The 57,671-nt window shown below is 40.0% G+C and carries 53 protein-coding genes, 3 tRNA genes and 1 other annotated feature (2 of these 57 cut by a window edge); of the genes, 38 read left to right on the top strand and 18 right to left on the bottom strand.

Annotation, left to right across the window (positions count from 1 at the left end):
- From mfd to ychF, 3 genes are all read right to left on the bottom strand, one after another.
- Positions 1–857: the 5' portion of a transcription-repair coupling factor gene (gene mfd, locus L0M85_RS05770; protein WP_238656654.1), read on the bottom strand. Its footprint begins 2,656 nt before the window's first position; 857 of the gene's 3,513 nt are visible here — the first part of the coding sequence; it begins with the start codon at positions 855–857; its stop codon lies off the left edge, out of view.
- Positions 850–1,419, bottom strand: a complete 570-nt coding sequence (gene pth, locus L0M85_RS05765) for an aminoacyl-tRNA hydrolase (RefSeq protein ID WP_023027433.1) — start codon at positions 1,417–1,419, stop codon at positions 850–852. The genes mfd and pth overlap by 8 nt, the downstream gene beginning before the upstream one ends.
- Before the next feature lie 70 nt (positions 1,420–1,489).
- Entirely contained in the window at positions 1,490–2,605 is a 1,116-nt protein-coding gene (ychF, locus tag L0M85_RS05760; RefSeq protein WP_238656649.1) for a redox-regulated ATPase YchF, read from the bottom strand.
- A 158-nt stretch (positions 2,606–2,763) separates the two neighbouring features.
- Here ychF and L0M85_RS05755 point away from each other — a divergent pair, with 158 nt between their 5' ends.
- Positions 2,764–3,258, top strand: a complete 495-nt coding sequence (locus L0M85_RS05755) for a DUF1307 domain-containing protein (RefSeq protein WP_238656648.1) — start codon at positions 2,764–2,766, stop codon at positions 3,256–3,258.
- Positions 3,259–3,293: 35 nt separating this feature from the next.
- Here L0M85_RS05755 and L0M85_RS05750 read toward each other — a convergent pair whose 3' ends face one another.
- From L0M85_RS05750 to L0M85_RS05730, 5 genes are all read right to left on the bottom strand, one after another.
- Complete coding sequence (locus L0M85_RS05750; RefSeq protein ID WP_061564542.1) at positions 3,294–3,485, bottom strand: DUF951 family protein; 192 nt, start codon at positions 3,483–3,485, stop codon at positions 3,294–3,296.
- Between the two features lie 63 nt (positions 3,486–3,548).
- On the bottom strand, positions 3,549–4,685 hold the full coding sequence (gene dnaN / locus L0M85_RS05745) for a DNA polymerase III subunit beta (RefSeq protein WP_006595327.1): 1,137 nt from the start codon (positions 4,683–4,685) through the stop codon (positions 3,549–3,551).
- 160 nt (positions 4,686–4,845) lie between these two features.
- The gene (gene dnaA / locus L0M85_RS05740; RefSeq protein ID WP_048690429.1) at positions 4,846–6,216 is read right to left on the bottom strand and encodes a chromosomal replication initiator protein DnaA; all 1,371 of its coding nucleotides are present in this window, start codon (positions 6,214–6,216) and stop codon (positions 4,846–4,848) included.
- Between the two features lie 250 nt (positions 6,217–6,466).
- On the bottom strand, positions 6,467–7,228 hold the full coding sequence (locus tag L0M85_RS05735) for a ParB/RepB/Spo0J family partition protein (RefSeq protein ID WP_048690428.1): 762 nt from the start codon (positions 7,226–7,228) through the stop codon (positions 6,467–6,469).
- Positions 7,229–7,293: 65 nt separating this feature from the next.
- On the bottom strand, positions 7,294–8,472 hold the full coding sequence (locus L0M85_RS05730) for a S1C family serine protease (protein ID WP_238656647.1): 1,179 nt from the start codon (positions 8,470–8,472) through the stop codon (positions 7,294–7,296).
- A 201-nt stretch (positions 8,473–8,673) separates the two neighbouring features.
- Here L0M85_RS05730 and rlmH point away from each other — a divergent pair, with 201 nt between their 5' ends.
- The 7 genes from rlmH to L0M85_RS05695 all read left to right on the top strand — a co-directional run bounded on the left by rlmH (position 8,674) and on the right by L0M85_RS05695 (position 11,930).
- Positions 8,674–9,153 (top strand): 23S rRNA (pseudouridine(1915)-N(3))-methyltransferase RlmH, encoded by a 480-nt coding sequence (gene rlmH, locus L0M85_RS05725; protein ID WP_048789283.1) that lies wholly within the window; start codon positions 8,674–8,676, stop codon positions 9,151–9,153.
- A 44-nt stretch (positions 9,154–9,197) separates the two neighbouring features.
- A tRNA-Arg gene (locus tag L0M85_RS05720) sits at positions 9,198–9,271 on the top strand.
- Between the two features lie 242 nt (positions 9,272–9,513).
- Complete coding sequence (locus tag L0M85_RS05715) at positions 9,514–9,657, top strand: bacteriocin (RefSeq protein ID WP_223363969.1); 144 nt, start codon at positions 9,514–9,516, stop codon at positions 9,655–9,657.
- Positions 9,657–10,976: a GHKL domain-containing protein gene (locus L0M85_RS05710; protein ID WP_065426890.1), complete on the top strand. Its 1,320-nt coding sequence runs from the start codon at positions 9,657–9,659 to the stop codon at positions 10,974–10,976. Before L0M85_RS05715 ends, L0M85_RS05710 begins: the two co-directional genes overlap by 1 nt.
- Positions 10,977–11,729, top strand: a complete 753-nt coding sequence (locus tag L0M85_RS05705; protein ID WP_048690420.1) for a response regulator transcription factor — start codon at positions 10,977–10,979, stop codon at positions 11,727–11,729.
- Between the two features lie 47 nt (positions 11,730–11,776).
- A tRNA-Glu gene (locus tag L0M85_RS05700) sits at positions 11,777–11,848 on the top strand.
- Between the two features lie 8 nt (positions 11,849–11,856).
- Positions 11,857–11,930, top strand: a tRNA-Asn gene (locus L0M85_RS05695).
- A gap of 81 nt (positions 11,931–12,011) precedes the next feature.
- Here L0M85_RS05695 and L0M85_RS05690 read toward each other — a convergent pair.
- Entirely contained in the window at positions 12,012–14,609 is a 2,598-nt protein-coding gene (locus tag L0M85_RS05690; protein WP_238656653.1) for a YfhO family protein, read from the bottom strand.
- Between the two features lie 53 nt (positions 14,610–14,662).
- Positions 14,663–16,285 carry an ATP-binding cassette domain-containing protein gene (locus tag L0M85_RS05685; RefSeq protein WP_006595336.1) on the bottom strand — a complete coding sequence of 541 codons (1,623 nt, stop codon included), beginning with the start codon at positions 16,283–16,285 and terminating at the stop codon, positions 14,663–14,665.
- A 143-nt stretch (positions 16,286–16,428) separates the two neighbouring features.
- Positions 16,429–16,654, top strand: a binding site (T-box leader).
- Positions 16,655–16,705: 51 nt separating this feature from the next.
- Here L0M85_RS05685 and trpS point away from each other — a divergent pair.
- Positions 16,706–17,731 carry a tryptophan--tRNA ligase gene (gene trpS, locus L0M85_RS05680; RefSeq protein WP_238656646.1) on the top strand — a complete coding sequence of 342 codons (1,026 nt, stop codon included), beginning with the start codon at positions 16,706–16,708 and terminating at the stop codon, positions 17,729–17,731.
- A 167-nt stretch (positions 17,732–17,898) separates the two neighbouring features.
- On the top strand, positions 17,899–19,380 hold the full coding sequence (gene guaB / locus L0M85_RS05675; RefSeq protein ID WP_040803190.1) for an IMP dehydrogenase: 1,482 nt from the start codon (positions 17,899–17,901) through the stop codon (positions 19,378–19,380).
- Between the two features lie 80 nt (positions 19,381–19,460).
- On the opposite strand, the gene recF is transcribed toward guaB, so the two are convergent.
- Positions 19,461–20,549, bottom strand: a complete 1,089-nt coding sequence (recF, locus tag L0M85_RS05670; protein WP_238656645.1) for a DNA replication/repair protein RecF — start codon at positions 20,547–20,549, stop codon at positions 19,461–19,463.
- Between the two features lies 1 nt (position 20,550).
- A complete protein-coding gene (yaaA, locus tag L0M85_RS05665) occupies positions 20,551–20,922 on the bottom strand; it encodes a S4 domain-containing protein YaaA (protein ID WP_125335155.1) in 372 nt (123 codons plus the stop codon).
- Between the two features lie 152 nt (positions 20,923–21,074).
- Here yaaA and L0M85_RS05660 point away from each other — a divergent pair, with 152 nt between their 5' ends.
- The 7 genes from L0M85_RS05660 (at position 21,075) to L0M85_RS05630 (ending at position 27,496) form a co-directional block, all read left to right on the top strand.
- A complete protein-coding gene (locus L0M85_RS05660) occupies positions 21,075–22,325 on the top strand; it encodes a pitrilysin family protein (protein ID WP_238656644.1) in 1,251 nt (416 codons plus the stop codon).
- Positions 22,322–23,608 (top strand): pitrilysin family protein, encoded by a 1,287-nt coding sequence (locus L0M85_RS05655; RefSeq protein ID WP_238656652.1) that lies wholly within the window; start codon positions 22,322–22,324, stop codon positions 23,606–23,608. Before L0M85_RS05660 ends, L0M85_RS05655 begins: the two co-directional genes overlap by 4 nt.
- Positions 23,609–23,704: 96 nt before the next feature.
- Positions 23,705–24,244 carry a CDP-diacylglycerol--glycerol-3-phosphate 3-phosphatidyltransferase gene (gene pgsA / locus L0M85_RS05650; RefSeq protein WP_006595343.1) on the top strand — a complete coding sequence of 180 codons (540 nt, stop codon included), beginning with the start codon at positions 23,705–23,707 and terminating at the stop codon, positions 24,242–24,244.
- A complete protein-coding gene (locus tag L0M85_RS05645; protein WP_006595344.1) occupies positions 24,245–25,072 on the top strand; it encodes an energy-coupling factor ABC transporter ATP-binding protein in 828 nt (275 codons plus the stop codon).
- Positions 25,057–25,899 carry an energy-coupling factor ABC transporter ATP-binding protein gene (locus tag L0M85_RS05640; RefSeq protein ID WP_238656643.1) on the top strand — a complete coding sequence of 281 codons (843 nt, stop codon included), beginning with the start codon at positions 25,057–25,059 and terminating at the stop codon, positions 25,897–25,899. Before L0M85_RS05645 ends, L0M85_RS05640 begins: the two co-directional genes overlap by 16 nt.
- Positions 25,892–26,686 carry an energy-coupling factor transporter transmembrane protein EcfT gene (locus L0M85_RS05635; protein ID WP_238656642.1) on the top strand — a complete coding sequence of 265 codons (795 nt, stop codon included), beginning with the start codon at positions 25,892–25,894 and terminating at the stop codon, positions 26,684–26,686. The genes L0M85_RS05640 and L0M85_RS05635 overlap by 8 nt, the downstream gene beginning before the upstream one ends.
- Before the next feature lie 171 nt (positions 26,687–26,857).
- The gene (locus L0M85_RS05630; RefSeq protein ID WP_238656641.1) at positions 26,858–27,496 is read left to right on the top strand and encodes a LysM peptidoglycan-binding domain-containing protein; all 639 of its coding nucleotides are present in this window, start codon (positions 26,858–26,860) and stop codon (positions 27,494–27,496) included.
- 165 nt (positions 27,497–27,661) lie between these two features.
- On the opposite strand, the gene L0M85_RS05625 is transcribed toward L0M85_RS05630, so the two are convergent.
- Genes L0M85_RS05625 through sdaAB form a run of 3 tightly spaced genes read right to left on the bottom strand, consistent with a single transcriptional unit; the run spans position 27,662 to position 29,845 of the window.
- Positions 27,662–28,288, bottom strand: a complete 627-nt coding sequence (locus L0M85_RS05625; RefSeq protein ID WP_238656640.1) for an HAD hydrolase-like protein — start codon at positions 28,286–28,288, stop codon at positions 27,662–27,664.
- Positions 28,289–28,291: 3 nt separating this feature from the next.
- A complete protein-coding gene (gene sdaAA, locus L0M85_RS05620) occupies positions 28,292–29,164 on the bottom strand; it encodes an L-serine ammonia-lyase, iron-sulfur-dependent, subunit alpha (RefSeq protein WP_238656639.1) in 873 nt (290 codons plus the stop codon).
- Positions 29,165–29,173: 9 nt separating this feature from the next.
- Entirely contained in the window at positions 29,174–29,845 is a 672-nt protein-coding gene (gene sdaAB, locus L0M85_RS05615) for an L-serine ammonia-lyase, iron-sulfur-dependent subunit beta (protein WP_238656638.1), read from the bottom strand.
- 230 nt (positions 29,846–30,075) lie between these two features.
- Between sdaAB and L0M85_RS05610 the strand changes: the two genes are divergently transcribed.
- The 11 genes from L0M85_RS05610 (at position 30,076) to L0M85_RS05560 (ending at position 43,770) form a co-directional block, all read left to right on the top strand.
- Complete coding sequence (locus L0M85_RS05610; RefSeq protein ID WP_238656637.1) at positions 30,076–30,603, top strand: LysM peptidoglycan-binding domain-containing protein; 528 nt, start codon at positions 30,076–30,078, stop codon at positions 30,601–30,603.
- 204 nt (positions 30,604–30,807) lie between these two features.
- The gene (gene mnmA / locus L0M85_RS05605; RefSeq protein ID WP_048715081.1) at positions 30,808–31,929 is read left to right on the top strand and encodes a tRNA 2-thiouridine(34) synthase MnmA; all 1,122 of its coding nucleotides are present in this window, start codon (positions 30,808–30,810) and stop codon (positions 31,927–31,929) included.
- A gap of 137 nt (positions 31,930–32,066) precedes the next feature.
- A complete protein-coding gene (locus tag L0M85_RS05600) occupies positions 32,067–32,522 on the top strand; it encodes an NUDIX hydrolase (RefSeq protein ID WP_048789930.1) in 456 nt (151 codons plus the stop codon).
- Positions 32,523–32,530: 8 nt separating this feature from the next.
- Entirely contained in the window at positions 32,531–34,444 is a 1,914-nt protein-coding gene (gene mnmG, locus L0M85_RS05595; RefSeq protein WP_238656636.1) for a tRNA uridine-5-carboxymethylaminomethyl(34) synthesis enzyme MnmG, read from the top strand.
- Between the two features lie 192 nt (positions 34,445–34,636).
- Entirely contained in the window at positions 34,637–36,634 is a 1,998-nt protein-coding gene (locus L0M85_RS05590; protein WP_238656635.1) for a DHH family phosphoesterase, read from the top strand.
- Entirely contained in the window at positions 36,631–37,083 is a 453-nt protein-coding gene (gene rplI / locus L0M85_RS05585) for a 50S ribosomal protein L9 (protein ID WP_126405000.1), read from the top strand. The genes L0M85_RS05590 and rplI overlap by 4 nt, the downstream gene beginning before the upstream one ends.
- Before the next feature lie 24 nt (positions 37,084–37,107).
- The gene (gene dnaB / locus L0M85_RS05580) at positions 37,108–38,463 is read left to right on the top strand and encodes a replicative DNA helicase (RefSeq protein WP_238656634.1); all 1,356 of its coding nucleotides are present in this window, start codon (positions 37,108–37,110) and stop codon (positions 38,461–38,463) included.
- A gap of 3 nt (positions 38,464–38,466) precedes the next feature.
- Entirely contained in the window at positions 38,467–38,739 is a 273-nt protein-coding gene (locus L0M85_RS05575) for a Veg family protein (RefSeq protein ID WP_006595358.1), read from the top strand.
- A gap of 593 nt (positions 38,740–39,332) precedes the next feature.
- A complete protein-coding gene (gene rpsD / locus L0M85_RS05570; RefSeq protein ID WP_003009175.1) occupies positions 39,333–39,944 on the top strand; it encodes a 30S ribosomal protein S4 in 612 nt (203 codons plus the stop codon).
- Positions 39,945–40,227: 283 nt separating this feature from the next.
- Positions 40,228–42,381, top strand: coding sequence for a peptide cleavage/export ABC transporter ComA (gene comA / locus L0M85_RS05565; protein WP_125329307.1), 2,154 nt, complete (start codon positions 40,228–40,230; stop codon positions 42,379–42,381).
- Positions 42,382–42,408: 27 nt separating this feature from the next.
- The gene (locus L0M85_RS05560; protein ID WP_048690969.1) at positions 42,409–43,770 is read left to right on the top strand and encodes a bacteriocin secretion accessory protein; all 1,362 of its coding nucleotides are present in this window, start codon (positions 42,409–42,411) and stop codon (positions 43,768–43,770) included.
- 193 nt (positions 43,771–43,963) lie between these two features.
- Here L0M85_RS05560 and L0M85_RS05555 read toward each other — a convergent pair whose 3' ends face one another.
- On the bottom strand, positions 43,964–44,500 hold the full coding sequence (locus L0M85_RS05555; RefSeq protein WP_006595361.1) for a TetR/AcrR family transcriptional regulator: 537 nt from the start codon (positions 44,498–44,500) through the stop codon (positions 43,964–43,966).
- 136 nt (positions 44,501–44,636) lie between these two features.
- On the opposite strand from L0M85_RS05555, the gene L0M85_RS05550 reads away from it, so the two are divergent.
- Positions 44,637–47,432 (top strand): YhgE/Pip domain-containing protein, encoded by a 2,796-nt coding sequence (locus tag L0M85_RS05550; protein WP_125329305.1) that lies wholly within the window; start codon positions 44,637–44,639, stop codon positions 47,430–47,432.
- Between the two features lie 65 nt (positions 47,433–47,497).
- Here the strand turns inward: L0M85_RS05550 and L0M85_RS05545 are convergent, their stop codons facing one another.
- Both L0M85_RS05545 and L0M85_RS05540 read right to left on the bottom strand, forming a co-directional pair.
- The gene (locus tag L0M85_RS05545; RefSeq protein ID WP_223356315.1) at positions 47,498–48,163 is read right to left on the bottom strand and encodes a DUF4947 domain-containing protein; all 666 of its coding nucleotides are present in this window, start codon (positions 48,161–48,163) and stop codon (positions 47,498–47,500) included.
- A 217-nt stretch (positions 48,164–48,380) separates the two neighbouring features.
- Positions 48,381–49,631, bottom strand: a complete 1,251-nt coding sequence (locus L0M85_RS05540; protein WP_125329304.1) for a carbohydrate-binding domain-containing protein — start codon at positions 49,629–49,631, stop codon at positions 48,381–48,383.
- Between the two features lie 226 nt (positions 49,632–49,857).
- On the opposite strand from L0M85_RS05540, the gene L0M85_RS05535 reads away from it, so the two are divergent.
- From L0M85_RS05535 to L0M85_RS05495, 9 genes are all read left to right on the top strand, one after another.
- On the top strand, positions 49,858–50,637 hold the full coding sequence (locus L0M85_RS05535; RefSeq protein WP_125329303.1) for a polyphosphate polymerase domain-containing protein: 780 nt from the start codon (positions 49,858–49,860) through the stop codon (positions 50,635–50,637).
- Positions 50,630–51,313 carry a DUF4956 domain-containing protein gene (locus L0M85_RS05530; protein WP_061564513.1) on the top strand — a complete coding sequence of 228 codons (684 nt, stop codon included), beginning with the start codon at positions 50,630–50,632 and terminating at the stop codon, positions 51,311–51,313. The genes L0M85_RS05535 and L0M85_RS05530 overlap by 8 nt, the downstream gene beginning before the upstream one ends.
- Positions 51,314–51,559: 246 nt before the next feature.
- The gene (locus L0M85_RS05525; RefSeq protein ID WP_125329302.1) at positions 51,560–52,825 is read left to right on the top strand and encodes a S41 family peptidase; all 1,266 of its coding nucleotides are present in this window, start codon (positions 51,560–51,562) and stop codon (positions 52,823–52,825) included.
- Positions 52,826–52,971: 146 nt separating this feature from the next.
- Entirely contained in the window at positions 52,972–53,100 is a 129-nt protein-coding gene (locus tag L0M85_RS05520) for a teichoic acid D-Ala incorporation-associated protein DltX (protein WP_006595368.1), read from the top strand.
- Positions 53,101–53,114: 14 nt separating this feature from the next.
- Positions 53,115–54,665, top strand: a complete 1,551-nt coding sequence (gene dltA, locus L0M85_RS05515) for a D-alanine--poly(phosphoribitol) ligase subunit DltA (RefSeq protein ID WP_048690311.1) — start codon at positions 53,115–53,117, stop codon at positions 54,663–54,665.
- Positions 54,662–55,912 (top strand): D-alanyl-lipoteichoic acid biosynthesis protein DltB, encoded by a 1,251-nt coding sequence (gene dltB / locus L0M85_RS05510; RefSeq protein ID WP_048690309.1) that lies wholly within the window; start codon positions 54,662–54,664, stop codon positions 55,910–55,912. Before dltA ends, dltB begins: the two co-directional genes overlap by 4 nt.
- An 18-nt stretch (positions 55,913–55,930) precedes the next feature.
- Positions 55,931–56,170: a D-alanine--poly(phosphoribitol) ligase subunit DltC gene (gene dltC, locus L0M85_RS05505; RefSeq protein ID WP_006595371.1), complete on the top strand. Its 240-nt coding sequence runs from the start codon at positions 55,931–55,933 to the stop codon at positions 56,168–56,170.
- Positions 56,163–57,431 (top strand): D-alanyl-lipoteichoic acid biosynthesis protein DltD, encoded by a 1,269-nt coding sequence (gene dltD / locus L0M85_RS05500; RefSeq protein ID WP_048715048.1) that lies wholly within the window; start codon positions 56,163–56,165, stop codon positions 57,429–57,431. The genes dltC and dltD overlap by 8 nt, the downstream gene beginning before the upstream one ends.
- 143 nt (positions 57,432–57,574) lie before the next feature.
- Positions 57,575–57,671, top strand: the 5' portion of a protein-coding gene (locus L0M85_RS05495; RefSeq protein ID WP_238656651.1) for a hypothetical protein. It continues 140 nt past the right edge of the window; only the first 97 of its 237 coding nucleotides appear in the window; its start codon is at positions 57,575–57,577; its stop codon lies off the right edge, out of view.

Here is a 57,671-nt window from a genome sequence, read left to right as displayed (position 1 = left end):
TGATAAAAAAGAGAGAGAAATTTTCGACTATCTGCATGGAGTCGCTGGTGATGCGCCTCTGTGAGAATCTCAGTCAAATAGGATTTTAGCTCTGGATTAGGGCTTTTTTGAATCAGATTTTCTAGGTTCTTCTGTCCTCTTAAAAAATCATCTTTAGTTAGTAACATATCACTAACTGGATGAACTGTTATCGCATCTAGATTTTCTAGTGAACGTTGAGTCTCTGGAGAGAAAGTCCGAATGTCATCTATCTCATCTCCAAAAAATTCCAGGCGATAAGGGAAATCTTGACTGGCTTCAAAAAGATCTAAAATATCTCCTCGAAGACTAAACTCGCCCTGTTGGCTTACCTGTGAAACCTTTTGATAGCCCATGGCCAGTAGGGTATCTTTCAATTCTGTCAGATTCCGTTCTTCTCCAACAGAGAAAGATTGAATCATAGAGCTGAAAGTCTTTGGATTAGGTAAGAGCAAACGGCTACCACTGACATTGGCAATAACGATTCCTTCTTTTTCTGGAGCTAGGAGAAAGTCCAGAGCTTCCAAACGAGAAAAGACCCGTTCTTGGGAAGCAAAGACAAACTCTGCCAAGGGATTGTCATCTCCGAGGAAAAGATAGACCTTTTCTTCACCTAATAATCCCAGTAAATCACTGGCGAGCCGTTCTGCTTCATTTTGAGAAGAGGTCAAGACCAAGACCTTGTAACCATCTTCAACAGCTGTTGCCATGGTAATAGCTTTAGTAGATGAAGAAAGACCTAGTAAAAGAGAGAGACTTCTTTTTTGCTGGTCCTGTTGCCATTTTCTGATATCTTTATTTTGTTGAAATAGATCAACCAGTGTCTTGTATTTATCCATTGTATCGTTGCATTGCTTTTTCAAATTGACCATCTTTCAAATAAAAACGAAGAGCTTCTTCTGATTTGTCGATGGCAAGGAGGATGGCAGCATAATCATCCTGATCAAATTTCCCTAAAACATGGTGGACCACTGACATGCCATGCTTAGGTCTTCCGATTCCAATCTTGATTCGATTAAAGGTCTGAGTTCCAATATGGTTGATAATCGATTTGATTCCGTTGTGGCCTCCAGCCGATCCTTTGGCTCGAAGGCGAATCTTTCCTACTTCCATATCCAAGTCATCATAAATAACGACCAAATCTTCCACCTCTAAGCCATAATAAGTCAAAAGCGCGTGTACAGCCTTGCCACTCTCGTTCATAAAAGTGGTTGGTTTGACCAAAAAGACCTTTTCTCCATCTATAAAAGTAGAGGTTACATCTGCTTGAAAAATCTTATCATGTGAGAAGGTGAGATTGAGAGATTTCGCCAGCTGATCTACTAGCATAAACCCCACATTGTGTTTGGTTTCTACATATTTATCTCCCGGATTTCCTAATCCGACGATTAATTTTGTCATTTGCTTTCCCTTTCAAAAGCCAAAAGGGCTGGAATTTGTTTCCAACCTTTTGGTTATTTACTTGTTTTCTTTATACATTGAAGCGGAATTCCATGATATCGCCATCTTGAACGATATATTCTTTTCCTTCTTCTCGCAAGCGTCCAGCTTCTTTTACAGCCTTTTCAGATCCGTATTTGACCAAATCATCATAAGACATCGTTACTGCACGAATAAATCCTTTTTCGAAGTCAGAGTGGATAATACCAGCTGCTTGAGGAGCTTTCATCCCACGTTTGAAGGTCCAAGCACGAACTTCTTTTTCACCAGCTGTAAAGTAAGTTCCCAGTCCAAGTAAATGGTAAGCTGCACGGGTCAACTTATCCACACCTGATTCTGTCAACCCAATGGCTTCAAGAAACTCTTTTTTATCTTCATCGTCTAACTCAGAAATTTCTTCTTCCGCACGCGCAGAAATAACCACTACCTCTGCATTTTCTGTTTCTGCGAATTCACGAATTTGCTTCACATAATCGATCGACTCTGGGTCTCCAACGACATCCTCATCCACATTCGCTACATACAGAACTGGTTTAGTGGTCAAGAGGAAGAGACCTTTGACAACTTTTTGTTCTTCGTCTGTGAATTCAATGGTACGAGCTGACTTCCCGTCTTCCAGAACTGGCTTAATCTTTTGGAGGACATTAAATTCTGCAACGGAATCCTTGTCCTTTTGCGTACGGGCCATCTTTTCCACACGCGCATAGCGTTTATTCACAGATTCTAGGTCAGCCAAAATCAACTCTAGGTTAATAGTATCAATGTCTGCTATTGGATCAACAAAAGCATCTTCACGACCTTGCTCCCGCATGACATTTTCATCATCAAAAGCACGTACCACATGGACAATGGCATCCACTTCACGAATATTGGCCAAGAATTTATTACCAAGTCCTTCCCCTTTAGAAGCACCTTTTACAATCCCTGCTATATCTGTAAATTCAAAGGTTGTCGGAACTGTCTTCTTAGGAGTGATCATTTCCGTTAATTTTTGGAGGCGTTCATCTGGAACTTCTACCATTCCAACGTTTGGATCAATGGTCGCAAAGGGATAGTTTGCAGCCTCTGCTCCTGCTTTTGTAATTGCGTTGAATAGGGTTGATTTACCAACGTTTGGCAAACCAACGATACCTGCTGTTAAAGCCATTTATCTTCTTCTCCGTTCACATTTCAATCCCTTTTATTATAACATAATTCAAAGCACAAGATAATGAAAAAATGCTCTCTCTTAAAACTAAAAGTCACCTGTCCAATCCTGTAAGAATATGGTATAATCAAACCAACAATAATAAAGGAGTTTTCGTCATGAAAAAACTATCAATTAAATCGATCCTTCTGCCTCTTTTAGCAGTCTTTACCCTATTTCTTCTGGGAGCTTGTGGACAAAGTACAAAAAAAGGGTACCTTCAATTAATTAACCAAGATAAGAAAACTGATATTCGTTTGATTGTTGAATATCAGGGTGATAAAATTCTAAGTACAGATTCTACAACTGTTATTTACTACGAAGGAGCAGGATTGCCAAAAGAACAATTAAAAAAAGTTATTGATGAATACGATAAAAAATTCAAAGATGTCAAAGGATTCTCACACTCTGCAGAATATAAGGATGACTATCTCGTTGAAAAAACAAAGATTGATTATACCAAGGCAGATTTAAAAGAATTACAAGAAAATCAGTTAATTGCTGCACAAGAAAATCAAAATGTTGATTACATTGGCTACAAGACAACACTTAAAACCTTTAAGTCTAATGGCTTCAAAGAAGTAAAAGATGGAAAATTTGAAGAATTAAAATAATACAAAAGGTTCAGTCACCAAGATGACTGAACCTTTTACAATACTTTTTTCATTTTTTGATCGAAATCATGACGGCTCATCATGACCATATGATCACAATTACTACAACGAATTTTGATATCTGCTCCTACTCGCCGAATTTCCCAACGATTGGCTTTTTTCCCTGTTGCTTTAATAGTACAAGCATGGGGTTTTTTCATTTCTACAAAATCACCGACCTGATACATGGATTTTCCTTTCATCAACATAGAAGACGAAAAGCTAGCCTGTTCAATGCTAGCTTTTGGCCCTTAATTGGTCCGAACTGGTGTAATTAATTGAATGAAGCGTTCAGATTCCTCAGCTGGTACCAATGTAAAGGGACGAACTGCAGAGATGAAGCGAATGACGACTTTTTCACTTTCAATAGCTTTCAAAGCGTCAATCAAATAAGTTGGATTAAAGCTGATGTTTAAATCATCTCCCGAAACTGCTTCTGTATCAATTTCTTCATTCACACGCCCTACTTCAGGAGAATTGACGTGGGCAGAAACGACCCCACTAGCGATTTCTAATTTAACAGTACCGTTTTGAGTAGCATTAGACAACAGGCGGGCCCGTTCCATGGCTTGGCGAAGATGAGCAACTTTAAAGGTTACTTCCGAACTAAACTCTGTTGGAATCAAGCGATCCGTATCTGGATAGTTTCCTTCCAACAGGCGTGTGTAGAAACTGATATTGTCACTTCTAAATAAAATCTGGTTATTGGCAAAGAAGACTTCAACCTGTTCAATCTCATCTGAAAAGACAGACGTTAATTCGCGTAAAGAACGGCTTGGAATCACAACATCAAAGTTATCCCCATTTTTTTCAAGGGTAATATTTTTTTGACTCATTCGATGAGAATCCGTTGCCACCGTTTTTAATTCCTTGTGATCAGAAAGAACAAAATGAACTCCTGTCAAAATCGGACGACTTTCCTGAGTACTTGCTGCAAAAGCTGTCTCAGAAATGATTTTCTTTAAGGTTTGAATTGGGAGCGTTAGAGGGTTGCTGGCTGAAATTTCTTGAATACGAGGATATTGTTCTGCATCTTTTCCTTTAAGGGTAATTTCTGATTTTCCACTAACTAATACAATTTGTTTTTGTTCGATTTCTTTCACATCTAAAACGACATCTGGTAGACTGGACACAACATTGATAAAGAAAGTTGCTTCTAAAAGAATAGCACCTGGTGTCGTTACTAGAAGGCCTGCATTTTCATCTTTAACAGAAATAAAGTATTCGATTGAGATTTGTCCATTTGATCCAATGAGAGTAATCCCTTCAGAAGTGACATCAATCTTAATAGTGGATAAGATTGGAATTGCATTTTTTGAACTAATAGCTCTTTTTGTCGTATTTAAAGCTTGCAGGAAATAAGCCTTGTTAATAGAAAAATTGATCATGAGATCTCCTTTTATTATTTTAGTATTAGTAAGTTAATAGTAATAGTAGAGTGTGTGGAACATGTGGAAAACTCTTCTAAAGCCAGACAGGAATTGAAAAGTGCCTTGTTCACAACATGTGGAAAAAGAAGCAAGTTTTTCTAGGACTGTCCACATGGGATTACTTTAATTTTTTCTTGATGGTTTGAATCTCAAGTCTGAGATTGTCATCAATTTCGATCATCCCTTTGATTTTTTCATAAGCATGCATGACCGTTGTGTGGTCTTTTCCTCCAAATTCACGACCGATACGAGGAAGACTATTGTCGGTCATCTCGCGGGCGAGGTACATAGCTACTTGTCGAGCTAGGACAATATTTTGAACCCGTCGAGAACCTTTCATTTCATTGACACTGACATTGTAAAATTTTCCAACTTCCGTTTGAATCTTTTCAATAGGAATCACCGTAATTTGTAAGGCTTCATTCTTACGAGCTCGAATGGCTTCAGCTGCGACATCAATTGTAATATCTTTGATTTTTTTAACTCTTGCCACAAGAGAGATATCATTCAACGCACCCTCTAAGTCTCGGACGTTAGAATCAAATTGACCTGCTAGGTATTCGAGTGTATCATCCGGGAAAGTAAAGTCCAGGTCTTCGATTTTATTTCTCAAAATAGCGATTCGAGTTTCAAAATCTGGTGGTGTAATATTTTGCGTCAAGCCCCACTTAAAGCGCGTGACTAGACGTTCTTCTAAGCTATCTAAATGATCAGGACTACGATCGCTGGTTAGGACAATCTGCTTATTATCCCCATAAAGAGCATTAAAGGTATTAAAGAACTCTTCTTGAGTTGTAACCTTTTTTCCTCCAAGCGATTGAATATCATCAATTAAGAGCAGATCCAAGTTTCGATAGGTTTTTTTAAAGGTATCCATATCATTGAGGCGAAGACGCTCTAAAAATTCATTGATAAAGGATTCTGCTGGGATGTATTTTACTCGAGCATTTGGGTAGTTTTCCATAATCTGATTCCCAATTGCGTTGAGCAAATGCGTTTTACCTAAACCGGGTCCTCCATAGATAAATAAAGGATTATAAGTGGTAGCAAGGTTTTCAGAAACTGCTAAAGCGGCAGCCAAAGCCCATTGATTTCCGTCTCCACTTACAAAATTATCAAAGGTGTATTTCTTTCTTAATCCTGTTTGGATAGGAGGCAAATCTACTATTGGAGCATGGCTAACTGCATAGTCTCTGGTTGTTTCTGAAAGGGGAATAAACTCCTTTTCTTCTTCCTCTTCTTCAAGATTGAATTGATAGGAAATGGTTAATTCTACTGCATAAATTTCAAAACCAGCAGTCAGAATCACCTTTGTCATATTCTCTTCCCAGAATAATTTCTTTACTTCTGCATCTAAATAAATAACGGCTTCTTGTTGATCGACTTTGATGAGTCTTGAAGTAAGGACAAAATAGTCAAAGATTTCTTTTTTAAATGTCTTTTTACTTAATTCAATCACACGATTCCAGAATGTTTCTTCTCTTGACACTTATCGCCCTCCTATTCATTTTTTACTTGCTATGTTTTTCTTATTTTATCATAAAAGGAGGGAGTTTTCCACAACTTGTTCTAAGGGAATAAAAAAGAGTTTTTTCCACAATATGTGAATAGTTATCCCCAATGTGTGTAGAAGTTTTCCACAGGTTGGGGATAAGAGAGAAGAAAGTAGAAGTATCAAGTAAGGAGGAGTTTTAAAGAAGTGGATAAATCTGTTAATTGTGTTATAAAAAATAACAGCCTCATTTGAGACTGTTAATAATTCGTTGGTATTCATCAAGGTTGTTAAATGAAATATGAATACTACCTTTTTCTTGTTTTGTCAGACGGATTTCTACTTCGGTTCCCAGCATCTTTTTTAATCTGTTTTCTTCCTGTGCTAAAAAGAGTTCTTTCTCTTTTTTACTTGGCCTTTTCTTTTTTTGACCAACCTTTTCTTCCAAACTACGAACGCTTAGCCCTTCTTTCAGAGTTCGTTCCAACCAATAGATTTGTAGATCTTCTTTTAAAGGAACTAAAATGCGGGCATGTCCTTGTGAAATTTGATCATTTTTGATGGCTTCTTTGACAATTGGTGAGAGATGAAGTAAACGGACCATATTGCTGATGTAAGGACGAGATTTTCCCATAAATTGTGCAATTTCTTCATGGGTAGCCCCTTTATCAATAAGATGTTGGTAGGATTCAGCCTCTTCAATTGGATTCAAATCTTCCCTTTGTAAATTTTCGATAATGGCTTGTTTGATCATGTCATCATCTGATAAGTCTCTTATAATCGCAGGGATTTCTTTGAAACCAGCCATTTGAGCTGCTCGGTAGCGTCTTTCTCCAGCAAGTAGTTCATAACCAACAATAGGAGATTTTCGAACAATAATGGGCTGGATTAATCCATTTTCTTTGATTGAAGCTGCGAGTTCTTCTAATTTTTCTTGTACAAAGGTTTGACGAGGTTGAAAAGGATTGGTTCGTATTTGCTTTACGTCAATAATATCAATTTTTTCCATGATGTATATAGCATAACACACCTTTACAATTTCGTAAAGGTGTGTTGACACTGTTGTAAATTTACTTAATTTCCAAGATTTTCTGTAGATTTTGTCAGCTCAATGGTAGCTGTTTTTTGCTTACCATCTCTATAGAAAATGACTTTAATTTTATCACCAATTTGATGAGAATAGAGGGCAGATTGTAAATCTGCAGTTGATTCAATGGTTGTGTCATCGATTTTTGTAATGATATCTAATCGACGCAAATATTTGGATGCCGGCATATCATTTTCAACTGAGCGGACAAGAACCCCACCTTTGAGTTTGCTTGGAATGTCTAATTGGCTAAGATCAGAAGAGGATAGGTTAGCCAGGTCCATCATGGTAATTCCAAGAGCTGGACGAATGACTTTACCATCTTTTTCTAAATGTTCAATAATATTTTGTACATCATTTACAGGAATTGCAAACCCCATTCCTTCAACCGCAGTTTGGCCATTTGAAGAGATTTTACTTGAGGTGATTCCGATGACTTGTCCCTGAATATTGATAAGAGGACCGCCAGAATTCCCTGGGTTGATTGCAGCATCCGTTTGCAACGCTTTTGTAGATACATTTTGGCCGTCTTCTGATTTGAGCTTCACAGTACGTCCGAGACTAGAGACAATCCCTTGGGTAACGGAATTGGCAAATTTTGTTCCTAAAGGACTACCAATAGCGATTGCGGTCTCTCCAACAGTCAACTTAGATGAATCCCCAAATTCAGCCACGGTCGTAACATTATCTGAACTGATTTTAACAACCGCAATATCTGAGAAAGTATCAGAACCAACAACTTCTCCAGAAACTTTATTTCCATCTGCAAAGAGAATATCGGCTTTTGTTACTCCCATTAATACGTGGGCATTGGTTACTACATAAGCGTCTTTACCATCTTTTTTATAGATAACACCTGAACCTTCACTAGCTACTTCTGGATCAGAATCTGTTTCTCCATTGATGAAACCTTTTTCAGAGGTTTCAGCGTAGGTAATAACAGAAACAACAGCATTTTTAACCTTATCAACGGCTTCACTAGTTGATGTTGTATTCTTATAAGCACGATTGACTTTGGTAGATTTTATTTCTTGACTAGAATTTGTAGAATTCCCCTTGGTAAACTGGAAAGAGGTTAAGGTTCCTAAGATTCCTCCAGTAAAACCAATGATAAGAACAAGTAAAAGTTGCAAAGCTTTTTTTAGAAAATTTGATGATTGTTTCATAGTTTTCTCCTATTGTTCCAATTATGGAAAAGTATAGACCTAGTTTCTTAATTATAACTTAAAATGGAATTTTTTTCCACAAGTTGTGGAAAACTGTGTATAAGTGTGAAAAACGTGAGTATAGAGCCATTTTTTGAAAGATAGATGCTGGTCTATTTGTTGAAGACTTGTGTATAAGTTCATTTGTGTTAGAATATGAATATGAAAATTAAGATTGTAACAGTTGGAAAATTAAAAGAAAAGTATTTAAAAGATGGGATTGCCGAATATACTAAACGCTTGAGTCGATTTACGAAGGTAGAAATGGTAGAATTGCTGGATGAGAAAACTCCAGATCGGGCCAGTGATTTAGAAAACCAGCAAATCCTGGAAAAAGAAGGAAATCGCATATTAGCTAAAATTGGAGATCGTGAGTATGTGATTGCCTTAGCGATTGAAGGGCAACAATTTCCATCTGAGAAGTTTAGTCAAGCCTTAGAAGAGGTGACTGTACGAGGGTATTCTGAAATTACCTTCGTGATTGGAGGAAGTCTAGGTTTGTCTTCAGCAGTTAAAAAACGAGCGAATTTACTTATGAGTTTTGGAAAGTTAACCCTTCCCCATCAATTGATGAAGCTTGTTTTAATCGAACAAATCTACCGGGCATTTATGATTCAACAAGGAAGTCCTTACCATAAATGAATCTTGACGCTCCTCCTATTTTCTGATAGAATAAAAAGAAATCTGGTCTCATAGCTCAGCTGGATAGAGCATTCGCCTTCTAAGCGAACGGTCGCAGGTTCGAATCCTGCTGGGATCAAAATAAAAAAACGTGATTTTTATACAAATCACGTTTTTTTTTATTACTTAGTTTTTAAAAAACTAGAATTTTTCTAAACATATGGGATAAAAAAATTGCAAAAACTAGATTTTTCGTTCCAAATAGCTGTAAAAATGAACCAAATAGCGGAAATATTAAAAAAGTCTTTGATTTTTTACTAAAATTTATGTATATTAAATTTAATAATTTAATAATCAAATAAATTATAAGGAGATTTTTTTATGAAAAACAATCCATCAACAGTTTCTAAAGAATTTAAGGTTCTTACAGAAAAAGAATTGCAGCAAATCTGTGGAGGGGATAAACGCAAAAAAAATAATTTTTCTGATCTTATTGGGCTTATTTTTGGTAGAGGAGGAAACTGATGTTTCTAAATACCCTATTCTCAATTTTAACTATTTTTACAATTTTTTTATCTTTTTTAAAAATTGATCAAAAACTTAATAAATATAGTAAACAATTGATTTTAGGATCTGGTGTTGTTGCTGTATTTGTCATCACAGTGGTCTTAGATTACTTTGATTTACATATTGATTATCTAATGTTATGTCTATGGCCACTATTTCTTTATCTTTATTACTATTTTATTTGTAATCTTCAACGTCAGATAGCGGTTCTTTACTCATTCATCATTTATCTAGCAGTTGAAAGTACAGATACATTTTTATCTGTAATTACTTCTTCTATTTTTGGTGATAGTATAATTAACCAATACTCTGATTATTACTTTTTAACTATTCGAATTATCTCACTTATTTTAATTATGAAGGTATTAACGATTCTCGAAGTGAATCTTCTCTATTTTAAAGAGCGGGTTTTTAAGAAATTTGTCCAACAATTGATTGTTAGTTATCTTATTTTAACCTTAGTATTGAATGCTTCTCATTGGATAAGTGATATTGCTCATTTCAATAGTTTTGGTAGCATGGTAGCAACGATTTGTTTCTTGATATTTATCGGAACCATGGTTCAAATGAAGACGGTTCGAGATCGTTATGAAAAGAAAATGGAGTTGAAGCAAAAGAGGTTCGAACAGCGCCAAATGGAGCAGTATATGAATAAAATTCAAGGCCTCTATTTAGAATTAAAAGGTTTTCGTCATGATTTTGGCAATATTATCACTTCCTTAAATTTAGCGATTGAGGAAGAAAATATTGAGGATATTAAACGAATTCAAAGAGATGTTCTTGAGGAATGCTACGGTCAACTCCAAAAAGAAGAATATACAGGATTTGACCTAGGAAATATTCGAGATTCTGCTTTGAGAAGTATCCTAAGTAGGGGATGGATCTATGCAGAGGAAATGGGTGTCAAACTAACCTTTGAAACAGAAGATATTATTGAAAAGGTTCCAATGAGATTGTTGGATCTCGTACGAACCGTTGGAATTTTAGTCAATAATGCTATTGAAGCTGCTAAAATGAGTCAAGAAAAAGAAGTTCAAATAGCGATTTTTAATATGCCGAATGGAGTGCATCTGATCATAAAGAACTCTATTTCTGATGAACCGATTAATTGGAATAAGCTCTATGAAAAGGGATTTTCAACTAAAGGGGATCGTAGAGGAATGGGCCTTGCGATTGTAAAAGAGCTTATTGGAGAATATGCTGCTATTTTTCTAGAGACAGAGTTGATCAATGGAAGATTTACGCAGAGCTTAGTTATTGGAGAGAAAGGAAGATAAATGAATATTGTATTGCTAGAGGACGAAATTTCTCAACAAGTTCGAGTAGAGAAACATGTAAAAGCTATCGCTGAGGAGGAAGGCCTACGATTAAATATTGTTTCCACCAGTAAAATAGCTGAACTAAAGGAATATCTAACCAATGGTGATTTTCATCAGCTTTTCTTCCTTGACATTGATATCAAAGGGGATGAAAAAGCTGGTATCAAGGCAGCTCAAATGATTCGTGAGGTCAATCCTTTTGCCATTATTGCCTTTATCACGACGAAATCGGAATTTGCAACCATTACCTATCGTTACAAAGTATCAGCTCTCGAATTTATTGAAAAAACCTTGAATGAAAACTTATTTAAGGAAAAAATTCGAGAATGCATTCTCTACTTGAAGAAGAATGTGATTGAAAATAAAAATATCATTGATTTCTTTGAGTATAGTTTCAAAAATATGGAAATTCGAGTTCCATATCGAGATATATTGTACATTGAAACAACTGGAGTTTCCCACAAATTGCGACTTGTTGGAAAGAATTTTCAAAAGGAATTTTTAGGGACTATCAAGGATATACTTGAGAAAGATGTAGATAATCATTTCTTTAGTCCCAATCAGTCCTATCTAGTCAATCAAAGAATGATTGTCAATTTTGATCGTCGCAAGAGACTCTTGATGTTAGAAGAGGAGACAACTTGCCCTGTTTCTCGTACACAGGTGAAAAGGGTCGAAGAATTATTAAATAAAATACAGAAAAAGGCTTGACAATTTTTGAATCGATGGTATAATGGGATATGTTCTGTTAATGACATGGTCCGTTGGTCAAGGGGTTAAGACACCGCCTTTTCACGGCGGTAACACGGGTTCGAATCCCGTACGGACTATATCTCATTCCGCCATAGCTCAGTTGGTAGTAGCGCATGACTGTTAATCATGATGTCGTAGGTTCGAGTCCTACTGGCGGAGCTAAACTAGCATCCTAAGGGATGTTTTTTTTGTTTAAAATAAGAGCCCCTTCCAACTGAAGGGGCTCTTTATGATGCGAATTTACTGATTTTTTGAGGATTGAGATTTCTTTCGAATAGCATTGTAGCAAACGAAGGAAAGAATTCCGAGTAGGAAAGCAATAGTTCCTTCTTTTAACCCATGTGGTATGAACTGTAGAACAACCTGTCCTTTTCCTTTAGGGACATCAACAGCCATAAATCCTTTTTGAGCCCTTCGAACAGGGACAGGTTGATTATTGATCGTCGCTGCCCACCCTTTATCATAAGGAAGGGTGAAAAAGAGACTTGTATAGTGGTCTGCTGTAAAATCTGCAGTGACGGTATTTCCTTTGGTTTGCACATGAACTTCTTGTTGGTGCACCCTTTCAAAGGCTTCCTGGTAGGCTTGAAGATTCAAAGCAAAAAATTCTGGATTTTGGAAGGTTACTGTAGAATTTTCAGGGAAGGCAATTCGAACCTTAACAGTTTCTCCTGCTGTAAAGTGACCAATGGTGAAGAATGGAAATACATTGTCTGTTGTATAGCGGTTGACTTGGCCATTCGTAATGATCTCCACATCGGTATAATCTTCATTCTCAAATTCTAAAGAAGGAAGGTTCACATAAAGTTGACTATCGTTTTGAATGTAGAGCTCATATTCGATACTGGCATAAGTCAAAAAACTATCTGTTTCAACTTTAGCTTTCTGAGGACCTTGAGAAGGATCATCTGCACCAGTTTTCAGTGGATGTAATCGCTGATAGTAAGTCAACGATTGACCGGTTAGATGATTGAGAAAGTTCTTTTGGTTATCCAAGGTTAGATTAGAAAATGGGATATCCTTGTAGGGACTTGCGGTTAAAAATGCAAGTGAAAGAGCTATTTCATTTTGATACAAGGTCTGATTTCCTTGCGTTTCCAATTTATGAAAAGCAAACTTTTGAGGATTCCTATCTGAAATATTGTATTTGATCCCGAACAGACTATCCATTAGTAATGTATTGTTTTGATAGCGCAAATTCAAGTTGGTTCCATCTGATTTAAAACCGAGTTTATCTAGGGTCGAACTGGTATCTGTATTTCTGACAGATGAAAATTGGGAGATCCCTCTAAAATTGTATTTCATACTATCATTACCTGTTTGAGGTTGGAGAATCTCTGTTCGGTAAAATTCTTGATCATCCTGTAAACTTGATGTCAATTTATCAATTGCTGGAATCTTTCCTTGGTAAGAAGAACGAGCTGCAAATACCCATTCATTTGCAATCCCATCGATCTGATAATAGCTGTTTATACTAATTTCAAACAAACAGAAGAAGAGAATAACAGCAGAAAAAATTGGATAAGAAAGTTTACGAACTGTAAAGGCAAGTGTCACAGTAAAAAATACAAGAAGAAATTCTAGTGTCAATACATAATGACTGCTTGTCAAGAAAGGATAATGCTTGCGATAGAGAAAAGTGAGGATAAACCCAATGCTAACTAAACTGAAAGCTAGGCAGAGTCGTTGCCAATTGATTTCTTTTATCCGATTGAGGACTTCTGCCGCCATGAACAAAATAGTCAATGAAAAAAGCCAGGCATAACGGTGAAGAAACATATTAGGAGCATGCATTCCCTGCCAGAATAAATCTAGAGCTTGTAAATAGAAACTTGCAATAAGAATGACTAATAAGGTTAAATATGCTAGTTTCACGTGAAACCGAATCGATTTGACAAAGAAAAATAGAAAGGCAAGTAAAAATGGAAATAGACCAACATAGATCATAGGGATAGCCCCATATTTTGTTGTATCAAAACTACCAATTAAATTCTTTGCAAAAACGTCTAAGTACCAACTATTTTCTGTAAAGGTTCTTGTAATCTTTGTAAAGTTTTCCCCATGAGTTCGTAAATCCAATATGGTGGGGTAAATCATGATCAAGCTAGTTACCCCTGCTAAAATTGACACAATTGTAAAGTCAAAGAAAGAAGATCTTCTTTCTTTAAAGTCCCAGGAAAGCTGAGTAAAATACCATAAAGTCAAGAAGAGAGCCATCATAAATCCAAAATAATAATTTTGGATAAATAGGATGGTCAGACTTGTAAAGTAGAGAACTCGCTTCTTTTGAGTCATTAAACGGTGTAAACCTAAGAGAATGAGCGGAGCCAAAATGAAGACATCGAGCCAGGTTTTGATTTCAATCTGACTGATGGAAAAACTCATTAATGCAAACAAAGTTGACAGTGAAAGAATCAAGAATTGTTGGAGTTTAGGATAGATTCCCTTAATGGAATAATAAGTTGATAACCCAATCAAGCCTATTTTTATCAGTGTAAAGAGATAGACGGAATCAACCATGGATAAACTGTCAAAGAAGAAGACAAAGGGAGATAGAAAACTTCCTAAGTAATAGCTGGAAAGAGCGTAAAAATTTAAGCCGAGTCCGCTTGTAAAGCTGTAAAGGAGGCTGTCGGTTCCGTGTAAAATATTTCGTAAGGTAACGTCGAAAATAACGTATTGATGAAAGCCATCACCTAATAAAGGAGAAGTTTCACTCCCCCAATAAATACCCTGACTGAGGTAGACGAAAAATAAGATTGTAAAGGGAAGCAAAAAAGCTGTAAAGTAAAAGATGATGGGGTGTGATAGATATTTTTTAAATTTCATATAGTCTATTGAAAGACCCTGAAACAAGGGTTTCAGGGTTTTTGATTCTTTGGAGTGATTTCTTAGTCTTTCCAAAGTTCTTTAACTTTTGCTTGAACTTCTTGGTTTTCTAAGAATTCATCATAGGTTTCATCAATCCGGTCAATGACACCATTTTTTGAAAGAACAATGATATGGTTGGCAAGAGTTTGAATAAACTCATGGTCGTGACTGGCAAAGATGATCGATTCTTTGAAGTTTTTCAATCCATCGTTCAAGCTTGAAATTGATTCCAAATCCAAGTGATTTGTAGGATCGTCAAGTACAAGAACATTTGACTTCAAAAGCATGAGTTTTGAAAGCATCACTCGCACTTTTTCTCCCCCTGACAAGACATTGACAGGCTTGTTAACCTCATCTCCAGAGAAGAGCATGCGTCCGAGGAATCCACGAAGGAAGGTATTGTCATCTTCTTCTTTACTTGCGAATTGACGGAGCCAGTCAAGAATTGACTCGCCACCTGCAAAGTCAGCTGAATTGTCTTTTGGTAAGTAAGAGCGGCTAGTTGTAACTCCCCACTTGACAGTTCCTTCATATTCGATTTCACCCATAATAGCACGGATCAAGGCAGTGGTTTGAATGTCGTTTTGTCCGATAAGAGCTGTCTTGTCACCTGGACGCAAGATGAAGCTGATGTTGTCAAGAATAGTTTCACCGTCAATCTTTACAGATAAGTTCTCTACTGTCAACAGATCATTTCCAATTTCTCGCTCCGCTTTAAAGCTGATAAATGGGTATTTTCGGCTAGATGGGACAATTTCTTCTAACTGAATCTTGTCAAGCATCTTTTTACGTGACGTTGCCTGTTTCGATTTTGACGCATTGGCAGAGAAACGAGCCACAAATTCTTGTAATTGTTTGATTTTTTCTTCTGCTTTAGCATTACGGTCTGCTAACAACTTGGCAGCCAGTTCAGATGATTCTTTCCAGAAATCATAGTTACCAACATAGAGTTTGATTTTTCCAAAGTCTAGGTCGGCCATGTGGGTACAGACTTTATTCAAGAAGTGACGGTCGTGGGATACAACGATAACGGTATTCTCGAAATCAATCAAGAAATCTTCTAACCAGGTAATAGATTGAATATCAAGACCGTTGGTCGGCTCGTCCAAAAGAAGGACGTCTGGTTTACCAAAGAGAGCTTTGGCTAGGAGGACTTTTACTTTATCACCATTTGCTAGTTCACTCATATTTTGGTAGTGGAGCTCTTCTGGAATATTCAGATTTTGGAGGAGTTGTGAAGCTTCACTTTCCGCTTCCCAACCACCTAGTTCAGCGAATTCTCCTTCGAGTTCTGCTGCGCGGACACCGTCTTCATCTGAAAAATCTTCCTTCATATAGATAGCATCTTTTTCCTTCATGATGCTATAAAGTTTTTCATTTCCCATGATAACGACATCAATGGCACGCTCATCTTCGTAGTCAAAGTGATTTTGACGAAGAACAGAAAGACGTTCGTCTGGTCCAAGAGAAATATGACCAGTTGTCGGTTCAATATCCCCAGCTAAGATTTTTAAAAAGGTTGATTTTCCAGCACCATTGGCCCCAATCAAACCATAGGTATTTCCTTCTGTAAATTTGATGTTGACATCATCAAAAAGTTTACGATCACTAAAACGTAGTGAGACGTCTGTAACTGTTAGCACGTATTGTTCTCCTCTTTTTCTGTCTATATAAGCCTATTTTACTAGAAAACGCTTGATTTTTCAATGAATACCCTTACGCATTGGAGGAAGTCATTTAGTCTGTAGAAAAAGGTGAAGAGCTTGACTTTCCTTTGATGTCATTATATAATGAAAAGCAATCAGAAGAGTAATCTGTATTCGTTTTTTAGAGAGCTTATGGTCGCTGAAAATAAGCAACGAAACAGAATGAAATGGACTGATGTTCAAATAGAATCTTAACCAATAGAGATTCGGCTAGCAGGCCTTATGTGCAGCTCATTTGTGATGAGTCAGAGAGAACAGCATATGCTGTTCTAAGTGAGGTGGCACCGTGTTTCAGACGCCCTCGCATAGTTTTTGCTATGCGTGGGCTTTTATTTTGTACTTCAGGGAGGAAGAAAAATGACCAAGCCGATTATTTTAACTGGAGATCGCCCAACTGGGAAGCTCCATATTGGACACTATGTCGGTTCGTTGAAGAATCGAGTTCTTATGCAAAATGAAGACAAGTACCAGATGTTTGTCTTTTTAGCCGATCAGCAAGCTCTAACGGATCATGCTAAAGATCCGCAAACCATTGTTGAGTCTATTGGAAATGTTGCTCTAGATTATTTAGCAGCTGGCTTAGATCCAAAGAAATCAACTATTTTTATTCAAAGTCAAATTCCTGAGCTAGCGGAATTGACCATGTATTACATGAATTTGGTCTCTGTTTCACGTTTGGAACGCAACCCAACTGTTAAGACAGAAATTGCTCAAAAAGGATTCGGTGAGTCTATTCCATCTGGTTTCTTGGTGTATCCTGTTTCTCAAGCTGCAGATATTACCGCCTTTAAAGCCAATCTGGTACCTGTTGGGACAGACCAAAAGCCCATGATTGAGCAAACACGTGAAATCGTCCGTTCCTTTAATCATGCGTATCATTGCGATGTCTTGGTTGAACCGGAAGGAATTTTCCCAGAAAATGAGGCCGCGGGTCGTTTGCCTGGCTTGGATGGGAATGCCAAAATGTCCAAATCTCTTGGCAATGGTATCTATTTAGCGGATGATATGGACACCTTGAAGAAAAAGGTGATGAGTATGTATACAGATCCTGAGCATATTCGTGTCGAAGATCCAGGAAAAATTGAAGGAAATATGGTTTTCCATTATTTGGATGTTTTTGGCAAAGAAGAAGATCAGGCGACCATTCAAGACATGAAAGACCATTACCAACGGGGTGGTTTAGGAGATGTTAAAACCAAACGTTATCTTCTAGAGATTCTAGAGAGAGAGTTGGGACCTATTCGCGAACGCCGAATTGAATTTGCTAAAGATATGGGACAAGTCTATGATATGCTTCAAAAGGGTAGTGAAGTGGCCCGTTCGGTTGCAGCAGAAACGCTTGATCAAGTCAAGTCTGCTATGGGCTTAAACTATTTCAAATAAGCTCTTGATGGTAAGATAATCTAATAAAATAAATGATTCAAAAGAGGTTCCAACACCTCTTTTTGAAATATTCTACAAATGATTGACAAATTATCTTAGAATGGTATGATATTATCAACTAAAAAAGACGAGCTTGGCTCAAAAAGAAAGAAAAGAGGAAAATGGGAATGTCAAATTGGGACACTAAATTTTTGAAAAAAGGTTATACCTTCGATGATGTATTGCTCATTCCAGCTGAAAGTCATGTATTACCAAACGATGCAGATCTTCGTACAAAATTGGCGGATAACCTTGTGTTGAATATCCCAATCATCACAGCTGCGATGGATACAGTCACTGAAAGCCAAATGGCTATTGCCATTGCCCGTGCTGGAGGACTTGGAGTTATTCACAAAAATATGTCCATTGCCCAACAAGCAGATGAAGTTCGTAAAGTAAAACGCTCTGAAAACGGCGTTATCATTGACCCATTTTTCCTAACACCTGAACATACCATTGCTGAGGCAGATGAACTTATGGGACGTTACCGTATCAGTGGTGTTCCTGTGGTTGAAACCATGGAAAATCGTAAACTAGTTGGGATTTTGACCAACCGTGACCTACGTTTTATTTCTGATTATGATCAACCAATTTCAAATCATATGACTAGTGAAAATCTAGTAACTGCACCAGTCGGTACTGATTTAGAAACCGCTGAACGGATTCTCCAAGAACACCGCATTGAAAAATTGCCGTTGGTAGATGAGAATGGTCGTTTGTCAGGTTTGATTACCATTAAGGATATTGAAAAAGTTATTGAGTTTCCAAATGCAGCGAAAGATGAATTTGGTCGTCTTTTAGTAGCAGGTGCTGTTGGAGTTACATCTGATACTTTTGAGCGTGCAGAAGCATTGTTTGAAGCTGGTGCGGATGCTATTGTCATCGATACGGCCCATGGTCATTCTGCAGGGGTTCTTCGTAAGATTGCTGAAATTCGAGCTCATTTCCCAGATCGCACTTTGATTGCAGGTAATATTGCTACAGCTGAGGGAGCGCGTGCTCTCTATGATGCAGGTGTTGACGTGGTTAAAGTTGGGATTGGACCTGGTTCAATCTGTACAACTCGTGTGATTGCTGGTGTAGGAGTTCCTCAAGTTACAGCGATTTATGACGCAGCTGCTGTTGCGCGTGAATATGGAAAAACAATCATTGCTGACGGTGGAATCAAGTATTCTGGAGATATTGTAAAAGCCCTTGCTGCTGGTGGTCATGCAGTCATGCTTGGATCTATGTTTGCAGGAACAGATGAAGCACCAGGTGAAACTGAAATCTTCCAAGGACGTAAGTTCAAGACTTATCGTGGTATGGGATCTATTGCGGCAATGAAGAAAGGTTCAAGCGACCGCTACTTCCAAGGTTCTGTTAATGAAGCCAACAAATTGGTTCCAGAAGGAATCGAAGGTCGGGTTGCTTATAAGGGTTCAGCAGCCGATATCGTCTTCCAAATGATTGGTGGTATCCGTTCTGGTATGGGCTATGTTGGAGCTGCCAACCTTCAAGAATTGCACGAAAATGCACAATTTGTTGAAATGTCTGGGGCAGGTTTGAAAGAAAGCCACCCACACGATGTCCAAATTACCAATGAAGCACCAAACTACTCCGTTCAATAAAAAATAAAAGTGTGAAATCATAAGATTTCACACTTTTATTGTGTCAAAAAGTTGTCAATCAAAATTGACAACCTTGTTAATTATTCGTCAATTTGACCTGATTGAATATTGAAGATTTTTAAATCTTCTGGCAAGTCTTTTAGGTGATCTAGGGTAGTAGTTGTGATAAATGTTTGGATGTCACGAGAGATAACTTCTAGTAAATGTAGTTGACGATTATTGTCAAGTTCACTCATGACATCGTCTAAGAGTAAAATCGGCTTTTCATTCGTCAAGGATTCAATTAATGAAATCTCTGCTAGTTTTAAGGAAAGAACAACACTGCGGTGCTGCCCTTGGCTACCAAAAGTCGCATTCATATCATTGATGTAAAAGCTAATGTCATCTCGGTGAGGACCAACACTGGTTGTTTTTTTGATGAGATCTTTTGTCCGATTTTCTCGAAGCAAGGTGATAAAGGTTTGGCGAAGTGTCTGTTCATCTTGAAAAGGAATGGAGGAATCATACCGAATAGATAGTTTTTCAGTTTGATTGGAAATTTCAAAATGTTTCTCTTGCCCAAAGTCTTCTAATTTTTTAAGAAAATCTTTCCGATGGATGCAGACCCGGCTACCATAATCTGCTAATTGCTCATCCAAAACATCTAAAAAGGTTGGGTCTACGGTAGTTGCCGTTTTTAAGTAACTGTTTCGCTGCTTTAAAACATGATGATAGGCTGTTAAATCTGATAGATAGACGGGTTTCATCTGGCCTAAATCAATATCAATAAACTTGCGGCGAAGAGCGGGTGAGCCTTTAACTAGTTGTAAATCCTCTGGAGCAAAGAGAACCACATTCATGTTACCGATATAGGTTGATAACTTGCTTTGTTTTAAGTGGTTCACTTTAGTGACTCGTCCTTTTGAGGATAAGGAAATTTCTAAAGGGATTGAGCCGGTTTTTTTTTCTAAGATCCCTGAAACAGTAAATTGTTCCTCTTGAAAATGAATTAAATCTTTATCGGAACGGGTCCGATGGCTGCGGGTCAAGGCTAAAAAGTAGATGGATTCGAGGAGATTGGTTTTTCCTTGAGCATTTTGGCCTAAGAAAATATTCAAACCAGAGTGGAATTGAAGATCTACTTCTTTATAATTTCGAAATTTCTGAATGTGTATGGATTTAAGCCACATATTATGTTCCTGGGAAACGAACAGGCTTCCGCTTGTTCTCTTCTTTTTTAGGTTTAGAATCTTTTTTTTGTTTTTGTTCTTTGTTTAATTTCTTCACTAATTGAGCAACGCGTTCTTTTTCCAGCTTGTCCGCTTGATAGTCTTCAATCTCTTCTGGACTAGGTTCTGTCAGTGTTATGACTTCCTTCTCACCAATTACTTCGATTGTATCTCCGACTCGTAACTTACGTCCTCTTCTGGTTTCCACTTCTCCATTGACCTCTACTTGATTTTCAAGTAAAAAGGCTTTGATAGCTCCACCGCTTTGGATGATTCCCAGTTCTTTAAATAGGGCTTGTAGTGTGATAAATTCATCAAAAAGTTTATAGTTCATAGTTCACCTCAATGATAGTTATTATACCACAAAAGGATGAAAAACCTAAAATAGGGCGAGTCAGTGTAAACGTTTTTTAATCTGTCTGGGAAAGATTTTACTGGGATTTCATGATATAATGAAGAGTAATATTTGTTAGAACGAGGATGACGATGGAATTAGTTACTGGTGTTCAAATCCATTTTATGAAATCAGAAAAATTTAAGACCAATGAGATAAAAGTGCGGTTCTCGGCCCCTCTTTCTGAAGAAACAATAGCAGGACGAGTTCTAGCTTCACGCATGATTGAAACAGCCAATCAACTTTACCCAACTTCCCAGCAATTTAGAGAGCAGTTGGCGAACTTGTATGGAGCAAATTTTTCTACTTCTGTTTCAAAACGCGGTCAAACGCACTACATTGATATTAATTTATCTTATGTCCGTGATGCTTTTTTGAGCAAGAAAAATGTCTTGACAGATCAGATGTTGGATTTATTAAAGGTATCTCTGAATGCTCCTCTTGCAGAAAACGGGTGCTTTCATTCAGAAACTTTTTCAGTAGAGAAAAAGAATCTTGTTACAGAACTAGAAGCAGAAATTGAAAATCATTTTTATTATGCCCATCAACAATTGAATCGTTTGTTTTATGATCAAGCTGATATGAAACTAAGCAAGTATGGAAGTGTCCAGCAGATTCAGAATGAGGATGAAGGGTCAGCTTATCAAGCATTTCAAGAAATGCTTCAAACAAATCTGATTGACTTTTTCTTTATGGGTGATTTCAATGAACTAGCGGTCATTGAAAAGATTAGTGAATTTGGTTTACAACCTCGTAAATTTCATGTCAATCTTTTTTATGCCCAATCTTTTTCAAACGTTGTCAGAGAAGGACTCGAACAAAGAGATACTCATCAATCTATTTTAGAGTTGGGTTATCATTTTCCTGTTCAGTATGGAGAGAAAGAGCATTTTGCTTTGATTGTTTTAAATGGTTTACTGGGGGCTTTCTCTCATTCAAAATTGTTTACAGTCATTCGAGAAAAAGAAGGGTTGGCTTATACGATCTCTAGCCATTTTGATATTTTTTCTCATTTTATGCGGATCTATGCAGGGATTGATCGAAAAAATAGAACCAGGACCATGACCCTGATGAGCCGTCAAGTGAGTGACTTGAAGAGAGGGAAGTTTACAAGTGAAGAGCTACGCTTGACAAAAGAAATGATTATAAATGCTGCAAAATTGTCGCAGGATCGACCTGGCACCTTGATTGAAAGAGCTTATTTACACTCTATTTTAGGAAAACAGTTCTTGTCAATTGATGATTGGATCCAAGCTATTCAACTGGTGACGAAAGAAGAAATTATGGCTGTTGCCAAATCGCTCAAATTACAAGCGGTCTATTTTATGGAAGGAAGAGAATGATAAAGAAAGATTTGGAGAAAATAGATTATCCAGCTGTTGGAGAATGTGTTTATCAGACAACTCTCCAAAATGGATTGAAGTTATATTTAATTCCAAAGGCGGATTTTAATGAAAGCTATGCAATCATTTCTACTAAATTCGGTTCTATTGACACAAGATTTACAGTGGATGGAGTAGAGGGAATAAAAGAATTTCCAGCAGGGATTGCACATTTTCTTGAACATAAATTATTTGAAGATCAAGACGGTCAAGATTATTTACAGCATTTTGTAAAGCTGGGAGCTGAAAGTAATGCCTTTACTAGCTTTACACAAACTAGCTATCTCTTTTCGACCACCTCGAATATCAATGAAAATCTGAGATTGTTACTGGAGATGACACAATCTCTTCATCTCTCAAAGGATTCTCTAAAGAAGGAACAATTGATTATTCAACAAGAAATCGAAATGTACCAAGATAGTCCTGACTACCAATTATTCTTTAGGGCGTTGGCAAATCTTTATCCAGATACACCCTTGGCCCAAGATATTGCAGGTACTGTATCTTCTCTCGCTCAAATTGATGAAGAAAGTTTACAGGAAAATTTCGATTATTTCTACCAACCATCCAATATGCATCTAGTGGTTGTCGGAAATTTTGATCTTGACAGTCTTGTTAACCTTGTTTCTGAATTTGAGATGAAGATTTCTTCAAGTCCTCTTCCTCATATTTCACCCGTGGACTTGAATCCAGTTGTCCAAAATGAGACCAGTCGGATGAAAGTTGCTTCACCGAAATTAGCAATTGGAATTCGTGGAAGAAATCAGATTCCTCCTCTTTACCAGTATCGCTATAAGATTATCCTTAAATTATTATTTGCAATGATGTTTGGGTGGACATCCAAACGATTTCAGTCGCTTTATGAAGTTGGTAAACTTGACAACTCCTTGACACTAGAAATCGAAGTAGAGTCTTCGTTTCACTTTGTGATGTTAACGATGGACACCTCGGAACCTGTTAGTATATCCCATCAGTTCAGAACTGCCATAAAGAATTTTGAGAAAGATCCCGATGTGACCCAAGAGCATTTGGATACGATTAAAAGTGAAATGTTTGGAGATTTTCTACACGGTTTGAATTCCTTGGATTATATTGCGACTCAATTTAATCCAATTGAGACGGGTGAAAATCTATTTGATCTTCCAAAACTTTTACAGAGTATTTCTTTACAAGATGTTGTAAAGGTTGGGCGAGATTTTGTCAACGCTTGTGATATGATGGACTTTATCATTTTCCCTAAATAACGGGAAAAGAGTGGAATGATGTTTTTGTCGAATTAAAACGACGTCTATTTTGTCAAATAGATGTAAATGATCATGTAAACTAGTAAGGAGACTAGAATGAAAAAAGAAAATATCCCAAATGCCTTAACACTGATTCGTATTGTGTTTATTCCTATTTTTATTTTGATGCTAATATTTGGTAAAGGTTATGGTTGGCATGTAGCAGCAGCTATTGTCTTTGCAGTTGCTAGTATCACCGATTATTTGGACGGTTATTTAGCTCGTAAATGGAAAGTTGTTAGTAACTTTGGGAAATTTGCGGATCCCATGGCTGATAAGCTTCTTGTCATGTCTGCCTTTATCATGATGATTGAATTAAAGATGGTTCCAGCCTGGATTACAGCAGTTATTATTTGCCGTGAATTAGCCGTAACTGGCCTCCGTCTGTTATTGGTTGAAACAGGAGGAGTTGTTTTGCCAGCAGCTATGCCTGGAAAAATTAAAACCTTCTCACAAATGTTTGCCATTATTTTCCTTCTCTTCCATTGGGACTTATTGGGTCAAATTACGCTTTATGTTGCGCTAATCTTTACAGTCTACTCTGGATATGAATACTTTAAAGGCAGTGCCTACCTCTTTAAAGATACCTTTAGATAAATGAATAATATTATAGAAGTTCGAAATCTTACATTTAAATACCAAAAAACAGATGAGAACCATCAGTTAAATGATATTTCGTTTCACGTGAAACATGGTGAATGGTTATCCATTATTGGACATAACGGAAGTGGTAAATCAACAGTGGTCCGCTTGATTGATGGCTTGTTGGAACCGGAATCTGGTCAAATCTATATTTCCGGAGATTTGTTAACTCCTGAAAATGTTTGGGATAAACGTAGTGAGATTGGCATGGTTTTCCAGAATCCAGATAACCAGTTTGTTGGAGCTACAGTTGAAGATGATGTGGCGTTTGGGTTGGAGAACCAAGGAATTCCAAGAGATGAAATGGTGCAACGAGTAGACGAAGCTTTGAAGATGGTCCGCATGGATGAGTTCAAAGATCGAGAACCCGCTAGGTTATCCGGTGGACAAAAGCAACGAGTGGCCATTGCTGGAATTATTGCTTTACGACCTAAAATCATCATTTTAGATGAAGCAACCAGTATGTTGGATCCTGAAGGGCGTCTAGAACTAATTCGTACGGTTCGAGAAGTCAAAGAACGATATGGGTTAACCGTTATTTCTATTACCCATGATTTAGAGGAAGTTTCCCTAAGTGATCGGGTTATTCTCTTTGAAAAAGGAAAAGCGACCTTGGATCTGACTCCAAGAGAACTCTTTTCTCGAGATGATCTAGATGAAATTGGATTAGAAGAACCTTTCGCTAATCGATTGCGCAGCATGTTACATCAAAAAGGTTTTCCAGTTGGAGAAACCTATCAGACTGAAGGAGAGCTAGAGAAACTATTATGGGAATTGCTTTAAAACAGCTTAGTTATACCTATCAAGAAGGTACTCCTTTTGAAGGAACGGCTCTTTTTGATGTGAATATAGAAATCCCAAGCGGTTCTTATACAGCTCTAATTGGGCATACTGGAAGTGGAAAATCAACCATCCTCCAATTATTAAATGGTTTGCTTTTGCCCAGTCGAGGGGAAGTGCAAATGAATGATATGCGCATTAGTTCTGAGTCTTCTCAAAAAGAGCTAAAGGATCTTCGGAAAAAAGTGGGTCTCGTCTTTCAATTTCCAGAAAGTCAACTATTTGCTGAGACTGTTGTAAAAGATGTCGCATTTGGGCCTCAAAATTTTGGAGTAGACCAAGAATCAGCTGAGAGCATTGCTAAGGAAAAATTACGCTTAGTCGGTCTTTCTGAAGAGTTGTTTGAACGGAGTCCCTTTGAATTGTCTGGAGGGCAAATGAGACGGGTCGCTATTGCAGGCATTTTAGCGATGGAACCTGAAATTTTGGTCTTGGACGAGCCGACAGCTGGTTTGGATCCGTCAGGTAGACGGGAATTAATGAAGCTATTCGCGTCACTTCATCAAGCTGGGATGACCATCGTTCTTGTTAGTCATTCTATGGAAGATGTGGCAGAATACGCAAATCTTGTTTATGTTTTGGAAAAAGGACGAATGGTGAGGTCTGGGCATCCAAGGGATGTATTTCAGGATGTAGAAGGATTAGAAAACATACAATTAGGTGTACCGAAAGTGACGAAATTTGCTTGGCGCTTACGTCAAAAAGGACTATCTTTGCCAACTTTACCAATCACTTTACAGGAGTTTAAGGAGTTAATTGGACATGAATAGTATGATTTTAGGACGATATGTACCAGGTAATTCCATTCTCCATCGTATGGATCCAAGAGCAAAGTTACTAGGACTTTTCTTGTTAATTGTTATTTTGTTTTGGGCCAATAATGTGTTGACGAATGCCCTGTTGTTTTTGTTGGCCTTTGCGTTGATTTTGAGTGCCAAGATCCCCTTCCGCTTTTTTATTAATGGCCTGAAATCAATGGTCTTTATCATTGCTTTCACTACACTCTTTCAGTTGTTTGCAACAACTGGCGGTAAGGCCTTATTTCAATTTTATTTTTTGACTTTAACGGATAAAGGACTTGCGCAAGCTGGTGTGATCTTTTGTCGTTTTATTCTCATTGTTGTATTTTCAACGATTTTAACACTGACAACAACGCCCTTAAGCTTAGCAGATGCCGTAGAAAAGTTGTTAACTCCATTTAAAATCATCAAAGTTCCTGCTCATGAAATTGGACTCATGTTGTCTATGAGCCTTCGTTTCGTTCCCACTCTAATGGATGATACGATTCGCATTATGAATGCACAGAGAGCCCGAGGGGTTGATTTTGGAGAAGGGAATCTCCTTCAGAAGATTCGCTCATTTATACCGATTTTAATTCCCTTGTTTGCATCAAGTTTTAAACGTGCAGATGCTCTTGCAATTGCCATGGAGGCAAGAGGTTATAAAAGTGGAGAGGGAAGAAGCCGATATAGGCAGTTAAAATGGCAAGTTTTAGATAGTGTAGCTATTCTGTCTATAGCGGCAGTTGGTGCTATCATTTTTTGGTTGAAATATTAGAATACCACCACTACATATAGGGGATTTTTTCTAAAAAAATGAAGAAAAACGCTATTTATAGCGTTTTTTGCATGAAAAATACATGATTTTGTAACCTTTGTAACATAAAATATAACTAACTGTAACATTTAATGTGTAAGATAGTATTATGTTCGAAAGGAGAATGTATTGATGAACACAAAAAAAGTCCAATGGACATTAACTTCTATTATCTCAGCTCTTTCACTTTTTGTTTCTGGTGTGGTAGTGAATGCTGAAACATATGAAGTAAAATATGGTGATACTTTATCAGAAATTGCGATTAAGAATAACACTACTATCGAAAAACTTGTTGAATTGAATCAAATCAGCAACCAAGATTTGATCCATGCAGGTCAAATTATTGAGTTGGGTGAACGTTCAAAATCATTGATCAACAAAGTAAATACTGCCACAGTAAGTCAAGAACCAGCAGCCGAAGCTTCTACAAATCAAGTAGTGGCAGAAACAACAACTACTGTCACTTATAATGCAGCACCTGTTGTTACGAATTCTGGAAATGGTATTGTACTTGCAAATGGGAATACTGCTGGAGAAGTTGGATCCTATGCAGCGGCTCGTATGGCTGAAATGACAGGAGTTCCTGCATCAACTTGGGAAGCCATTATTGCACGTGAATCAAATGGTCAAGTGAACGCAGCAAATCCATCTGGAGCTAGTGGTCTTTTCCAAACAATGCCAGGTTGGGGTTCAACTGCTACAGTTGATGATCAAATCCAAGCAGCTTATAATGCCTATTCAAACCAAGGGCTTTCAGCTTGGGGATACTAAAAAAGAGGTTAAACCCTCTTTTTATTTTGTTTCTTATCTTGACAAGGATTGGAAAGAGCTGTAAAGAAAATGACTTTGTTAGTCAACCTTAGTGAACCATGGATGATCTTACCCATAGGTGATTTTATACATAAAAGAGGTTTACAAATTTGTAAACCTCTTTTATTAACTTAAATGAGTTAGTAAAGCTAGGGGGGAATCTACGATGGTATCGGGAGTTTCCTCTTTTAATTGCTCTAGAGGTGCAAATCCCCAACTGACTGCAATTGTGTGAATACCAATGGTTTTTCCCCCAATAATATCAAATTTAGTATCCCCAACGATGCAAGCTTCCTCTTTTGGAATTTGATGGTCCACCAGTACACGCTGAATGATATCAGCTTTGTGCATAGATCCTGGGATAGAACCATAAATCTCTTCAAAGCAATCACTAATTCCTAGTGAATGGGCTATTTCGAGACTCACTTCCTGATTCTTAGAGGTGGTGATGAATAAGTGATAACCCAATTCCTTCAATTGCTGAAGGAGTTCTTTGATACCTGGGTAGAGATAGGTTTGTTGTTGGCCGGTTTCTTTGTAATAGGTGCGATAGATTTCTACAGCTTTTGCGACCAGTTCTTTTGGGACATGTTTAGTAAACGTAACCTTGAGTGGAGGACCCATAAAGGTTCGAATAGTTTCTTTATCAGGTGCAGGAACTCCCAGCACCTTAAAAGTGTGTAGAAAGGTGGTCTCAATACCTTGGGAACTATCGACTAAAGTCCCATCCAAGTCGAAAAATATGTACTTCATAGATTAGTCTCCAAATATTTCTTGCTGTAGGCGTTTCCCAGTTGGAGTCGCTGCCAGACCACCTTCGGCCGTTTCTCTAAAGGCAGTTGGTAGGCTTGATCCGACCTGGTACATAGCATCGATGACTTCATCAACAGGGATTTTGGATTCAATTCCTGCCAGAGCCATATCTGCTGCAATATAGGCATAGCTTGCACCCATAGCATTTCGTTTGACACAAGGAACCTCTACCAGTCCTGCAACAGGATCACAAATTAAGCCTAGCATATTTTTAATGACGAAACAAATGGCTTGACTAGCTTGGTAGGGACTTCCTCCCGCTGCTAGAGTTAAAGCTGCTGCGCTCATAGCAGAGGCTGACCCAACCTCAGCTTGACAGCCTCCCTCGGCTCCTGAAATCGATGCATTGTTGGCAATAACCAGACCAAAGGCTCCTGCCGCCAATAAGAACTCTAATTGTTGGTGTTCATCTAACTGTAGTTTCTCGATGGCTGAAGTAAGAACAGCGGGTAAGCAACCGGCTGATCCAGCAGTGGGAGTAGCACAGACTAAGCCCATTTTTGCATTGTGTTCGTTGACAGCAATAGCATTTTTGGCTGCGGTTAGGACAGTATAGTCGGAGAGGGCTTTTCCAGATCGAATATAGCGATCCAATTTTGCAGCATCTCCTCCGGTCAAGCCACTTCTAGAAAGTTGGTCATTGAGTCCAAGATGAACGGATTCTTTCATGACCTCAAGGTTTCGTGTCATAAGAGTCAGAACTTCTTCGCGCTCGCGACCAGTTAGTTCAAACTCAGTTGCAATCATTAATTCTGCGACATTTCCTTCATAGTGGAGGGTCGCTTGCTCAACTAGTTCGGTAATGGAATAAAACATGGGGTCTCCTTATTGAAAGAAATTCACATTGTGTAAATGGGGAATTTGACGGATTAACTCAATAGCTTCGTCACAATTACGAGAATCCACTTCAATAATCATAATAGCCTTTTCACCGGCTTTTTCACGGGTTACGTTCATTTGGGCGATATTGATATCATAGCGGGAAAGGGCTTCTGTCACATGGGCAATCATACCAGGAACGTCTTGGTGAACGATAATAATTGTTGGGGTGTTCATGTTTAGAGAAATTGAAAAGCCATTTAACTCGGTAACTTGTATGTTTCCCCCACCAATGGAAATCCCTGTGACGGAGATGGTTTTGTGTTCATTTTTCACCGTGATGGTCGTCGTATTTGGATGAGGCGCATTGCTCTCTTTTTGAATAGACCAGACGATTCGAATTCCTCTTTCATGAGCAATTTCAAGACTATTGGGGATTCTTGGATCATCTGTGTCCATCCCCAAAATACCAGCTACAAGGGCCAAGTCTGTCCCGTGGCCGCGATAGGTTTTGGCAAAGGAATTAAACAACTGAAATTCAACTTCTGTAGGATCCTCTCCAAAAATAGAAGAGACAATTTTTCCAATACGAACAGCTCCAGCAGTGTGGCTACTAGAAGGTCCAATCATAACCGGTCCAATAATATCAAATACGGATTGGAATTTAAGCGAATTCATCAGTCAGCTCCTTAGGGTTTCTTTTCTTTCATTATAACAAATCTAGGGCATGTTTTCTTCTATTTAAGAGGGAAATTTTGTTTTAAACTTAAAAGATACTTAAAACTAGTTTATTTGAGGTGTTTTTTATTCTTGCTAACATATTATTGAAACATTTGACGTGATTTCATAAAGTTTCTGAAACATTTCTTCTGTAAGATAAAGAACATACAGAAAAGGAGTGTAAAAACATGAATAAAAAAATATTTGTAAAACGTGTAATCGGACTGAGCTTATTATCTGGAATGTTTATTCCCGTCCTTGCCAGTGCAGAATCTTACACTGTAAAGTCAGGTGATACCTTATCAGCTATTGCTAAAGAGAAGAATACAACGGTTGATGCGATTGCTAAGAAAAATAAGATTAGCAATGTTAACCTCATTACAGTTGGTCAAGTTTTAGAGATTGAAGATGAGAAGGCAACAACTAATACTACAGAGCAAGCTACCACTAGTAAAGCAACAACTACGGTATCTGCTTCAGATGGCTTGAGTGCCGAAGATGCAGTGGCTAAAGAATGGATTGCCCAGAAGGAATCAAGTGGCAGTTACACAGCACAAAATGGCCAATATTATGGTCGTTACCAGTTATCCCTTTCTTATTTAAACGGCGACTTGTCACCAGAAAACCAGGAAAAAGTAGCCAATCAATATGTTGTAAACCGATATGGATCATGGTCGGCGGCTAAAAACTTCTGGCTGGCCAATGGCTGGTATTAAAGTAAATGAAAGAGTTCAGCAAATGGACTCTTTTTTGATTTACAGACTTGTAAACATATAGATACAATAGCCAATAAGAAGAATGGCAAGATGCTTGTTTTCTACTATAAAGCGTGTTACAATTGATAATGCTCAAAACGACCTTCAATCGTTGAAGCACACCACGACCTTCAATCGTGAGAAACGAAAAGATGGGAGAAATCTATGAGTGATAACTCGAAAACACGTGTTGTTGTTGGTATGAGTGGTGGTGTTGATTCATCTGTAACAGCTTTATTATTAAAGCAACAGGGTTACGATGTCATCGGCATCTTCATGAAAAACTGGGACGACACAGACGAAAATGGCGTCTGTACAGCTACAGAAGATTACAAAGATGTAGCAGCGGTTGCAGATCAAATTGGCATACCTTACTATTCTGTCAACTTTGAGAAAGAATACTGGGATCGTGTCTTTGAATATTTCCTTGCAGAATATCGTGCAGGCCGGACACCAAATCCGGATGTCATGTGTAATAAGGAAATCAAATTTAAGGCCTTCTTAGATTATGCCATGACACTTGGTGCCGATTATGTAGCCACGGGTCACTATGCTCGTGTGGCGCGTGATGAGGATGGCATTGTTCATATGCTACGCGGTGTTGACAACGGGAAGGATCAAACTTATTTCCTAAGCCAGTTGTCACAAGAACAACTTCAAAAAACCATGTTCCCGTTGGGACATTTGGAAAAACCTGAGGTTCGCCGGTTGGCTGAAGAGGCTGGATTGGCAACGGCTAAAAAGAAAGACTCCACTGGGATCTGCTTTATTGGAGAAAAGAATTTCAAAGAGTTTCTAGGGAACTACCTTCCTGCCCAACCAGGCCGAATGATGACCGTAGATGGACGGGATATGGGCGAACATGCCGGTTTGATGTATTATACGATCGGTCAGCGGGGTGGACTTGGAATTGGTGGCCAACAAGGTGGGGACAATGCTCCTTGGTTTGTCGTTGGTAAAGATCTGAGTCAAAATATTCTGTATGTCGGTCAAGGATTCTATCATGAAGCACTGATGTCAACAAGTTTACAAGCTAGTCAAGTTCACTTTACACGAGAGATGCCAGAAGAGTTTACATTGGAGTGTACAGCCAAGTTCCGTTATCGCCAGCCAGATTCCAAAGTGACTGTGCATGTCAAGGGTGACAAGGCAGAGGTAATTTTTGCAGAACCTCAACGGGCCATTACACCAGGTCAGGCTGTTGTCTTTTACGATGGTGAAGAGTGTCTCGGTGGTGGACTAATTGACAATGCTTATCGAGATGGTAAAGTTTGTCAGTATATTTAAATTGACAAATTTTCTCAATTTGCTACAATAATAAAAGCAATAGAAGTGATGGTCAAAGCTCATGGATGTTGCAGGCTTTTTTGTCCTGCACTTCTCAGAGTTTTGACTATTTTTGTGTCGTTTCGAAAGGAAGTTACATGCAAGAACAGGATTTTCGGACCAAGTCAAACCAAACGGTTTTTGGTGTGAGAGCGACTGCTTTGATTGTAAAAGACAATCGCTTGTTAGTCGTAGAAGATGAGGACGGTTTTTATACAATCGGAGGTGCTATTCAAGTGGATGAAGCTACTGAAGATGCCGTAGTTCGAGAAGTAAAAGAGGAACTTGGGGTCGCTTCTAGAGCGGTTCAGTTAGCTTTCATTGTTGAAAATCGCTTTGAACAAGCTGAGGTCCACTATCATAATATCGAGTTCCATTATTTAGTGGACTTGCTGGAAGATGCACCGTTAACCATGCAAGAAGATGCGAAGCCATTACCTTGCCGGTGGCTTGCTTTAGATGATCTACATACTGTTAATCTGAAGCCGGCATTTTTAAAAACCGCCTTACCAGATTGGGACGGACAATTACGACACATCCATCTTAAAGAATAGGAGAAAAAATGACTTATAATTTTATAGAAGAATACGATATTATTGTAATCGGAGCGGGGCATGCTGGGGTAGAAGCCTCCCTTGCTGCGAGCCGAATGGGTTGTAAAGTTTTACTTGCAACCATCAATATCGAAATGTTGGCGTTTTTGCCATGTAATCCTTCGATTGGTGGTTCTGCAAAAGGGATTGTGGTCCGTGAGGTAGATGCTCTCGGTGGAGAGATGGCCAAGAATATTGACAAATCCTATATTCAGATGAAGATGTTGAATACAGGAAAGGGACCAGCTGTTCGTGCGCTTCGTGCTCAAGCAGATAAAGAGCTCTATTCTAAGGAAATGCGTAAGACAGTTGAGAATCAAGAAAACTTGACCCTTCGCCAAACCATGATTGATGAAATTTTGGTAGAAGATGAGAAGGTTATTGGTGTTCGAACTGCGACCCACCAAGAATATGGGGCCAAGGCTGTCATTGTCACGACTGGAACGGCTTTACGTGGAGAAATCATCATTGGGGATCTCAAGTATTCATCAGGCCCTAACCATAGCCTTGCTTCTATCAATTTGGCTGAAAATCTCAAGAATCTTGGACTAGAAATTGGACGGTTCAAAACAGGTACGCCACCACGTGTAAAGGCATCGTCAATCAATTATGAAGAAACGGAAATTCAACCAGGTGATGAAAATCCAAATCACTTTTCTTACAATTCGCGTGACGAGGATTATTTAAAGGATCAAATCCCTTGTTGGTTAACCTATACCAATAGTCAAAGTCACGAAATCATCAACAGCAATTTACACCGAGCTCCAATGTTTACAGGTGTTGTAAAGGGAGTTGGACCTCGCTATTGTCCATCTATTGAAGATAAGATTGTTCGCTTTGCGGATAAGGAACGCCACCAGCTATTCCTTGAGCCAGAAGGACGCAATACAGAAGAAGTTTATGTCCAAGGCTTGTCAACCAGTTTACCAGAAGATGTGCAACGAGATCTGGTTCATTCAATCAAGGGACTTGAGAATGCTGAGATGATGCGAACGGGTTATGCGATTGAGTATGATATGGTCCTCCCACATCAATTGCGGGCAACTTTAGAAACCAAGAAAATCTCAGGTCTCTTTACCGCAGGCCAAACCAATGGAACATCTGGTTATGAAGAAGCTGCTGGCCAAGGAATTGTGGCAGGGATTAATGCTGCGCTGAAAATCCAAGGAAAACCAGAGCTCATCTTGAAACGGAGTGATGGTTATATTGGGGTCATGATCGATGACTTGGTAACCAAAGGAACAGTTGAGCCCTATCGTCTGTTGACTAGCCGTGCAGAATACCGTTTGATTCTTCGTCATGATAATGCAGATATGCGCTTAACAGAAATCGGTCACGAGGTTGGTTTGGTTGACGATGAACGTTGGGCACGTTTTGAAACCAAGAAGTATCAGTTTGAAAATGAAATGAAGCGTCTTGACAGTATCAAGTTAAAACCTGTAAAGGAAACGAACGAGAAGGTTGCAGCGCTAGGTTTTAAACCATTGACAGATGCTGTCACAGCCAAAGAATTCTTGAGAAGACCAGAAGTATCTTATCAAGATGTTATCAACTTTATCGGACCAGCAGCTGAAGAACTAGATGATAAGATTATCGAGCTGATTGAAACTGAAATTAAGTACGAGGGTTATATCTCAAAAGCTTTAGATCAGGTTGAAAAAATGAAGCGGATGGAAGAAAAACGAATTCCTGCCAATATTGACTGGGACGATATTGACTCCATCGCAACAGAAGCTCGTCAAAAATTCAAGTTGATTAATCCAGAAACGATTGGTCAAGCTAGCCGGATTTCAGGTGTCAACCCAGCTGATATTTCTATCTTGATGGTGTATCTTGAAGGCAAGAGTCGAAGCATTTCTAAGAATCAAGAAAAAGAATCCTAACTTATTATGATGTAAATATGTGGAAGAAGTAGCCAAATAGCTACTTCTTTTCTCGTTTTACTGTATATTTACAACAGTGTAAATATACTTTACACTGTTTAACAAATGAGCGACCGGACCTTAATCCCTGTCAGCTTTTTCTTTGGTGGAAAGGCTTGACTGGCCTCGCTTTTTCTTATGTTTTATGGTATAATGGCCCAACAGAGGTTTATGATGAAAAAATTTCGTATGACGCCTATTCATTATTGTATGGTAGGTTTGTTAGCATTTATTATATTAGCCATCAGTTCCAGATTATTGGGTGGCACAATTGCAAATTTATTCGTGATTCTGTTGATTCTTTCCGGTGTCATCTATCTCTTTCTTCATCAATTAAAGCAAGTAGAATTGGATGAGCTAGAACAAATTCAATATGTCAATCATCAGGCTGAAAATGGATTGGCCTCGCTACTGGATAAAATGCCAGTTGGTGTAATCAAGGTAAACGGTGAAACCAATGAAGTTGAGTGGTTCAATCCTTATGCGGAGTTGATTTTCTCTACTGAGGATGGGCAATTCGATGTGGAATACCTGCAACAAGTGTTGGCGATCCCTTTTGAAGGGAAAGGCCATTATGCAACCATTGGAGATAAGAAATATTCTGTTTATCTAGATTCCCAGGCCAGTGTCGTTTATTTTTTTGATGCGTCTAGTGAGTATGAGGCCAACGTCGGTCTTGTAACGACTAGGCCGGTCATCGGGATTATGTCCGTAGATAACTATGATGATTTAGAAGATGTTGTGTCTGATTCGGATATCAGTAGCATCAATGGCTTTATTGCAAACTTTGTTGAAGAATTCTCGGAAAAATACCATATGTTTTACCGAAGAGTCGGGATGGATCGCTTTTATCTTTTTACCGACTATACCGTTCTTGAACAATTAATCGAATCCAAATTTTCTATTATTGACCAATTCCGTGAGGAAGCGAAAAATCGTGAATTACCCATTACGGTAAGTATGGGATTCTCATACGGAGATGGCAATCATGATGAAATTGGTAGAGTTGCTTTATCGAATCTAAACTTAGCTGAAGTCCGAGGGGGTGACCAAGCGGTTGTAAAAGAAAAAGAAGAAGGCAAGGATCCTATTTTCTTTGGAGGTGGGACAGCCTCTGCTATCAAGCGCACCCGCACCCGTACTCGTGCGATGATGACAGCTATTTCTGAAAAAATTAAATCAGTTGATCAGGTATTTGTTGTTGGCCATAAAAAATTAGATATGGATGCTTTGGGAGCATCGATTGGGATGCAATTATTTGCAAACAATATCAACGAACGCTCTTATGCAGTTTATGATGATACGTCTATGGCTCAGGATATCGAACGAGCAGTTGAAAAAATTCAATCAGATGGAGTGACTAAACTAGTAACAGTTTCAGATGCTTTACGGATGGTAACCGATCAATCCCTTTTGATTATGGTGGACCACTCGAAGACAGCTCTCACGCTTTCAAATGATTTGTATGAGAAATTTTCCCAAGTCATTGTCATTGATCACCATAGACGGGACGAAGACTTCCCTGAAAATGCCATGATCACTTATATTGAAAGTGGCGCAAGTAGTGCGAGTGAGTTGGTTACTGAATTGCTTCAGTTCCAGAATTCTAAGAAGAACCGCTTGAATAAGATTCAAGCCAGTGTTCTGATGGCCGGTATTATGTTGGATACCAAGAATTTCTCAGTTCGCGTAACCAGTCGTACATTTGATGTAGCTAGTTATTTACGAAGCCGAGGCAGTGATAGTGTTCTCATCCAGGAAATTTCAGCTACTAACTTTGATGAGTACCGCGAAGTAAATGAATTGATCCTAAATGGTCAAATGGTCTTCCCACATATTATTGTGGCAACAGGAGCAGCAGATGTTCCTTATGGAACAGTCACCATTAGTAAAGCAGCGGATAGTATATTGGCTATGTCCAAAATTGAAGCGACCTTTGTTATTGCATTGAATGAACAAGGAAGCATTTCCATTTCAGCTCGAAGCAGAAGCAAAGTCAACGTGCAAAAAATTATGGAGCAAATGGGAGGCGGAGGCCACTTTAATTCGGCGGCTTCTCAATTGGAAGATGTAACCATCGATCAGGTTCGTGCCCAGTTGATTGACTGTATTCAAGAAGAGGTCCAAAAGGATAAGGAGGAAGAAGAATGAAAGTTATCTTTTTAGCAGATGTAAAAGGAAAAGGAAAAAAAGGGGAAATTAAAGAAGTCCCAACAGGTTATGCGCAAAACTTTTTGATTAAAAAGAATTTAGCTAAGGAAGCCAATGCCCAAGCGATTGGGGAGCTTCGTGGTAAGCAAAAATCTGAAGAAAAAGCCCATGCGGAATTAGTCGCAGAAGCGAAAGACATTCAAGCAAAATTAGCAGAAGAAACGACCGTTGTCCAATTTACAGAAAAAATTGGTCCTGATGGACGTACATTTGGTTCGATTACCAATAAAAAAATTGCAGAAGAACTACAAAAACAATTTGGAATTAAAATCGATAAGCGTCACATTCAAGTGGCTTCACCAATTCGCTCTGTTGGGTTGATTGATGTGCCTGTTAAAATTTATCAGGATATTACAGGTGTTATCCAAATTCGAGTAAATGAAGGTTAAGTACATCGTTAGAAAGGAATGACTATGGCTGAGATAGAAGAATTAAGAACCCAGCCTCAAGATATCCAAGCAGAGCAATCTGTCTTAGGAGCCATCTTTATTGATGAGGGAAAACTGGTTTTTGTTCGTGAGTTTATTGAGCCAGCAGATTTCTTTAAATATGCCCATCGGTTAATTTTTAAGGCGATGATTGACCTTGCAGACAGGGGAGATGCTATTGATGCGACTACAGTTCGCAATATTTTAGATAGTCAAGGGGATTTGCAAAATATCGGTGGTCTCTCTTATCTAGCCGAAATCATCAACTCTGTTCCAACCTCAGCCAATGCGGAATATTACGCAAAGATTGTTTCTGAAAAAGCGGTTCTAAGACGCCTGATTGCTCGTTTAACGGAGAGCATCAATCAAGCATATGATGGAGCTAGTCCGTCGGATGAAATTATTGCAGGTGCAGAAAAAGCTCTGATTGATGTTAGTGAAAATGCCAACCGGAGTGGTTTCAAGAATATCAAGGATATCTTAAATATCAACTTTGGAAGTCTTGAAACTCGGTCTTTGCAGACAACAGATATTACTGGGATTGCAACGGGATATCGAGATCTTGATCATATGACAACAGGTCTTCATGAAGAAGAGTTGATTATTCTTGCAGCTCGTCCAGCGGTTGGTAAAACTGCCTTTGCTCTAAACATTGCCCAAAATATTGGAACTAAGTTGGATAAAACAGTGGCTATTTTCTCGCTGGAAATGGGTGCTGAAAGTTTGGTAGACCGGATGTTGGCAGCAGAGGGCTTGATTGAATCCCATTCTATTCGTACGGGTCAGCTGACAGACGATGAGTGGCGAAAATATGCCATTGCACAAGGAAATCTAGCCAATGCCAGCATTTATATAGATGATACTCCCGGTATTCGGATTACAGAAATTCGGTCTCGTTCTAGAAAATTAGCACAAGAGACAGGTAATCTCGGTCTAATCCTCATCGACTACTTGCAGTTGATTACCGGGACTGGACGCGAAAACCGTCAACAGGAAGTCTCAGAAATTTCTCGTCAATTAAAAATTTTGGCGAAAGAATTAAAGGTTCCTGTGATTGCCCTCAGTCAGCTATCTCGGGGAGTCGAACAACGACAAGATAAGCGGCCGGTTCTATCTGATATCCGTGAATCAGGATCCATCGAGCAGGATGCAGATATTGTTGCCTTCCTATACCGTGATGACTATTATGAACGTGCAGGTGAGGAAGAAGAAGGCTTGCCGAATAACAAGGTTGAAGTCATTATTGAAAAAAACCGTTCAGGAGCGCGTGGAACAGTGGAGCTAATCTTCCAGAAAGAATATAATAAGTTCTCCAGCATATCAAAGAGAATAGAGGAATAATGGATGAGTGATGCATTTACAGATGTAGCAAAAATGAAAAAAATCAAAGAAGAAATCAAGGCTCATGAAGGCCAAATTGTGGAAATGACCTTGGAAAATGGTCGTAAACGTCAAAAAAATAAGTTTGGTCGATTAATTGAAGTCTATCCTTCTTTGTTTATTATTGAATACACTAATGAAAACAGTTTACCTGGTGAACCAGCAACAACCTATGTTGAATCGTATACTTACTCAGATATTTTGACTGAGAAAAATCTGATTCATTACTTAGACTAATCTGGCTAGGGTGAGCTAGAACTTCCAACCGTCTCTTCTTGGAGATGGTTTTTTTTTGATGTCCTTAACATATCATAAAGATTTGTTGTGTAAATTTATTGACAAAGATGTCAATTTCACAATCATATCTGTCAATATTAGACAGGGGGATCTTTTGAAGAGAAGTCTCATCTATATTCTTCATATAACTAAAATAGGAGAACTTAGGAGGTTATTAGAACAATCATGATTGACAGGTTGTAAAAAAGGTGTAAAGATTCCTGTAAATAAGATAAAAATATTGGATATGTCTGAAAATACATGGTCATCCGCGTCATAAATATGTGATTTAGAAAGTCCTTAGCTAGAACACCTCATTTTGCTTTTCATTTATAGAAAGAAATCAAAAAAATGAGAAAGCAACTTTACAAGGGACGGTATTGGTGGTATAATAGAATTTGTGCGAAATGACAGCAGGACAAAATGAAGCTCGTCAACAGGAAGCCAGCTAGAAAAGTAACCTTTGCTGTTTGGGCGAAGGCTTTCTGAACGAATCAGGTTTGTCTAAAACGTTATTTCCTACAAAAAATTATTTTTATAGGAGGACATTTCAAATGTCACGTTATACAGGACCATCTTGGAAACAATCTCGCCGTCTTGGCTTGTCACTTACAGGTACAGGTAAAGAATTGGCACGTCGTAACTACGTACCAGGTCAACACGGACCAAACAACCGTTCAAAATTGTCAGAATACGGTTTGCAATTAGCTGAAAAACAAAAACTTCGTTTCTCTTACGGACTTGGTGAAAAACAATTCCGTAACTTGTTCGTACAAGCTACTAAGATCAAAGAAGGAACTGTCGGTTTCAACTTCATGCTTCTTTTGGAACGTCGTTTGGATAACGTTGTTTACCGTCTTGGACTTGCGACTACTCGTCGTCAAGCTCGTCAATTCGTTAACCACGGTCACATCCTTGTTGACGGAAAACGCGTTGATATCCCTTCATACCGCGTAACTCCAGGTCAAGTGATCTCAGTTCGTGAAAAATCAGCTAAAGTTCCAGCTATCCTTGAAGCTGTTGAAGCAACTCTTGGACGTCCAGCATTCGTATCATTCGATGCTGAAAAATTGGAAGGTTCATTGACTCGTTTGCCAGAACGCGATGAAATCAACCCAGAAATCAACGAAGCACTTGTCGTTGAATTCTACAACAAAATGCTTTAATTTCAAGAAAAAACTTGCAGAAAGCCTACAACAGTGGGCTTTTTGTTTTGTCTTCAATCCTCGATTTCTGGGTTTGTTCAGTTATTTGCTCCCTAAGTTTACTTCATAGAAAGAAATGTCCGCCTGTAAAAATAGGCGGTTTTTCTTTTACAAAATAAATAACAACTCTCCTGATTTGGAGATTTTTGTGACCAAATACCTAAAATAATAAACAAAATAGCGATTTTTTCTTCTCAGATTGTCCATTTTGTTAAGATGAAACAAACGATTGGAAAGGGTTCTTATGGGATTTAAGAAAAAACATTATCGCCAACAAGTTGATATGAGAGACTGCGGTGTTGCAGCTTTGGCCATGGTCTTTGGCTACTATGGCTCATACTATTCTTTGGCCAGTCTGCGGGAGAAGGCAAAAACGACTGCAGATGGAACGACCGCCTTAGGTCTGGTCAAGGTGGCTGAGGAGTTGGGATTTGAGACACGCGCCTTCCGAGCAGATCGCACACTTTTTGACTTGGAAGGAGTGACCTATCCATTGATTGTCCACGTGATCAAGGATGGGCGTCTCCCTCATTATTACGTAGTCTATAAGAAAGATAAAAAGCATCTTTACATAGCCGATCCAGATCCAAAGGTAAAGATGACCAAATTGACCATCGAGGAGTTTGAAAAGGAATGGACAGGGATTGTCATCGCCTTGGCCCCGACTCCAGCCTATCAACCGAGTAAAGAAAAGAAAAATGGGCTCCTAGATTTTGTCCCTCTTTTGTTTAAACAGCGGCAATTGGTTCTGCATATTGTTCTTGCAACGTTATTGGTGACCCTCATCAATATTGTGGGTTCTTACTACTTACAATCGATTATTGATACCTATGTGCCTGATCAGATGAAGCAGACGCTGAGTGTGATTTCACTAGGGTTGATCGTGGTTTACATCTTACAGCAAGTCCTAACCTATGCGCAAGATTACTTGCTTCTTGTTTTAGGTCAACGCTTGTCTATTGATGTCATTCTGTCCTATATTAAGCATGTTTTTCAGTTGCCTATGAGTTTCTTTGCGACTCGACGGACAGGAGAAGTGGTGTCGCGGTTTACAGATGCCAACCGCATTATCGATGCTCTGGCTAGTACACTGCTCTCAATCTTTTTGGATCTGTCTATTGTTTTGATTTTATCAGTAGTCCTGTTTAGCCAAAATGCTCACCTCTTTTTCTTGACCATTCTCTTGCTACCGATTTATGCGGTCATTATTTTTGCCTTTATGAAACCTTTTGAGCGCTTAAATAATGAAACCATGGAAGCCAATAGTGTCTTGTCTTCTTCCATCATCGAAGATATCAACGGGATTGAAACTATCAAGTCTCTTACCAGTGAGCGTAGTCGCTATCAAAAGATTGACTCAGAATTTGTGGACTATCTCAAGAAGTCCTTTGCCATGAGCAAGGCGGAGAGTCTACAAAAGGGGCTCAAGCACTTGGCCCAGTTGATTTTGAATGTCTTGGTCTTGTGGTTGGGAGCTCATTTGGTCATGAAGCAAGAATTGAGCTTGGGGCAGTTGATCACCTACAATACTCTCCTTGTTTATTTCACAGGCCCTTTAGAGAACTTGATTAACCTCCAAACCAAACTTCAAGCAGCCCGAGTGGCCAATACCCGTCTGAATGAAGTCTATTTGATAGACTCTGAGTTCGCAGAGAAGAAGCCTCTTCAAAAGTGTGAGGCTCTCGATGGTGATCTGGTTTTTGAGGGAGTAGACTACAAGTACGGTTTTGGGGCTAACGTTCTTACCGATATCAGTCTCACGATTAAAAAAGGGAGCAAGGTAAGTTTTGTTGGTATTTCAGGTTCTGGAAAAACCACGCTAGCAAAGATGATGGTGAATTTCTACCAACCCAATAAAGGGACGATTCGCCTAGGAGGAACGGATATCCAGCAAGTGGATAAAACTTTGCTCCGCCAGCAAATCAATTATTTACCCCAGCAGCCCTATGTCTTTAATGGTACGATTTTAGAGAACCTGTTACTGGGAGCGCGGGAAGGAACTAGTCAGGAAGATATCTTGCGCGCTGTTGAAATCGCAGGAATTCGAGAAGACATTGAGCGTATGCCCCTCAATTACCAAACAGAATTGACTACGGATGGCATGGGAATCTCTGGTGGTCAACGGCAGCGGATTGCCTTGGCGCGTGCCTTATTAACGGATGCTCCGATTCTGATTTTGGATGAAGCGACCAGCAGCCTGGATATCTTGACGGAGAAGAAAATTGTGGACCGCTTGATGGCCTTAGACAAAACGATTATCTTTATCGCTCATCGGTTAACGATTGCAGAACGGTCTGAAAAAGTCTTCCTCATGGACCAAGGTCGTCTGAAAGAAGAAGGAAGCCATGAAGAACTGCTGAAAAAGAATGGCTATTACAGCCATTTGGTTACTTGTTAAGAGAGGACTAGGAGAAAAAAAGAAAGTATGATGAACGAAAAATATTTTGAAAGTGCAGAATTCTATCAGAAACGTTTCCACAATTTTGCTAGTTTATGGGTAGTCCCTTGTTTTCTTTTACTACTGTTTGTTGTCGGTTTCTCTGTCTTTGCCAAGAAGGAAGTGACCTTGTCTAGTCGTGGAACGATTGAAGCTACGCGCGTGGTGGACCAAATCCAGTCAACGAGTAATTCTCCCATCCAAGTCAACCATTTGAAGGAAAATAAAGAGATTAAGAAGGGAGAAATCTTGGTAGAATACCAAGAGGTTCAGGAAAAACAGCAAGGAATGAGCTTAACGCAACAGCTCGACCTCTTAAAGAAACAGGAGGAACAATTAAAATTGTTGAAAACGAGCATTGAGACAGGGGAGAGCCAATTTACAGGAACTGAGCATTTTGGGTATGACCAGCTGTTTAAGGATTATCAGCAACAAATAGCGATTCTCCAAGCGCAAGTCCATCAACAGAATGCAACCATTGCCTCTCAAAATGCCAGTGCAAGTTCCAGTCAAGCAGAAATTGGCCAAGCTATCCAAGACCAAGAGAAGCGATTAGCTGATTACCATAGTCTAAAATCAGCTCTACTAGAAGGAAGAAGTCTGGATGCGACTCATCCACTTTATTCTCTCTACCAGAGTTACGCTCAGCAACCACATGGAGAAGAAAACGCTCAAGCACAAGCTTCTTTTATCAGTCAGCTAGATAGTCAAATCCAACAGTTAGAGGCGAGTATTTCTAATTATCGCATCCAATATGCGGGATCCGGAAGCCAACAAGCTTTTTCGACCAGCTTAGATAGTCAAATAGCCTCTCTGAAAGCTCAACAGCTGAGTAAAGTTGGACAAGATTTGCTGCTTCTTTCTCAGCAAATCGCAGATCTAGACAGTAAGTTAAAAACACAAGAAAATCTTCTTCAGAAGACTCGGATTCTAGCCAAGGATGAAGGGGTGATTCATTTGAATGATGAAACAAAAGGAGCGAGTATTGTAGCGGAAGGTACTCCTTTGGCTCAAGTTTATCCTCTCATTCAGAAAGAAAAAGAAGTCAAGATTGTCACCTATATCCCTTCAAAAGATATAGCCACGATTCATGTAGGTGATCGGATTCGCTTTAGCACACAGGGAAGTAAACAAAAACCAATTACGCTAGAGGCCCGTATTAGCTCAATTGCTTCGAGTGCCACTCGGACAGAACAGGGGAACTTTTTCAAAATAGAGGGAGTTCTTCGTCTCAAGGATCAGGAGGCCAAACTCCTACGATACGGTTTGGAAGGGAAGTGTGTCCTGATCACAGGAGAAAAATCTTACTTCAGTTTCTTTGTGGATCAATTTTTAGGAGCAGGGAACTAAAGAAACATAACATAAAAGGGCTGGGACAAAAGTCCTAGCCTCTCAATTGTCTTTGGATTATCGAGCAAGACGCAGTGGTTGAGTGGGCTCTACCACGCTGATTTCATCAGCTTTTACAGCCCTACTCAACTGTGCGGAGGTGGGACGACGAAATCGAATTCTAACGAATTACCGATTTCTGTCCCACTCTCTTTTATTCCAGCATTTTTAATAGGAAGTCCGCCATTTGTTGGGGGCTTTCTTTTTGCCCACGGGCCACCCACATTTGACAGACTCCAAAGAAGGCATTGGTGAGGTAGACGGAACTATAGTCTCTTTCGATTTCGGTCAAAGATCGATGGCCATAACGTTCTTGCAAGCTATCGACTAGTAGAACTTGTAGCTTGTGTCGCAAGAAGGATTGAATTTCTTTTGTCCCATTCTCGGTTAGAAGGACAGCAAAGAGGGGCTCCTTGGTGAGAAATTCGAAAACTTCGGTAACAGCTTGGTGTTTATCATCTTGTTGTTTGTCGAAGATGTATTCAACTTTGTGGAAAAATTCCTGTTGGTAGCGCTCGATCATATCGTACTTATCACGGTAGTGGGTATAGAAGCTACTCCGGCTGATACCAGCCTCTTTTGCCAACTGAACAGTTGAAATCTCATCAAAGGACTCCCTATGAAGCAGGTCAACCATGGCTTCCTGGATGATCCGTTTTGTTTTTATTCGCTTGTTGCTTTCGGTAACCATTCTAGTCTCCCTCTTTTATACACAAAATTATACACAGTGTCCAAAAATGATTTTTTTAACTTGCGATTTTTAAAAAGAACTGTATAATCAATTATATCAAAAAAATTAGACAATGTGTATAAAAAGGAGACGAAAAATGTTTAAGGAATGGAAAGCGATTTTTAGGAAACCGACCTTTATCGTTGTGATGATCGGGGTTGCCTTGATACCAGCTCTCTACAATGTGATCTTTCTATCCTCTATGTGGGATCCTTATGGCAAGGTTTCCGACCTGCCAGTAGCAGTTGTAAATCAAGACCAGCCAGCTCGTTATCAGGAAGAAGAATTGACAATCGGAAAAGACATGGTGTCCAATTTTGAGAAAAGCGACGCCCTGGATTTTCATATTGTCGATGAAAAAGCAGCTAAAGATGGGTTGGAAAAGGGTGATTACTATATGGTGGTGACCTTGCCTAAGGATCTATCTGCTAAAGCTGCTTCTATCTTAACCAATCACCCAGAACAGATGACCATTGCCTACCAAACATCTAGTGGACATAGCTTTATTGCTGGTAAGATGAGTGATTCAGCCATGATAAAAATCCAGCAAACCGTTGCTAGCAATGTCACCCAAACCTATACCAGCGCTCTTTTCGAAAAGATGGGAAGTTTGAAGACAGGTATGGGAACAGCAGCGGAAGGAAGCCAGAAATTAGCGACCGGTGCTGGTCAGCTAAAAGAGGGTGGACAGACCTTGACAGACCATTTGACCACCTTGTCCAACTCGAGTCTGTCTTTTTCAAATGGGGCACAGACTCTTAGCACTGGTCTCTTGGCCTACACCAATGGAGTTGGCCAATTAGGAACTGGTCTTCATCAAATGCAGGAAAAAGTTCCGACTCTCGTGTCGGGAGTTGGGCAACTTCATGATGGCTTTACAACCTTTAGTAGTGGTTTGACGACCTATACGTCGGGAGTTGGACAACTGGGAAATGGTTTAAACCAAATGGCTAGTCAAACGCCACAGTTAGCCTCTGGGATTGGCCAATTGCATACAGGGATGACGACTCTCTCAACGGGACTGGATACCTACACAAAGGGAGTTAGTCAGTTGAATGTTGGTGCTAGTAACTTGACGGCTGGCCTCACCAGCTATAGCTCAGGGCTTGCTACTCTCAGTGGTGGAGCTAGTCAATTAAGCGGCCAATCGGAAGCCTTAAGAAACGGAGTATCTCAGTTAGAGACAGGCATTCAAACCTTATCCACACAACTCACTCCGCAACCAAATCAACAAGAGCAACTTGCCCAATTAACAGCAAGCCTCACCCAATTAAATGAAGCTATTCAGAATACGAGCGGAGATACCAGTCAACTCAGCACAGCTTTGGCAAGCATCGCCACCTCTGCTCAAGGGATTTCAGCAGCAGCACAGGCTGACCGCAATTCAGTGCTAGCAAATCTTCAAGCTACTGCTGCCTATCAATCGATGACAGCTGAGCAACAGGCAGAAATGACGGCTGCTGTCTCTGCTACTTCAAGTAGCACGGAGACTGCTGCTCAAGCGATTTTAACCACTGTTCAAGGCTTGCAAGAAAGCTTAACAACCGAGAGTCCCTTGGCCACAGTAAAAGAAAGTGCCAACCAGATCTTGCCAACAGCTTCATCTACCTTGAATACTCTTTCAACTAGCTTGAGCTCCCTACAGACCGCAGTGACAGAGCAACTTCTACCAGCAAGCCAAACCCTTAGCCAGGGCGTTCAACTCTATACGACAGGGGTGGATCAGTTAGCCGGTGGAGCTAGTCAGCTTACGGATAATAGCAGTAGCTTGATTGCAGGAGCTACTCAATTGAGTGCGGGGACAAGTCAGCTGGATCAGAAATCTGGTGACTTGGTAATGGGAAGTAATCAACTAGCAGCAGGATTGGGAGACCTAAATGGGAAAATGCCAACTCTGACTGCTGGAATGAATCAATTAGCTTCAGGAGCCAACCAATTGACTAGTAAGTCTAGCGAATTAACAACAGGCGCTGGATTGCTAGCTAGTGGGATCGGTCAACTAAATGGTCAAACACCGGTTTTGGCTAGCGGTGTTGATCAACTGGTATCAGGAGTTGATCAGTTATCGGATAAATCAGGTCAGTTACTATCAGGTTCTCAGCAATTGGCGGATGGTGCAACTAAGATAGCTGATGGCTCTGGTCAATTAGCGGCAGGGGGTCAGGTTCTTGTCGGAGGTTTGGCTGATCTCCAAACAGGTAGTCAAAATCTTAGTCAAGGCTTGAGTTCAGCTAAGGACCAACTAAATAGCGCTAGCACTGAAAAAGAAAATGCAAGCGTATTGTCAGATCCAATCACTCTTTCGAAGACAGACCATGACAATGTTTCAGTGAACGGAGTAGGAATGGCACCTTATATGATATCTGTTGCCCTTTTCGTCGCGGCTCTCTCTACCAATATGATTTTTGCCAAATTGCCATCTGGGCGTCATCCAGAAAGTCGTTGGGCTTGGCTTAAATCGAGATTGGAAGTGAACGGGATGATTGCGGTCTTGGCTGGTGTCCTGGTCTACGGAGCTGTCCACCTGCTCGGAATGGCGGCAAACCATGAAAGCTTGACTCTCTTCCTCTGTGTGTTAGGAAGTGTGACCTTCATGTCCGTGGTAACCGCCTTAACGACATGGAACAACAAGGTCGGAGCATTTATCTCTTTGATTCTCTTGCTCCTTCAACTGGCTTCTAGTGCAGGGACTTATCCGCTTGCCCTCACCAATCGTTTCTTCCAAACTATTCACCCACTGTTGCCAATGAGTTATACCGTATCGGGATTAAGGGAAACCATTTCCTTATCTGGTCAGATAGGTGGGCAAGTCACCTTCCTTACCCTAGTTTTGGGCTTGTGTATTGGTCTAGGAATGATGGCCTATCAACCTCAAAAGATGGAAGAAGACTAAGCTTCCTCTATCTAAAGTTTCATGTGAAACAAAGCCCTCTTCTCAATAGAGAAGAGGGCTTTTTCTTAGTTAAAATAAAGCACTTCTGGATTTGGAGTGATGTAGATAAGGTTATCTTCTTTGAAGACCAGTTGTACTTGGCCCTGTTTGTAGATATAAACCGTGTACGTTTGACCGAACCTAGTGGCTTGAGCGATATCGATCGCACCAGCCCAAAAAGCACGAAGCTGTTCATCTGTTAAGTGTCCCTCTTGATATAGTTTCACGAGGTTTTCCCGTTCCTTTTCTGAGAAGGTTTCTACCAGATACTTTGGGTCGTTAAGGACATTTTCAGGTTCCCCAAGAATTTTTTGAACAAATTTTTTAGTATAGCCTTCGTAATCCGGTGTTGCGGCTTCTAATGTATCGCCATCTTTTCTATAGTAAACGACAGAATCGCCTGTTGCATAGATCTTGTCTGTTGGAGCTTCGCTAGCATTGGCAGGGAGCTCCTCCATTTTTTTGCTAGAGCTGGTTTCTGTCTCAGACTCTTTCTTCTCTTTTTTGGAAGAGCTAGCTTTAGATGATTTTTTTGACGATGAGGCTTCTTTTTCACTTTTCTCTTGTTTTTTAGAAGAGGCACGAGAGCTCGTTTCTTCCGGTTTGAAATATGATTGAAAATCAGACATACAGGCTGTCAAGAAGAAAAGACTCAAAAAGAGCGTTGCAAGGAGAGTAATTTTTTTAGACATCATATAAATCCCTTTCTAATCATAGAGCGCTATTTCTTCTATTGTACACTATAAAAGCTTGGAAAGCACGAAAAAACAGGAGAGAGCTTGTACGAAGTAGGTATTCATACAAGCTTTCTCTCCTGTAAGGGTCAGCTCCTTGTGATCTCATTTGAAGCGAGGGAGTCATCTTTTAATAACTCTTGTGTGCTTCAGTTAGTGGCCTTGGAAGAAGGACTTAGCGTCCACCAGGCTTGCCAGGTCCACCGCCTTGAGGTCCGCCACCTCCGGGAGCCCCACCGCCTCCAGGCATGGAGTTGACAATTTCTGTTTGTTTTTCACCGTTGATATAGATATCTCCGCCTGTGTAGGTAGCTGTTCCATCAAAGTCAAAGCCGGATTGTCCCGTCAAATTGATGGTTCCTCCAGTCACAGTGACATTGCCGTTAGAGTCGATTGGATCGGTATCGCCTTGCCCAACTTCAACGTTGAGGGTTCCACCATTCATGGTGAAGAAAATTTCATCTTGGTTGGCATTGGCATTGGCCGCATTGACACCGTCATCGCTTGCGTAGATGGTGATATCTCCACCGTTAATGGTGATTGATTTTCCTTCAAGGCCTTCGACAGACTCGGTCACCTTGTAAGTTCCGCTATCGATGACTAGATCACCAGAAGCATGGATGCCATCGTCCCCAGCTGAAATGGTCATGGTATTGTCAGACAGATACATGGTTCCGACAGATGTATCTTCATCGTTATCCACCTTGACTGCATCTTCATCTGCATCGATGGTCATGGTCGTACCAGTGATATTGAGTTCATCATTGACGTTGAAGGCATCTCCAACAGCCGTGATCTTATAGGTTCCACCTGTGATATGGAGAGTGTCATTGGCTTTGATACCGTTGTTCTTCTTAGCGTCAATGTTGAGCGTACCTGAACCATTGATGGTGAGGTCGCCCTTAGAGAAGATCACTGCGTCGGCATCTTCATCATTGTTTGAACTTGAATCAGACAAGGTATTGGTCGTGCCGTCTGCTAGAGTGAGGTAGACATGCCCTGCTTTCGTAGCAGAAATTGGCGCGTTGGTGTTGGTCATGGTAACGCCTTTCAAGACGATGTGAACATCATCTGAGTCACCCGCTTCGACCTTGATTTGAACTCCATCGGATTCACCAGAGATGACATAGGTTCCAGCCTTTGAGATGGTCACAGTTGATCCAGATACAGCTATGCCGTCACCTGATACACTTGCAGAAGATCCAGATAGTTTTACAGTAGAGGCTTTACTTTCATCATAAGAGGTGTCCTTGTCCTTATCTGTAAAATAGTTGGAATTGTTTGTTTTATTTTTTGAAGTAGAAGTAGCGGTTGTTTGTGCAGTATTGCTTTTTGTAGCTGATTGTGATGACGCCTGGGTACAAGCTGTCAGTAAGGTGAGGGTTGCGGCCCCCGTTAATAAGAATTTCCATTTGTTTGATTTCATGAGCTTTTCCTCTCGTTCCCTTGATATGCTCCTAGTCTAAAGTTGCTAGCTGAAAGTTTCCTGAAGTTTTTCTGAAAGGAACCTTAACTTTAGTTTTCTTTAAGTTTGGCTTAATGAAAGCTTAAGAAAAGGCAACTAAACTAAGGAACAAGTAAAGCGACTTGTGGCTTTGCAACAAAAACGATAAAGAAAATGATAACTTTTTATTGAACAAAAGGAGAAAAACATGAAAAAAACGGTAGAGACAAGCTTCAAGCGGATTGAAACCAAATATGTGGTGAATAAAGAAGACTTGGATGATTTATTGAAAGATTTGAAGAAATATGTTGTTGAAGACGATTATCCCATCTCCACGATTTCGAATATCTATTTTGATACCGAAGACTTTGATGTGATCCAAGATGCTCTTGCTAAACAGAACCGTCGTGAAAAGATCCGGATGCGGACCTATGTGGAGCATCCAACAGTGGAGAGTCCGGCTTTTCTAGAAGTAAAATCAAAGGATGCAGAAGGAATTGGTCATAAGTTCCGCCTGGTCTCGAACCCTTCCTCCATCACCCGCCTCATGACGGATGGACTAGTGGATCAGACCATTCAGGATCTGGACTTGGTGCAAGAAATCCAAGCTCTGCGCCAGCGCTATGATTACCGACTACAGCCTCAGATGTACATCCATTATGATCGTTTGTCCTTAAAAGAAAAGAAGAGTATCCAAGGCTATCCTTACAATAAGATTCGGGTCACCCTGGACCAAAACTTAGTCTATCGTGATCAGCAGGTCAATCTCCTCCGTGGGAAAGCTGGAGAGCCTTTGTTAGAAGAAAATACCATCATTATGGAAATCAAGGCCCCGGGTGAAGAACCTCAGTGGCTGAAGGACATTCTGGATAAGTACGGACTGGTCAAACAGAAATTTTCGAAATACAGTTGTGCCTACCATAAGTCACAAGGCTTAGACTACGCACCAACGCCAATTCAAGAAAGGACAGGTGCTGCCTATGTCTAATCTATTTGATTCTATTTTTAACAATACTACGGCAACCGTAGATCCGGTGCGTCTGATGCTAGCCTTACTGGTCAGCCTGGTGCTCGGGATGGCCCTGTCTTGGACCTACAAATACCGTACCCTCTATACGCGTGAATTTATCGTCAGTCTCACCTTGCTTCCCTGCATGATGACCCTGGTGATTTTCCTGGTGAACGGGAGTCTGGGGACCTCGATTGCAGTAGCGGGAACCTTTAGCTTGATCCGGTTTCGTTCTGCTACCAGCGGCTCGAGAGAATTGATCGCGATTTTCCTTGCCATGATTATTGGTTTAGCAGCGGGGTCGGGCTACCTCTTATTGGCAGTTTTGTTTACGGCCTTTCTGTTAGCTATCTGGCTCTTGCTCGAAACCAAGCAAAGTAAGACCGACCACCAACGGCGCCGTCACCTGACGATTGAGCTAGGAAATCAGGCTAGGATTGCAGAGAAGATCAGACATCTGTTGGATCGCAATTGTACAGAAGTCGACTTGATTTCGGTTAATACAAGCCAAAATGGGGAACAGCTTACCTTGGATTATGAAGTGGATCTGAGACCAGAAGTTGACGATTTTGCAATGACGACCCTCCTAACAGAAGAAATTTATCATTGCGATGTATCCTTGACCAAGAAGGCTAAGAAAAGAAAGAACTTATAGAAGAGAGTGGGACAGAAATCGGTAATTCGTTAGAATTCGATTTCGTCGTTCCACCTCCGCACAGTTGAGTAGGGCTGTAAAAGCTGATAAAATCAGCGTAGTAGAGCCCACTCAACCACTGCGTCTTGCTCGATAATCCAAAGACAATTGAGAGGCTAGGACTTTTGTCCCAGCCTCTTTTTAGGCTTTTAAGAACTTTTTAAGGAAAAGTGGTATACTATTTCTAAAAAATTTAAGGAGTCCTGCATGAGAAAAAGAGCTATTTTTGAAGATGTTGTCTCCATTATGACTCACGATTCATCTACCATCAAAGACCGAAAAGGATGCGATCCAGAGCCTTTTCGAGAAAAAATGACAGATGATATGACGGATGATGCCTTTCTCTATCAAGTTAAGACTTACCTAGCTAGTTTTGGAATTATTGGCCATATCTCCTTTCAGAATAAAAAAGCTAGGCAGAAAGGCTTTCTCTTACGCGTAATGGACCATCAACTTTATGTTGAAAAGGCGAATGAAGACACGGGACTCCAAGCAGGAGATCAGATCTTAGCTTTGGATGGAAGTGACTTGGAGCAGGTAGCCTCTCTCCATAAGGACTATTTTATCAGTAAGACCCCTGAAAGACACTACCGAGAATGGGCAGATTTGATCTCTCAGTCCACAAGGGTCACCCTGCTTCGGGAGGGGGTAGAAAAGACCATTGAAGTAGTGCCCAGTCGAGAACCAATCCAAGATCAGATTTTTTGGAAACGATTAGACGATGAGATTCTTTATCTTCGTCTGGATAATTTTATGGATGAAGGAGCTATTAGTCGGGTATATCAAGAGTGTTTACCCATGATGACGGAGGTCAAGTTTCTTCTCATTGATGTCCGACAGAACGGCGGAGGGACAGATTCTCTATATCTTCCTCTGTTACATCTAGGCTTAGAGAAGGATCAGGGCTATGATTCGCTTGACTGGGACGATGATGGCATGGAAATTCTATACACGGAACGCAATGTCGACTTACGCTTGAAAGACTTTGAGGACTGGATGCAACAGGAAGAAATTAGTCCTGAAACAACTAAACTACTTGAAGATATGAAAGAGGAGTTGATCCACCATCGGGGGAAAGGCTATGTACCGTATCAGCAAGAAAGCGAGGAATTCTTACCAGAGGTTAGAGGTGGCCAATATCCCGAACAGATCTTTATCTTATCAGATATTTATTGTGGATCATCTGGTGATAATTTTGTCCAGATGATGAAGCAGTTTAAGAAGGTAACAGTGGTAGGTAGACCAACTCTAGGAATTTTAGACTATTCCAATTGTTGTACTGTTGATTATGGGGATTATCGATTGATGTTTCCTACTTCTCGCTGTCTAAGCTTGGATCAAGGAAAAGGAATGACGGATCAAGGTGTGGAGCCGGATATAGAGGTTCCCTGGAGTCCCGACCATTTTGAAAGAGATGTAGATCTAGACAAGTGTTTGGAGTTGATTCGTCAGAGTTGCGAAACGGCAAGATAAGGCTTAGATAGCGGTTGGCTTAAATTAGGATAGTAATCGTCTCGTATGGTAACGTTTTCTAGTATTATTTCTTTGTGTTTGGATTGCTATGACTGAACAAAAAATGGTAAAATAGTCAGTGAAAATCAAAATGAAGAGTGAAAAAGATGAAACATAAAACACTTTATAAATTTATAGGGCAAACAATTTTGTATTTCGCTATTTTCTTAGCCCTACTCTATTTCTTTAGTTACCTTGGTCAAGGTCAGGGTGGCTTTATCTATAATGAATTTTAAAGGAGATCCCTACCGTGTCAAACCAACCAATTACTGATATGATCGAGGCGATTGAGCGCTTCGCCCAACTGCAACCAGACTATCCTGTCTACAATGTCCTTGGAGAAGAGCATACCTATGGCCAATTGAAGGCAGACTCAGATAGCTTAGCAGCCCACATTGACCAAATGGGACTTCCTGAAAAGTCACCTGTTGTGGTCTTTGGTGGTCAAGAATATGAAATGTTGGCAACCTTTGTGGCCTTGACCAAATCTGGCCATGCTTATATCCCAATTGATAGCCATTCGGCCTTGGAGCGCGTGTCTGCCATTCTTGAAGTGGCTGAGCCAAGCCTGATCATTGCCATCAATGAGTTTCCAATCGAAAACCCAGCTGCTCCGATCATGTCCTTGGAGCAAGTGCGTGAAGCTTATGCGGCTCAGAATGCTTATGATTTGCAACATCCTGTCAAAGGGGATGATAACTACTACATCATCTTTACCTCTGGAACAACTGGAAAACCAAAAGGGGTGCAAATTTCGCATGATAACTTGCTCAGCTTTACTAACTGGATGATCACAGACAAGGAATTTGCGACGCCAGAGCGTCCGCAAATGTTGGCGCAACCGCCCTATTCTTTTGACTTGTCTGTCATGTATTGGGCACCAACCTTGGCTCTTGGTGGAACCCTTTTTGCTCTTCCATCAGCCATCACTCAAGACTTCAAACAACTCTTTGCGACCATTTTTTCTCTTCCGATTGCAATCTGGACTTCGACGCCATCTTTTGCAGATATGGCCATGCTGTCTGAAGATTTCAATGCTGAAAAGATGCCAGGCATTACCCATTTCTACTTTGATGGGGAAGAGTTGACCGTTAAAACTGCTCAGAAATTGCGCGAGCGTTTCCCAAATGCACGCATCATCAATGCTTATGGTCCAACGGAAGCAACTGTTGCTTTGTCGGCAGTGGCTATCACAGATGAGATGTTAGCGACTCTTAAACGCTTGCCAATCGGCTATACCAAAGAAGATTCTCCAACCTTCATCATTGATGAGGAAGGGAACAAATTGCCAAATGGAGAGCAAGGGGAAATCATCGTGTCTGGACCAGCTGTTTCAAAAGGTTATATGAATAATCCAGAGAAAACAGCAGAAGCCTTCTTCGAATTTGAAGGTCTTCCAGCCTACCATACGGGAGATGTCGGAACCATGACAGATGAAGGCCTCCTTCTCTATGGTGGACGGATGGACTTCCAGATCAAGTTTAATGGTTACCGTATCGAATTAGAGGATGTTTCTCAAAACTTGAATAAGTCTCAGTACATCGACTCGGCTGTCGCAGTACCGCGCTACAACAAAGATCACAAGGTTCAAAATCTCTTGGCCTATGTCATCTTAAAAGATGGGGTCAAGGAACAATTTGAGCGCGAAATTGATATCACGAAAGCGATCAAGGAAGATTTGGAGCACATCATGATGTCTTATATGATGCCTTCAAAATTCCTCTACCGTGACAGCTTGCCGCTAACTCCAAACGGGAAAATCGACATCAAAGGGTTGATTAGCGAGGTTAACAACCGATGATCGAGTTCTTGAAACAGCTCCCTCATTTAGAACCCTATGGCACCCCGGTCTACTTTATTTATCTGATTGGGGCCTTATTGCCTATCTTTGTTGGTCTCTTCTTTAAGAAGCGTTTCCCAGTCTATGAAGCCTTGGTCAGCTTAGCCTTTATTGTTTTGATGTTGACAGGGACGGATTTGAAACAAATCTATGCGGTTCTTTTCTACCTCTTTTGGCAAATCCTTTGGGTCTATTCTTATAAAATCTATCGAAGCCAGCGTGATAACAAGTGGGTCTTTTACCTTCACTCTTTCTTGGTCGTTTTGCCCTTGGTTTTTGTGAAGGTGCAACCAGCCATTGATGGGACCCAGTCTTGGATGGGCTTCCTTGGGATCTCCTATCTGACCTTCCGAGCGGTAGGGATGATTATCGAGATGCGAGATGGGACCCTCAAAGAATTTAGTCTCTGGGAATTCTTGCGTTTCTTGCTCTTTATGCCGACTTTTTCAAGTGGGCCGATCGACCGCTTCAAACGCTTCAATGAAGATTACCTAACGATTCCAGATCGGGATGAGCTCCTCGATATGCTGGAGCAGAGCGTCAAGTATATCATGCTTGGCTTTCTCTATAAGTTTATTCTAGCTCATATCTTTGGTCATCTCTTGCTAGGTCATGTCAAGACTTATGCCCTTCTTCAAGGGGGCATCTTTAACCTAGGAACCTTAGGGGTGATGTATGTCTTTGGTTTGGACCTCTTCTTTGACTTTGCAGGCTATTCCATGTTTGCCCTTGCGGCATCCAACTTGATGGGGATTAAGAGCCCAATCAACTTTAACCTCCCTTTCAAGTCGCGTGATTTAAAGGAATTTTGGAATCGTTGGCACATGAGCTTGTCTTTCTGGTTCCGTGACTTTGTCTTTATGCGTCTGGTCATGGTCTTGATGCGCAACAAGGTCTTTCAGAGTCGGATTACAACGTCAAACGTTGCCTATATCATCAACATGTTGGTCATGGGCTTCTGGCATGGAGTGACCTGGTATTATGTTGCTTATGGTCTTTTCCACGGTCTAGGTCTCGTGATCAATGATGCCTGGCTTCGGAAGAAGAAGACACTGAATAAAGAGCGCAAAGCAAAAGGACTTGAGCCCCTGCCAGATAATCGTTGGACTCAGGCTCTTGGAATCTTTATTACCTTCAACACCGTTATGCTGTCCTTCCTGATCTTCTCAGGTTTCTTGGATCAGCAATGGTTTCCAAAAATGAAATAAGAAAAGGAAAAATGAAAAATGGATGTAAAATCACAAGTAATTGAAATTATTGACGAATTGTTTATGGAAGATGTCTCAGACATGATGGATGAGGATCTCTTTGATGCGGGTGTTCTTGATAGCATGGGAACCGTTGAGTTGATTGTTGAATTGGAAAACCGCTTCGATATTCGGGTTCCAGTATCTGAATTTGGTCGTGATGACTGGAATACTGCCAACAAAATCGTAGAAGGTGTCATGGAGCTTCAGAATGCTTAAACGATTGTGGCTGATTCTGGGTCCAGTCTTTTGCGCCATGGCTCTTGTCGCTACTCTTCTCTTTTTCTATCCGATTAACCACAAACATAATCTGACAGAAGAGAAAAAGGCCGCAGTGAGCCTGACGGCAGAAGGCTTCAAAAGTCGTGCCCGTAAGGAAGAAGCGCTCGGGGATCCCAACTATCGTTTTGTACCCTTCTTTGGTTCCAGCGAATGGTTGCGATTTGACATCGTCCACCCAGCAGTACTAGCAGAGAAGTATGATCGCTCTTATCGTCCGTATTTTCTAGGACAACGAGGGGCAGCGTCTTTGAACCAATATTTTGGGATGCAGCAAATTCTTCCTCAACTAGAAGGGAAAACGGCTGTCTATGTGGTATCGCCCCAGTGGTTTACGAAGGATGGTTATGATTCATCGGCCTTTCAGCAATACTTTAACAGTGACCAATTAACGAGCTTTTTGGCCAATCAGGAAGCTGGACCAGCAAGCCAGTATGCGGCATCTCGTCTCTTGCAGCAGTACCCTAATGTTGCTATGCAGGGAGGAGTTCAGAAGCTAGCCAAAGGTCAAAATCTATCTAGTTTTGAAAAAGGTCTCAATCAGACCCTCATGCGCTTTGTTCGTCGGGAGGATGCCTTCTTTAGCACCTTTACGGCAATGAACAATAGCAACTATGAGAAGAAAGTTCTCTCTCGCTTAAACGACTTGCCAGATACATTTTCTTACGAAGCCTTGGAAGAGGTGGCGACGGCGGAAGCCAAAAAGAAAACCAATAATAATAAACTAGGCATTAGTAATAGTTTTTATACTCATCGTCTTGCGAGTAAGCTCAAGAAACTCAAAGGATTCCAAAAGAATGAATCCTATGAACAATCCCCAGAATACAATGATTTACAACTGGTCTTGGATCAGTTTGCTCAATCTAAAACCAATGTCATCTTTGTCATCCCTCCAGTGAACTCGAAATGGATGGCTTATACAGGTTTGAGTAAAGAAATGTATCAACGGACAGTTGAAAAAATCCGTTACCAACTAGAAAGTCAAGGCTTTACCCATATTGCTGATTTTTCTAAAGATGGTGATAAACCTTACTTTATGCAGGACACCATTCATATGGGCTGGAATGGATGGTTGGCCTTTGACAAAGCAGTTGATCCTTTTGTCTCCAACCCTCAACCGGCTCCTGAATACAAGATTAACAATCGTTTCTTAAGTCAGGACTGGGCTAACTATAAAGGCCAGCCGGATCAATTTAAGTAAGATGCGAAGAGGTTGAGAATACCCAGTCTCAACCTTTTTCCTATGGTTTTGAAGAAACTTATCCCCATATTCACAGACTTATCCACAGACTTGTGGATAAGTCTGTCTACTAGAAAGAGAGGAACTGGTAAACCATGAAAACAATGAAGAAAATAGCTGTTTATGCAATTCTTCAAGGAATCGTAATCTTTCTCATTACGGGCCTCATCACCCAATTCATCAGAGGAGACTTCTTTTTCC

It is taken from the genome of Streptococcus sp. DFI.7.26 (assembly GCF_022240605.1).
Classification (GTDB): domain Bacteria; phylum Bacillota; class Bacilli; order Lactobacillales; family Streptococcaceae; genus Streptococcus; species Streptococcus xiaochunlingii.
This window is presented reverse-complemented; position numbering and strand designations above follow the sequence as displayed.

Bases quoted from the DNA above. Each gene is read 5' to 3' on its own strand.
- pth (WP_023027433.1), bottom strand. From the start codon at position 1,419: ATGACAAAATTAATCGTCGGATTAGGAAATCCGGGAGATAAATATGTA.
- ychF (WP_238656649.1), bottom strand. From the start codon at position 2,605: ATGGCTTTAACAGCAGGTATCGTTGGTTTGCCAAACGTTGGTAAATCA.
- L0M85_RS05755 (WP_238656648.1), top strand. From the start codon at position 2,764: ATGAAAAAACTATCAATTAAATCGATCCTTCTGCCTCTTTTAGCAGTC.
- L0M85_RS05750 (WP_061564542.1), bottom strand. From the start codon at position 3,485: ATGTATCAGGTCGGTGATTTTGTAGAAATGAAAAAACCCCATGCTTGT.
- dnaN (WP_006595327.1), bottom strand. From the start codon at position 4,685: ATGATCAATTTTTCTATTAACAAGGCTTATTTCCTGCAAGCTTTAAAT.
- L0M85_RS05735 (WP_048690428.1), bottom strand. From the start codon at position 7,228: ATGGAAAAAATTGATATTATTGACGTAAAGCAAATACGAACCAATCCT.
- L0M85_RS05730 (WP_238656647.1), bottom strand. From the start codon at position 8,472: ATGAAACAATCATCAAATTTTCTAAAAAAAGCTTTGCAACTTTTACTT.
- rlmH (WP_048789283.1), top strand. From the start codon at position 8,674: ATGAAAATTAAGATTGTAACAGTTGGAAAATTAAAAGAAAAGTATTTA.
- L0M85_RS05715 (WP_223363969.1), top strand. From the start codon at position 9,514: ATGAAAAACAATCCATCAACAGTTTCTAAAGAATTTAAGGTTCTTACA.
- L0M85_RS05710 (WP_065426890.1), top strand. From the start codon at position 9,657: ATGTTTCTAAATACCCTATTCTCAATTTTAACTATTTTTACAATTTTT.
- L0M85_RS05705 (WP_048690420.1), top strand. From the start codon at position 10,977: ATGAATATTGTATTGCTAGAGGACGAAATTTCTCAACAAGTTCGAGTA.
- trpS (WP_238656646.1), top strand. From the start codon at position 16,706: ATGACCAAGCCGATTATTTTAACTGGAGATCGCCCAACTGGGAAGCTC.
- guaB (WP_040803190.1), top strand. From the start codon at position 17,899: ATGTCAAATTGGGACACTAAATTTTTGAAAAAAGGTTATACCTTCGAT.
- recF (WP_238656645.1), bottom strand. From the start codon at position 20,549: ATGTGGCTTAAATCCATACACATTCAGAAATTTCGAAATTATAAAGAA.
- yaaA (WP_125335155.1), bottom strand. From the start codon at position 20,922: ATGAACTATAAACTTTTTGATGAATTTATCACACTACAAGCCCTATTT.
- L0M85_RS05660 (WP_238656644.1), top strand. From the start codon at position 21,075: ATGGAATTAGTTACTGGTGTTCAAATCCATTTTATGAAATCAGAAAAA.
- L0M85_RS05655 (WP_238656652.1), top strand. From the start codon at position 22,322: ATGATAAAGAAAGATTTGGAGAAAATAGATTATCCAGCTGTTGGAGAA.
- pgsA (WP_006595343.1), top strand. From the start codon at position 23,705: ATGAAAAAAGAAAATATCCCAAATGCCTTAACACTGATTCGTATTGTG.
- L0M85_RS05645 (WP_006595344.1), top strand. From the start codon at position 24,245: ATGAATAATATTATAGAAGTTCGAAATCTTACATTTAAATACCAAAAA.
- L0M85_RS05640 (WP_238656643.1), top strand. From the start codon at position 25,057: ATGGGAATTGCTTTAAAACAGCTTAGTTATACCTATCAAGAAGGTACT.
- L0M85_RS05635 (WP_238656642.1), top strand. From the start codon at position 25,892: ATGAATAGTATGATTTTAGGACGATATGTACCAGGTAATTCCATTCTC.
- L0M85_RS05630 (WP_238656641.1), top strand. From the start codon at position 26,858: ATGAACACAAAAAAAGTCCAATGGACATTAACTTCTATTATCTCAGCT.
- L0M85_RS05625 (WP_238656640.1), bottom strand. From the start codon at position 28,288: ATGAAGTACATATTTTTCGACTTGGATGGGACTTTAGTCGATAGTTCC.
- sdaAA (WP_238656639.1), bottom strand. From the start codon at position 29,164: ATGTTTTATTCCATTACCGAACTAGTTGAGCAAGCGACCCTCCACTAT.
- sdaAB (WP_238656638.1), bottom strand. From the start codon at position 29,845: ATGAATTCGCTTAAATTCCAATCCGTATTTGATATTATTGGACCGGTT.
- L0M85_RS05610 (WP_238656637.1), top strand. From the start codon at position 30,076: ATGAATAAAAAAATATTTGTAAAACGTGTAATCGGACTGAGCTTATTA.
- mnmA (WP_048715081.1), top strand. From the start codon at position 30,808: ATGAGTGATAACTCGAAAACACGTGTTGTTGTTGGTATGAGTGGTGGT.
- L0M85_RS05600 (WP_048789930.1), top strand. From the start codon at position 32,067: ATGCAAGAACAGGATTTTCGGACCAAGTCAAACCAAACGGTTTTTGGT.
- mnmG (WP_238656636.1), top strand. From the start codon at position 32,531: ATGACTTATAATTTTATAGAAGAATACGATATTATTGTAATCGGAGCG.
- L0M85_RS05590 (WP_238656635.1), top strand. From the start codon at position 34,637: ATGGCCCAACAGAGGTTTATGATGAAAAAATTTCGTATGACGCCTATT.
- rplI (WP_126405000.1), top strand. From the start codon at position 36,631: ATGAAAGTTATCTTTTTAGCAGATGTAAAAGGAAAAGGAAAAAAAGGG.
- dnaB (WP_238656634.1), top strand. From the start codon at position 37,108: ATGGCTGAGATAGAAGAATTAAGAACCCAGCCTCAAGATATCCAAGCA.
- L0M85_RS05575 (WP_006595358.1), top strand. From the start codon at position 38,467: ATGAGTGATGCATTTACAGATGTAGCAAAAATGAAAAAAATCAAAGAA.
- rpsD (WP_003009175.1), top strand. From the start codon at position 39,333: ATGTCACGTTATACAGGACCATCTTGGAAACAATCTCGCCGTCTTGGC.
- comA (WP_125329307.1), top strand. From the start codon at position 40,228: ATGGGATTTAAGAAAAAACATTATCGCCAACAAGTTGATATGAGAGAC.
- L0M85_RS05560 (WP_048690969.1), top strand. From the start codon at position 42,409: ATGATGAACGAAAAATATTTTGAAAGTGCAGAATTCTATCAGAAACGT.
- L0M85_RS05555 (WP_006595361.1), bottom strand. From the start codon at position 44,500: ATGGTTACCGAAAGCAACAAGCGAATAAAAACAAAACGGATCATCCAG.
- L0M85_RS05550 (WP_125329305.1), top strand. From the start codon at position 44,637: ATGTTTAAGGAATGGAAAGCGATTTTTAGGAAACCGACCTTTATCGTT.
- L0M85_RS05545 (WP_223356315.1), bottom strand. From the start codon at position 48,163: ATGTCTAAAAAAATTACTCTCCTTGCAACGCTCTTTTTGAGTCTTTTC.
- L0M85_RS05540 (WP_125329304.1), bottom strand. From the start codon at position 49,631: ATGAAATCAAACAAATGGAAATTCTTATTAACGGGGGCCGCAACCCTC.
- L0M85_RS05535 (WP_125329303.1), top strand. From the start codon at position 49,858: ATGAAAAAAACGGTAGAGACAAGCTTCAAGCGGATTGAAACCAAATAT.
- L0M85_RS05530 (WP_061564513.1), top strand. From the start codon at position 50,630: ATGTCTAATCTATTTGATTCTATTTTTAACAATACTACGGCAACCGTA.
- L0M85_RS05525 (WP_125329302.1), top strand. From the start codon at position 51,560: ATGAGAAAAAGAGCTATTTTTGAAGATGTTGTCTCCATTATGACTCAC.
- L0M85_RS05520 (WP_006595368.1), top strand. From the start codon at position 52,972: ATGAAACATAAAACACTTTATAAATTTATAGGGCAAACAATTTTGTAT.
- dltB (WP_048690309.1), top strand. From the start codon at position 54,662: ATGATCGAGTTCTTGAAACAGCTCCCTCATTTAGAACCCTATGGCACC.
- dltC (WP_006595371.1), top strand. From the start codon at position 55,931: ATGGATGTAAAATCACAAGTAATTGAAATTATTGACGAATTGTTTATG.
- dltD (WP_048715048.1), top strand. From the start codon at position 56,163: ATGCTTAAACGATTGTGGCTGATTCTGGGTCCAGTCTTTTGCGCCATG.